Source organism: Neomicrococcus aestuarii (genome assembly GCF_014201135.1).
Taxonomy (GTDB): domain Bacteria; phylum Actinomycetota; class Actinomycetes; order Actinomycetales; family Micrococcaceae; genus Neomicrococcus; species Neomicrococcus aestuarii.
In genome coordinates this window covers 1,038,086-1,095,756 of the sequence record NZ_JACHDR010000001.1, presented here as the reverse complement: position 1 = coordinate 1,095,756, position 57,671 = coordinate 1,038,086, and the positions used below count along the sequence as shown (strand labels likewise).

Annotated in this window: 48 protein-coding genes and 1 tRNA gene (2 of these 49 running past the window's edge); 30 read left to right on the top strand and 19 right to left on the bottom strand. The window is 60.0% G+C overall.

Annotation, left to right across the window (positions count from 1 at the left end):
* The 4 genes in view from HD598_RS04855 to HD598_RS04840 are tightly spaced (each overlapping or abutting the next) and all read left to right on the top strand, a layout consistent with a single transcriptional unit that may run on beyond the window.
* Positions 1-753, top strand: the 3' portion of a protein-coding gene (locus HD598_RS04855) for a phytoene/squalene synthase family protein (protein WP_311538952.1). 198 nt of this gene lie to the left of the window's left edge; the window shows 753 of its 951 coding nt (coding positions 199-951); its start codon lies beyond the left edge, outside the window; the stop codon is at positions 751-753.
* On the top strand, positions 750-2,468 hold the full coding sequence (crtI, locus tag HD598_RS04850) for a phytoene desaturase family protein (RefSeq protein ID WP_183664204.1): 1,719 nt from the start codon (positions 750-752) through the stop codon (positions 2,466-2,468). The genes HD598_RS04855 and crtI overlap by 4 nt, the downstream gene beginning before the upstream one ends.
* The gene (locus HD598_RS04845) at positions 2,465-2,800 is read left to right on the top strand and encodes a lycopene cyclase domain-containing protein (RefSeq protein ID WP_071894079.1); all 336 of its coding nucleotides are present in this window, start codon (positions 2,465-2,467) and stop codon (positions 2,798-2,800) included. The genes crtI and HD598_RS04845 overlap by 4 nt, the downstream gene beginning before the upstream one ends.
* Positions 2,797-4,041, top strand: a complete 1,245-nt coding sequence (locus HD598_RS04840; protein WP_311538951.1) for a prenyltransferase — start codon at positions 2,797-2,799, stop codon at positions 4,039-4,041. The genes HD598_RS04845 and HD598_RS04840 overlap by 4 nt, the downstream gene beginning before the upstream one ends.
* A 66-nt stretch (positions 4,042-4,107) precedes the next feature.
* Here HD598_RS04840 and HD598_RS04835 read toward each other — a convergent pair.
* Positions 4,108-4,184 (bottom strand) — tRNA-Arg (locus HD598_RS04835).
* A gap of 140 nt (positions 4,185-4,324) precedes the next feature.
* A complete protein-coding gene (locus HD598_RS04830; protein WP_183664202.1) occupies positions 4,325-5,014 on the bottom strand; it encodes a hypothetical protein in 690 nt (229 codons plus the stop codon).
* Positions 5,015-5,086: 72 nt separating this feature from the next.
* On the opposite strand from HD598_RS04830, the gene HD598_RS04825 reads away from it, so the two are divergent.
* The 3 genes from HD598_RS04825 (at position 5,087) to sucD (ending at position 9,978) form a co-directional block, all read left to right on the top strand.
* Positions 5,087-7,636, top strand: a complete 2,550-nt coding sequence (locus HD598_RS04825) for a UvrD-helicase domain-containing protein (protein WP_183664200.1) — start codon at positions 5,087-5,089, stop codon at positions 7,634-7,636.
* A 260-nt stretch (positions 7,637-7,896) separates the two neighbouring features.
* Complete coding sequence (gene sucC / locus HD598_RS04820; RefSeq protein WP_183664198.1) at positions 7,897-9,060, top strand: ADP-forming succinate--CoA ligase subunit beta; 1,164 nt, start codon at positions 7,897-7,899, stop codon at positions 9,058-9,060.
* 18 nt (positions 9,061-9,078) lie between these two features.
* Positions 9,079-9,978 carry a succinate--CoA ligase subunit alpha gene (gene sucD, locus HD598_RS04815; protein ID WP_071894074.1) on the top strand — a complete coding sequence of 300 codons (900 nt, stop codon included), beginning with the start codon at positions 9,079-9,081 and terminating at the stop codon, positions 9,976-9,978.
* Between the two features lie 623 nt (positions 9,979-10,601).
* On the opposite strand, the gene HD598_RS04810 is transcribed toward sucD, so the two are convergent.
* Positions 10,602-13,892, bottom strand: a complete 3,291-nt coding sequence (locus HD598_RS04810) for a DEAD/DEAH box helicase (protein ID WP_183664196.1) — start codon at positions 13,890-13,892, stop codon at positions 10,602-10,604.
* Between the two features lie 105 nt (positions 13,893-13,997).
* On the opposite strand from HD598_RS04810, the gene HD598_RS04805 reads away from it, so the two are divergent.
* On the top strand, positions 13,998-15,206 hold the full coding sequence (locus HD598_RS04805) for an LOG family protein (RefSeq protein WP_183664194.1): 1,209 nt from the start codon (positions 13,998-14,000) through the stop codon (positions 15,204-15,206).
* Between the two features lie 2 nt (positions 15,207-15,208).
* Here HD598_RS04805 and HD598_RS04800 read toward each other — a convergent pair whose 3' ends face one another.
* Complete coding sequence (locus HD598_RS04800; RefSeq protein ID WP_183664192.1) at positions 15,209-16,333, bottom strand: VIT1/CCC1 transporter family protein; 1,125 nt, start codon at positions 16,331-16,333, stop codon at positions 15,209-15,211.
* 308 nt (positions 16,334-16,641) lie between these two features.
* Positions 16,642-18,159: a sodium:solute symporter family protein gene (locus HD598_RS04795; protein WP_183664190.1), complete on the bottom strand. Its 1,518-nt coding sequence runs from the start codon at positions 18,157-18,159 to the stop codon at positions 16,642-16,644.
* Between the two features lie 110 nt (positions 18,160-18,269).
* On the opposite strand from HD598_RS04795, the gene HD598_RS04790 reads away from it, so the two are divergent.
* From HD598_RS04790 to HD598_RS04775, 4 genes are all read left to right on the top strand, one after another.
* A complete protein-coding gene (locus HD598_RS04790; RefSeq protein WP_071894069.1) occupies positions 18,270-18,869 on the top strand; it encodes a helix-turn-helix domain-containing protein in 600 nt (199 codons plus the stop codon).
* A gap of 125 nt (positions 18,870-18,994) precedes the next feature.
* A complete protein-coding gene (gene speB / locus HD598_RS04785; protein WP_071894068.1) occupies positions 18,995-19,999 on the top strand; it encodes an agmatinase in 1,005 nt (334 codons plus the stop codon).
* Positions 20,000-20,033: 34 nt separating this feature from the next.
* Positions 20,034-21,809, top strand: coding sequence for a thiamine pyrophosphate-binding protein (locus HD598_RS04780; RefSeq protein WP_183664188.1), 1,776 nt, complete (start codon positions 20,034-20,036; stop codon positions 21,807-21,809).
* Positions 21,810-21,818: 9 nt separating this feature from the next.
* Positions 21,819-23,501 carry an FAD-binding dehydrogenase gene (locus HD598_RS04775; RefSeq protein ID WP_183664186.1) on the top strand — a complete coding sequence of 561 codons (1,683 nt, stop codon included), beginning with the start codon at positions 21,819-21,821 and terminating at the stop codon, positions 23,499-23,501.
* A gap of 26 nt (positions 23,502-23,527) precedes the next feature.
* On the opposite strand, the gene HD598_RS04770 is transcribed toward HD598_RS04775, so the two are convergent.
* Complete coding sequence (locus tag HD598_RS04770; protein ID WP_183664184.1) at positions 23,528-24,466, bottom strand: inositol monophosphatase family protein; 939 nt, start codon at positions 24,464-24,466, stop codon at positions 23,528-23,530.
* A 45-nt stretch (positions 24,467-24,511) separates the two neighbouring features.
* Entirely contained in the window at positions 24,512-24,952 is a 441-nt protein-coding gene (locus HD598_RS04765; protein ID WP_071894065.1) for a pyridoxamine 5'-phosphate oxidase family protein, read from the bottom strand.
* A 152-nt stretch (positions 24,953-25,104) separates the two neighbouring features.
* On the opposite strand from HD598_RS04765, the gene HD598_RS04760 reads away from it, so the two are divergent.
* Genes HD598_RS04760 through HD598_RS04750 form a run of 3 tightly spaced genes read left to right on the top strand, consistent with a single transcriptional unit; the run spans position 25,105 to position 27,563 of the window.
* Positions 25,105-26,202: an App1 family protein gene (locus tag HD598_RS04760; RefSeq protein WP_071894064.1), complete on the top strand. Its 1,098-nt coding sequence runs from the start codon at positions 25,105-25,107 to the stop codon at positions 26,200-26,202.
* 42 nt (positions 26,203-26,244) lie between these two features.
* On the top strand, positions 26,245-26,718 hold the full coding sequence (locus HD598_RS04755) for an acyl-CoA thioesterase (protein WP_071894063.1): 474 nt from the start codon (positions 26,245-26,247) through the stop codon (positions 26,716-26,718).
* Complete coding sequence (locus HD598_RS04750; RefSeq protein ID WP_183664182.1) at positions 26,715-27,563, top strand: siderophore-interacting protein; 849 nt, start codon at positions 26,715-26,717, stop codon at positions 27,561-27,563. Before HD598_RS04755 ends, HD598_RS04750 begins: the two co-directional genes overlap by 4 nt.
* A 135-nt stretch (positions 27,564-27,698) precedes the next feature.
* On the opposite strand, the gene aroQ is transcribed toward HD598_RS04750, so the two are convergent.
* Both aroQ and HD598_RS04740 read right to left on the bottom strand, forming a co-directional pair.
* Entirely contained in the window at positions 27,699-28,142 is a 444-nt protein-coding gene (gene aroQ / locus HD598_RS04745) for a type II 3-dehydroquinate dehydratase (RefSeq protein WP_183664180.1), read from the bottom strand.
* A gap of 23 nt (positions 28,143-28,165) precedes the next feature.
* Entirely contained in the window at positions 28,166-29,383 is a 1,218-nt protein-coding gene (locus tag HD598_RS04740; protein ID WP_157103232.1) for a YihY/virulence factor BrkB family protein, read from the bottom strand.
* Positions 29,384-29,613: 230 nt separating this feature from the next.
* Between HD598_RS04740 and HD598_RS04735 the strand changes: the two genes are divergently transcribed.
* The 3 genes from HD598_RS04735 (at position 29,614) to HD598_RS04725 (ending at position 32,504) form a co-directional block, all read left to right on the top strand.
* A complete protein-coding gene (locus tag HD598_RS04735; RefSeq protein WP_071894059.1) occupies positions 29,614-30,381 on the top strand; it encodes a TetR/AcrR family transcriptional regulator in 768 nt (255 codons plus the stop codon).
* A 571-nt stretch (positions 30,382-30,952) separates the two neighbouring features.
* Positions 30,953-31,741, top strand: a complete 789-nt coding sequence (locus tag HD598_RS13715) for a LysM peptidoglycan-binding domain-containing protein (RefSeq protein ID WP_071894058.1) — start codon at positions 30,953-30,955, stop codon at positions 31,739-31,741.
* 136 nt (positions 31,742-31,877) lie between these two features.
* Positions 31,878-32,504: an FMN reductase gene (locus HD598_RS04725; protein WP_071894057.1), complete on the top strand. Its 627-nt coding sequence runs from the start codon at positions 31,878-31,880 to the stop codon at positions 32,502-32,504.
* A gap of 182 nt (positions 32,505-32,686) precedes the next feature.
* On the opposite strand, the gene HD598_RS04720 is transcribed toward HD598_RS04725, so the two are convergent.
* The 3 genes from HD598_RS04720 to HD598_RS04710 form a co-directional block, all read right to left on the bottom strand.
* The gene (locus HD598_RS04720) at positions 32,687-32,881 is read right to left on the bottom strand and encodes a CsbD family protein (protein WP_071894056.1); all 195 of its coding nucleotides are present in this window, start codon (positions 32,879-32,881) and stop codon (positions 32,687-32,689) included.
* Positions 32,882-33,014: 133 nt separating this feature from the next.
* The gene (locus HD598_RS04715) at positions 33,015-34,193 is read right to left on the bottom strand and encodes a glycosyltransferase family 4 protein (RefSeq protein WP_183664178.1); all 1,179 of its coding nucleotides are present in this window, start codon (positions 34,191-34,193) and stop codon (positions 33,015-33,017) included.
* Between the two features lie 142 nt (positions 34,194-34,335).
* The gene (locus HD598_RS04710; RefSeq protein ID WP_183664176.1) at positions 34,336-35,310 is read right to left on the bottom strand and encodes an AEC family transporter; all 975 of its coding nucleotides are present in this window, start codon (positions 35,308-35,310) and stop codon (positions 34,336-34,338) included.
* A gap of 58 nt (positions 35,311-35,368) precedes the next feature.
* Between HD598_RS04710 and HD598_RS04705 the strand changes: the two genes are divergently transcribed.
* Complete coding sequence (locus tag HD598_RS04705) at positions 35,369-36,700, top strand: cell division protein PerM (protein ID WP_260170493.1); 1,332 nt, start codon at positions 35,369-35,371, stop codon at positions 36,698-36,700.
* Here HD598_RS04705 and HD598_RS04700 read toward each other — a convergent pair.
* A complete protein-coding gene (locus HD598_RS04700; RefSeq protein ID WP_071894054.1) occupies positions 36,697-37,113 on the bottom strand; it encodes a hypothetical protein in 417 nt (138 codons plus the stop codon). The two genes, HD598_RS04705 and HD598_RS04700, sit on opposite strands and share 4 nt — an antisense overlap.
* Positions 37,114-37,197: 84 nt before the next feature.
* Between HD598_RS04700 and purN the strand changes: the two genes are divergently transcribed.
* Entirely contained in the window at positions 37,198-37,764 is a 567-nt protein-coding gene (purN, locus tag HD598_RS04695; protein WP_183664173.1) for a phosphoribosylglycinamide formyltransferase, read from the top strand.
* A 23-nt stretch (positions 37,765-37,787) separates the two neighbouring features.
* Here purN and HD598_RS04690 read toward each other — a convergent pair whose 3' ends face one another.
* Complete coding sequence (locus tag HD598_RS04690) at positions 37,788-39,137, bottom strand: MFS transporter (RefSeq protein ID WP_183664171.1); 1,350 nt, start codon at positions 39,135-39,137, stop codon at positions 37,788-37,790.
* Between the two features lie 168 nt (positions 39,138-39,305).
* Here HD598_RS04690 and HD598_RS04685 point away from each other — a divergent pair, with 168 nt between their 5' ends.
* The 4 genes from HD598_RS04685 (at position 39,306) to HD598_RS04670 (ending at position 45,502) form a co-directional block, all read left to right on the top strand.
* Complete coding sequence (locus tag HD598_RS04685) at positions 39,306-40,661, top strand: Nramp family divalent metal transporter (protein WP_084637106.1); 1,356 nt, start codon at positions 39,306-39,308, stop codon at positions 40,659-40,661.
* A 150-nt stretch (positions 40,662-40,811) separates the two neighbouring features.
* A complete protein-coding gene (locus HD598_RS04680; protein ID WP_183664169.1) occupies positions 40,812-41,417 on the top strand; it encodes a DUF4303 domain-containing protein in 606 nt (201 codons plus the stop codon).
* 110 nt (positions 41,418-41,527) lie between these two features.
* The gene (gene purH / locus HD598_RS04675; RefSeq protein WP_183664167.1) at positions 41,528-43,156 is read left to right on the top strand and encodes a bifunctional phosphoribosylaminoimidazolecarboxamide formyltransferase/IMP cyclohydrolase; all 1,629 of its coding nucleotides are present in this window, start codon (positions 41,528-41,530) and stop codon (positions 43,154-43,156) included.
* Positions 43,157-43,279: 123 nt separating this feature from the next.
* Positions 43,280-45,502 (top strand): NADP-dependent isocitrate dehydrogenase, encoded by a 2,223-nt coding sequence (locus HD598_RS04670; RefSeq protein ID WP_183664165.1) that lies wholly within the window; start codon positions 43,280-43,282, stop codon positions 45,500-45,502.
* A gap of 100 nt (positions 45,503-45,602) precedes the next feature.
* Here HD598_RS04670 and HD598_RS04665 read toward each other — a convergent pair whose 3' ends face one another.
* Both HD598_RS04665 and HD598_RS04660 read right to left on the bottom strand, forming a co-directional pair.
* The gene (locus tag HD598_RS04665) at positions 45,603-47,072 is read right to left on the bottom strand and encodes a glutamate--cysteine ligase family protein (RefSeq protein WP_071894049.1); all 1,470 of its coding nucleotides are present in this window, start codon (positions 47,070-47,072) and stop codon (positions 45,603-45,605) included.
* A 127-nt stretch (positions 47,073-47,199) separates the two neighbouring features.
* Positions 47,200-47,721, bottom strand: coding sequence for a gamma carbonic anhydrase family protein (locus HD598_RS04660; protein ID WP_071894048.1), 522 nt, complete (start codon positions 47,719-47,721; stop codon positions 47,200-47,202).
* Between the two features lie 174 nt (positions 47,722-47,895).
* On the opposite strand from HD598_RS04660, the gene glyA reads away from it, so the two are divergent.
* The 3 genes from glyA to HD598_RS04645 all read left to right on the top strand — a co-directional run bounded on the left by glyA (position 47,896) and on the right by HD598_RS04645 (position 51,554).
* Positions 47,896-49,182, top strand: coding sequence for a serine hydroxymethyltransferase (gene glyA, locus HD598_RS04655; protein ID WP_183664163.1), 1,287 nt, complete (start codon positions 47,896-47,898; stop codon positions 49,180-49,182).
* Positions 49,176-50,066, top strand: a complete 891-nt coding sequence (locus tag HD598_RS04650) for a bifunctional methylenetetrahydrofolate dehydrogenase/methenyltetrahydrofolate cyclohydrolase (RefSeq protein WP_071894046.1) — start codon at positions 49,176-49,178, stop codon at positions 50,064-50,066. Before glyA ends, HD598_RS04650 begins: the two co-directional genes overlap by 7 nt.
* 186 nt (positions 50,067-50,252) lie before the next feature.
* Positions 50,253-51,554, top strand: a complete 1,302-nt coding sequence (locus HD598_RS04645; RefSeq protein WP_183664161.1) for a hypothetical protein — start codon at positions 50,253-50,255, stop codon at positions 51,552-51,554.
* 131 nt (positions 51,555-51,685) lie between these two features.
* Here HD598_RS04645 and HD598_RS04640 read toward each other — a convergent pair whose 3' ends face one another.
* The 3 genes from HD598_RS04640 to HD598_RS04630 form a co-directional block, all read right to left on the bottom strand.
* Positions 51,686-53,227 carry a catalase gene (locus HD598_RS04640; RefSeq protein WP_183664159.1) on the bottom strand — a complete coding sequence of 514 codons (1,542 nt, stop codon included), beginning with the start codon at positions 53,225-53,227 and terminating at the stop codon, positions 51,686-51,688.
* Positions 53,217-53,741, bottom strand: coding sequence for a Fur family transcriptional regulator (locus tag HD598_RS04635; protein WP_183664157.1), 525 nt, complete (start codon positions 53,739-53,741; stop codon positions 53,217-53,219). Before HD598_RS04635 ends, HD598_RS04640 begins: the two co-directional genes overlap by 11 nt.
* Positions 53,742-53,863: 122 nt before the next feature.
* Complete coding sequence (locus HD598_RS04630; protein ID WP_183664155.1) at positions 53,864-55,204, bottom strand: MFS transporter; 1,341 nt, start codon at positions 55,202-55,204, stop codon at positions 53,864-53,866.
* Between the two features lie 127 nt (positions 55,205-55,331).
* Between HD598_RS04630 and HD598_RS04625 the strand changes: the two genes are divergently transcribed.
* The 3 genes from HD598_RS04625 to HD598_RS04615 form a co-directional block, all read left to right on the top strand.
* Positions 55,332-56,273, top strand: coding sequence for an ABC transporter ATP-binding protein (locus HD598_RS04625; protein WP_183664153.1), 942 nt, complete (start codon positions 55,332-55,334; stop codon positions 56,271-56,273).
* Between the two features lie 67 nt (positions 56,274-56,340).
* Complete coding sequence (locus tag HD598_RS04620; RefSeq protein WP_409366197.1) at positions 56,341-57,177, top strand: ABC transporter permease; 837 nt, start codon at positions 56,341-56,343, stop codon at positions 57,175-57,177.
* A protein-coding gene (locus HD598_RS04615) for an ABC transporter permease (protein ID WP_183664151.1) crosses the window boundary here: on the top strand, positions 57,174-57,671 show its 5' portion. Its footprint extends 345 nt past the window's final position; 498 of the gene's 843 nt are visible here — the first part of the coding sequence; the start codon lies at positions 57,174-57,176; the stop codon falls past the right edge of the window. Before HD598_RS04620 ends, HD598_RS04615 begins: the two co-directional genes overlap by 4 nt.

The window sequence follows — 57,671 nt, the reverse complement described above, 5'->3', positions numbered from 1 at the left end:
CTGGTAGACGGCGTGACAGCCGAAGCCGCGTTCTCGCTGGCGGAGCAGCAGAGTGCCCTCGGTGCGCTTGAAGCCGAGACCAAAGAGGCGATCGCCGTGGGGTATTCGAGCAATCCGGTAGTTCACGCCTTCGCTTGTACCGCTCGTGAATCAGGGATCACCAGCGAGCTGATCACGCCCTTCTTCGATTCTATGCGCGCTGACCTGAACGAGATCCCCATCGCCGAGGGACTCCCGAGTGAGGCCTCGCCAAAACTTCACGTCTTTGACGCTTCGGAGCATGCCCGGTACGTGTTCGGATCTGCGGAGGTGGTTGGGCTGATGTGCTTGCGCATTTTCCTTCGTCACGAGGCCGTCCGCCCGGAGTCACTGGAAATGCTGGAGCACGGTGCACGGCAATTGGGTGCCGCGTTCCAGAATGTGAATTTCTTGCGAGACCTCAAGGACGACGCCGCACGCTTGGGTCGCAGCTATTTGGGTGCGGACATTCACCTGACGGAGGCGCAAAAGAATGAATGGATCACGGTCATCAGGGCCCAGCTTCAGGACGCTCGCTCCGCATTGCCGCTCTTGCCACAGGATGCACGTACAGCAGTGGCCTGCGCCTTGCGTCTGTTCTCTACTCTCACGGACAAGCTTGCTGCGACTCCCGCCCAAGAGCTCATGCGTCGGCGTGTGCGCGTGCACGCGCCGTTGAAAGCGTGGCTGGTCCTGCAATCCACGCTCGACACCAGATGGGGGAGTGCGGCTTGAAGAAGGTTGTAGTCATTGGCGGCGGTATCGCAGGTCTAGCCTCAGCCACTTTGCTGGCGCACGAGGGCTATGAGGTAGAGCTCTTAGAACGTAATGACCGCCTGGGCGGGCGGGCCGGAACGCTGAACATTCAGGGCTTCCGGTTTGATACCGGCCCCTCGTGGTACCTCATGCCAGAGGTTTTTGAGCACTACTTCCAGATGATCGGAACGACTGCGCGAGAGCAACTGGATTTGATGACGCTCGACCCCGGATACAAGGTTTACGCGGAGCCAGAAGAGCGCCAGCATGCAGAGCCTCATTCTGTAGGACACCATCCCGCCACGCACCTGACCGTTCCCTATGGTTTGAACCAGGTATGTCGAGTCTTCGAAGAACGAGAAGCCGGCAGCGGAAAGAGGCTCGAACGCTACGTGAAGTCCGCTCGCAAAACGTCCCACATGGCAGAGCGGTACTTCCTGTACAACACCTTCCAAAGCTGGAAGAACCTTGCCTCGCGAGAGGTCTTAGTTTCCTTGCCGCGGCTGGTCCAACTGTTAGGAACCTCCCTGGAACACTTCGTGGCGAGGCGGTTCAAGGATCCGTTGCTTCGCCAGATCTTGGGATACCCCGCGGTGTTTCTAGGGACAGAGCCTCAGCAAGCGCCAGCCATGTACCACTTGATGAGCTCGATGGATCTTGATGAAGGCGTCTTCTATCCGCGCGGCGGGTTCTGGCAACTCGTGCGCAGGCTTGAGGCGCTCGCCGTTGAGGCTGGCGTCACCATCACCACGAGAGCCACCGTCACCCAGATTGGGCTGGAGAACCGTAGCGGAAAGCAACCCCAACACGCTTCAGTCAACGGTGTCCACTGGAGGGATACGGACGGAGCGGAGCACTTTACGCAAGCAGGCGTCGTCGTATCCGCTGCGGATCTGCACCACACAGAAACCCAACTCTTGCCGTACCGCGCTCGCAGTTACCCCGAGCGGTGGTGGCGCAGCAAGCAGAGTGGTCCGGGCGCAGTTTTAGTCCTGCTAGGGGTTGAGGGTGCCTTGCCGCAACTCGAACACCACACCCTGTTCTTTACGAAGGATTGGGACAGCAACTTCGACGCTATTTTTGGCCGCGAGACTCGGATCCCCAACCCAGCCTCTATCTATGTCTGCAAACCGAGCGCAAGCGACCCCACGGTCGCGCCGAGCGGACACGAGAATCTCTTCGTCCTGGTGCCCATCCCCGCGGATCCGCAGCTCGGCGCGGGAGGACGTAATGGTGCAGGTGACGACGTGCTGGAGCGTGCGGCCGATGCTGCGATCGACCAGATTGCCTCGTGGGCGCACATTCCCGACCTCAAGGAACGCATTGTGGTCCGGCAAACCATTGGCCCCGCGGACTTCGCGAACGACTACAACTCGTGGAAAGGCGGCATGCTGGGACCGTCCCACATCCTCTCGCAAAGCGCGATGTTCCGCGCTCAAAACAAGTCACGGCGCGTGGAAAATCTCTACTACGCGGGCGCCACCACGGCGCCGGGCGTCGGCGTTCCCATGTGCCTGATTAGCGCCGAGCTGGTTCTCAAACATCTGCGAGGGGACACGTCCGCCGGTCCGCTTCCCGCTCCCGTTACTGGTTCTTATGCGTCTGGTTCGGGCCGGAAGGCGGGCACGGATTCGGGCAACAAAGGACAGTTCGTGGCTCCAGACCAGTACGACGACGCAGGCGCGGCCACGTGAGTCACTTTGCGTATCTGGGGGCTCTGCTAGTCGGGATGACGTCCATGCTGTTGATCGACTACCGGTTCCGGTTGTTCTTTTGGCGGGATGCTGCGAGCGCGGCGCTGGTGGCCGTGGCGGGAACGGTGTTCCTCTTGTTGTGGGATGCCGCCGGAATCGCAGGTGGGATCTTCATTCGCGGAACCTCGGAGGCGATGCTGGGGATCGATATCGCCCCACAGATGCCCCTCGAGGAGCCCTTCTTTCTGATGTTTCTGGTGCTGTGCACCATGATTCTGTACACCGGGGCTGAAGGCGTGCTGCGGCATTATCGCGAGCGGGGCGACTTGTGAAATACGCGCTCCTGTCCTTGGCGTTCCTCTTGCTGGCCGTGGGACTGTCGCTGATACTTCGCCGCGCTTCAATGAAGGCTCGGGGTGCACAGACAGACACTGCCCCAACAAGCACTGCATGGAGGGGGACTGTCCGAATAGCCGGAGTCAACGAGGGTGCGGTGCTGATCGCAAGTGCCGCCCTGTTGGTGCTGACCGCAGTGTTCGACAGCCTCATGATCGCCTCCAACCTCTTCACCTACAGCGAGTCACTCATTTCCGGCATTCGAGTGGGGTTGGCGCCTATCGAGGACTTCGCCTATCCCGTGGCGATGGTCATCTTGCTGCCGGCGTTGTGGGTCTTCTTGCGAAGCCAGCCAGCGATTAGCGTGCGACTGTTGCTCAAGCACGCGTTTGTGGTGTCTCGTCCGGTGAGCTGGATCAATACGGCGTTTCCCTTTGCCGCTGGCTATTTGATGAGCACGCGGGAGGTCGACTGGATTCTGGTGGTGGGAACGCTGTATTACTTGGTGCCGTACAACCTCGCGATGTATGGAATCAACGATGTCTTTGATTACGAATCGGATATCAACAACCCGCGCAAGGGCGGGTTGGAAGGCGCGCTCTTGCCGCCGAGCTATCACCAGCCCATGTTGTGGTTGTGCTGGTGGAGCAACGTGCCGTTCTTGGTGATTCTCCTTGCGGTGGGGTCTCCGCTTTCGGTACTGGCCTTTGCGATCAGCACGTTTGCTGTCATCGCGTATTCCGCGCCCATCTTGCGGTTTAAGGAACGTCCGTTCCTAGACTCATTGACGTCCAGTACTCACTTTGTGAGTCCCGCTCTGGTCGGTATGACGGTGGCGGGCGCCCAACTGGACGCTTCGGTTGCAGTTCTTCTGCTGTCCTTCTTTTGTTGGGGGATTGCAGCACATGCTTTCGGGGCCGTGCAGGATATTGGCCCGGATCGCGAGGCGGGAATCGGGTCCGTGGCGACGGTCGTTGGGGCGCGAAAGACCGTGGTCTTCTCTTTGGTGATGTGGGGCGTCGCGGGGCTTCTGATGCTCTCGACGCCGTGGCCCGGACCGCTCGCTGCAGTCTTAGCGCTCCCGTATCTCATCAATTGCGCGCCGTACCTGCGCGTGACGGATGAAACGGCTGCGACAACCAACGCTGCCTGGCGGAGATTCATTTGGTTGAATTACGCGTCTGGGTTTCTGGTTACGCTGCTGTTGATTCTCGAGTGGACCACTCGAAGCAGCTGATACGCACAGGAGATGGCGTGAAAATACGGGTGGTCTTGAGAGTCACCGTGGAGTCTCATAACGCAGTGGTGCCCCTGGCCGGAATCGAACCGACGGCCTACCCTTTAGGAGAGGGTCGCTCTATCCTACTGAGCTACAGGGGCGCAATCTCCCGGACTATCTTACCGGGAGCGCAGTGGTCTTGAAGAACCACTGTCAGGTGATGTGGCCGCAGGCTGAGCTGGTCTGCTCTGAACCAGTCTGTGCTGAGTCAGCGCGAGCTGAATAGCCAGCCCGAGCTGACCTAGCCCCGGCCGATTGGCTTGAGTCCAGCTTCTTCCCACTTCTGGTTGAAGGTCTTGACGAAGGAGCGGATGAGCGCGAACACAATTGCTCCGAAGCTCAGGAACAGAAGCGCCCAACGCACAACTGTCATGATGGACGCGGCGGTTACGGCAGCTGGATCAAGCGCCCCCGTGAACAAAGCGTCAATAGCGTTGTTCTCCAACAGGTCAATGACGGCGAAAGCCAGCGGAAGAACCCACAAACCCCAGCGCAAGAACCCGCGCGGCACCGTGAGTCCAATGGCGAGCACGGACGCGAGTGCAAAGAAGAGCGGGAACATGAGACCTGCGGTCTTGTGGACGTAGTTGAGCTGGCCAATGGCGTCAGCGTTCATGGCTCCGCGAAGAGCTTCAATATGTTCCACCCCGTATCCCAGGATGAGTTGGTCCGGCATGGTGATGCCGCCGGAAAGATCCGTCATCTGGTTCAGCACGAGGCCGTGGTAATACCAAAAGAGCAGCACAGACGCGGCAAGAGCGGCCACCACAATGAGGCCGGGCGAATTCTTCTGGCCGGTGGTTTCAGCAGTGGCAGGAAGCGCGCGGGACTGCGTTGTTCCGTTAGCGCGTTGCACCGGACGATTGGAAGCGCTCGATGCGGAAGCGGCCCGATTGCTAGCGGGGCGGTTGGAGCGTGATTTCTTGGTCATACCTCCATTATTGTCCACAGGCGCTCGCGGCGCGGCTCCGGGAGCGTCGCCCCACCGTAAACTAGGGGAGCCATGGATTTTCAGTTCAACCCTTTCCCCGATGCCGATTTCACCGCTACGCCGCGCCACGGCGGTGGTCTCGCCGAAGCGCACCGAGCTGCGCCCTCATCCTTGTTGGACGGGCTGAACGAACAGCAAGCCCAAGCGGTCACGCACCGCGGCTCGCCCTTGCTCATCATTGCCGGTGCAGGATCGGGTAAAACCCGCGTCCTCTCCCACCGCATCGCCTACGCGCTGGCCACTGGCGTTGCTCGACCTCACGAGATTCTTGCTATCACCTTCACCAACAAGGCCGCGGCAGAAATGCGCGAGCGCATCGAAGCGCTCGTGGGGGATGACGCTCAGAAGATGTGGATCTCAACGTTCCACTCCTCGTGCGTACGCATTTTGCGTCGCGAGGCTGAGTCTGTTGGCCTGACCTCTAACTTCACGATTTACGACTCCGCCGACTCCTTGCGCCTGATCACCATCATCACGCGCGAACTGGGAATCGAGTCCAAGCAGCTCCCGCCCAAGGCCATCCAGCACCGCATCTCATCCCTCAAGAATGAGCTCATTGCGCCGGACGAGTTCACGCCGGATGGACCGAAGGACATGATCGGTCAGGCTGTGGCGCAGGTGTACCCGGAGTACATGAACCGGTTGCGTCAGGCGAACGCCATGGACTTCGATGACTTGTTGAGCCAGACGGTCTACATGTTCCGCGCGTTCCCGGCGATCACTGACAACTACCGTCGGCGCTTCCGCCACGTGATGGTGGACGAGTATCAGGACACCAACCACGCCCAGTACGCTTTGGTGCGCGAACTCACCGGGCCCGAAGGTGTCACGCCTCCGGGCGAGCTCACGGTGGTGGGCGACTCCGACCAGTCCATCTACGCCTTCCGCGGCGCTAATATCCGCAACATCGTGGAGTTTGAGCAGGACTACGCGAACGCGCGCACCGTCAAGCTTGAACAAAACTACCGCTCCACCCAGACCATTCTTTCCGCGGCCAACGCCGTGATCCAGCGCAACCCTAACCGTCCCGAGAAGCGACTGTGGACGGCCATGGGCGACGGTGAGCTCATCACCGGCTATGTGGGTGAATCAGAGTCCGACGAGGCCCGATGGATCGCCGATGAAATCCTGCGCCTGAACGACGAAGAAGATGTCCGCCCAGGCGACGTCGCGATTTTCTACCGCACCAACGCGCAGTCCCGCGCGCTCGAAGAGCAACTGGTCCGCGTGGACTTGAAGTACAAAGTGGTGGGCGGCACCCGCTTCTACGACCGCAAAGAGGTCAAGGACGCGCTCGCGTACTTGCGAATTTTTGTCAATGAGTACGACGACGTCTCCTTGCGCAGAATTATTAACGAACCTAAGCGCGGCATTGGGGATAGAGCCGAAGGTGCCATCGCGGCGCTGGCATCGAGGGAGCGGATTTCCTTCATGGAAGCTGCCCGCCGTGCCGAGGAAGCGCCTGGCATCGCTACCCGTTCACTCAAATCGGTCAAGGGATTCGTGGAGCTCGTGGATGAGCTCAAAGAAACTCTTGCCCAAAAGGGCCCAGCCGTGGCCCTCGATGAAACCCTTGAAAAGACCGGGTATTGGGCAACCGTTCGAAACACCGGGGACCCGCAAAATGACTCCCGTGCCGAGAACCTTGCCGAACTCATTTCGGTGGTTCGCGACTTTGAAACAGCTAACCCTGAGCTGGGCTTGGGCAACTTCCTAGAACAGGTCTCTCTCGTCGCGGATGCGGATCAAGTCCCGGACGCACCCATTGACGATGAGGGCGCCGCGATGGCGGCCCGCGAAGGCCAAGTCACGCTCATGACGCTGCACACCGCCAAGGGCCTCGAATTCCCCGTGGTGTTCCTGACCGGTATGGAACACGGAATCTTCCCACACCAGCGCGCCTTTACTGACGCCGGCGAGCTCGCCGAAGAACGCCGCCTTGCCTACGTAGGTCTCACGCGCGCTCGCGAACGTCTCTACTTGACGCGGTCGGAAGTACGCAGCTTGTGGGGTCAGAGCCAGAGCAACCCGCCAAGTCAGTTCCTCGAGGAAATCCCCGAGCATCTCATCGAATGGAAACGCGAAGCCAGCGCGCCACGATTTAGCGGTTTCGGTGGCTTCGGCGGCGGATTCAGTGGTGGATTCGGCTCCGGCTACGAACGCAGCAGCGGCGAACGTGACGGCTACGAACGTAACAGCTATGGGCGCGAAGACTTCGCCACGAGCCGCTACGATCGCGGTTCCTACTGGGGAGCACACGGTAGCTCCAGCGATGGTTCCTCCTTCGGCTCATCGCGACCTGGACGCAAGGCTGGAGATCCCGAAGAACACGAACTCCGGACTGGTCCCGCTTCCACGAGCAGCGGTTCAAACGCCGCAGCCTCGCGTGCCAACAAAGACATCATCCAGTTGGTCGTCGGCGATTCCGTCACGCACTCAAGCTTTGGTGAGGGAACCGTGGTGGCGCTCGAAGGCGCTGGAGACAAGACCGTGGCGAAGGTGAAGTTTGATGGCGGCGAAAAGCGACTGCTGCTGCGCTACGCACCGCTCACCAAAAACTAGCCACTAACTAGCCGCTGAAGCCGAGTATTTCCGGGATCTGCGGCACTTGGTGAGCTGCGTCGTCGTACTTAAGGAAAATAAGGTAGCGCATCAGCCGCGATCTCTACGAACTGTAGAACTGTGTGCTTGGTCACCTTGACCGATAGTCTTTGGGTGTATGCCTCTTGGCGGGACTAAAGTCTTGTTGAGGCGCGGGCGTCTACTCGTCCGTCCCATCCTAAAAACCGAGTCAGCAGACTTCGACGTAGAAGGACACAAACGTGGACCTGTATGAATACCAGGCACGCGATCTCTTCGAAGCACACGGGGTACCTGTGCTTGCTGGGATCGTGGCTTACACTCCAGAAGAAGCCAAGGCAGCAGCTGAGAAAATCGGCGGCGTCGTGGTGGTCAAGGCACAAGTAAAGGTTGGCGGCCGCGGTAAGGCCGGCGGCGTCAAGGTAGCGAAGACTCCAGACGAGGCGTTCCAGTACGCCTTGGATATCTTGGGCATGGACATCAAGGGCCACACGGTCAACAAGGTCATGATTGCTCAGGGTGCGGACATCGCCGAGGAATACTACTTCTCCGTGCTCCTGGACCGCGCCAACCGCAACTACCTCGCCATGTGCTCCGTTGAAGGCGGCATGGAGATTGAACAGCTCGCCGTTGAGCGCCCCGAGGCTCTCGCCAAGGTAGCCGTTGACCCAGCAGTGGGCATCGACGCAGCCAAGGCCGCTGAAATCGTTGAGCAGGCTAACTTCCCTGAAGAGCTGCGCAGCAAGGTTGCAGACGTCATCGTCAAGCTCTGGGGTGTCTTCAAGAACGAAGACGCAACCCTCGTTGAGGTCAACCCACTCGTGAAGACCGGCGCAGGCGACATCGTTGCTCTCGACGGCAAGGTCTCCCTCGATGACAACGCTGAATTCCGTCACGAAGGCCACGCAGCCCTCGAAGACAAGGCTGCAGCCGATCCAATCGAGCTTCGCGCCAAGGAACTGGACCTCAACTACGTCAAGCTGGACGGCGAAGTAGGCATCATCGGTAACGGTGCAGGCCTCGTCATGTCCACCCTCGACGTCGTTGCTTACGCTGGCGAAAACCACGGCAACGTGAAGCCAGCAAACTTCCTCGACATCGGAGGCGGCGCTTCCGCAGAGGTCATGGCTAACGGCCTCGACATCATCTTGAACGACGCACAGGTCAAGAGCGTGTTCGTGAACGTCTTCGGCGGCATCACCGCATGTGACGCCGTCGCCAACGGCATCGTCAAGGCTCTCGAAATCCTCGGCGAGAAGGCAACCAAGCCTCTTGTTGTTCGCCTCGACGGCAACAACGTTGAAGAAGGCCGCAAGATTCTCTCTGACGCCAACCACCCGCTCGTCACCCAAGCATTCAGCATGGACGAGGGCGCCGACAAGGCCGCCGAGCTGGCGAACGCTTAAGACTGTAGGAGACAGATCATGGCTATTTTCATCAACAAGGACTCCAAAGTCATCGTTCAGGGCATCACCGGTAGCGAAGGTGCAAAGCACACCGCCCGCATGCTCGCAGCAGGCACCAACATTGTGGGCGGCGTAAACGCTCGCAAGGCTGGCACCACCGTCACCCACGGTGACAAGGAAATCAAGGTTTACGGAACCGTCAAGGAAGCAATGGCTGAGACCGGCGCTGACGTGTCCATCGCCTTCGTTCCACCACAGTTCACCAAGGACGCAGCCGTTGAGGCTATCGACGCCGAAATCGGCTTGCTGGTAGTCATCACCGAAGGCGTTCCTGTACAGGACTCCGCCGAATTCTTTGCGCTCTCCCAGCAGAACGTCAAGGAAGATGGCACGCCGAAGACCCGCATCATCGGCCCTAACTGCCCAGGCATCATCACCCCAGGTGAGTCCCTCGTGGGCATCACCCCAGCGAACATCACCGGCAAGGGTGGCGTTGGACTTGTTTCCAAGTCCGGCACCTTGACCTACCAGATGATGTACGAACTTCGCGACCTGGGCTTCTCCACCGCGATCGGTATCGGTGGCGACCCAGTCATCGGCACCACCCACATTGACGCTCTGGCCGCTTTCGAAGCTGACCCAGAGACCAAGGCAATCGTGATGATCGGTGAAATCGGTGGCGACGCTGAAGAGCGCGCTGCAGAGTTCATCAAGAACAACGTCACGAAGCCAGTGGTTGGCTACGTTGCAGGCTTCACCGCACCAGAGGGCAAGACCATGGGCCACGCCGGCGCCATCGTCTCCGGCTCCGCTGGAACGGCACAGGCCAAGAAGGAAGCTCTCGAGGCAGCAGGCGTAAAGGTTGGCAAGACGCCTTCCGAGACCGCCAAGTTGTTGCGCGAAATCTACCAGGCCTAGTTCTTCTTGGCCCGGGTTCTCCTGGGCCAAGTTTCTAGCCACTGAGTTGCGGGATCCCGCTTCTCATTCATAGAGCCCGTCTCGTCGAATCACTTCGGCGAGACGGGCTCTATGCGTTCTGGGCGCACTTGAGCCGTCATCTCGCGGGTTCTTCCCCAGCCGCCGCGCAACTTTAGCTACTTTCGGACCGGGCCCAGCGTCGTCGTACTGACTAGATGTAGCTGGTGTTGCGGACTCGTATCGAAAATCGCGCCGTTTTTGCAACGCTAGCTACGAACGGACCGGGCCGGGCGTCGTCGTATTGGCGAAACGTAGGAAATGTTGCGGTCGGTCCGGGTGAGCGCCCAGTGGCCACGCAACAATCGCTACGAACCGCGTCCACCGACCCCTCATGTGAGGCCAGTTCTATACAACCTCCCGCCATGCGAGGTCACTTCGCTACAACCCGCCCCTATATGCGGACGATTCTCGACAAGAAAACTCGAAAAAGTTGCTGAATTTTGGCCGCGCATAGGGTTAGCGCCGCGCACGAGGTGAACTAGGCCAGGTATGAACTCTGCGGAGCACTGGGGATGAACCGGGCCGCGCATAGGGGGAGCGCGGGGACTACGGGTAGCCGAGGACTACTCGGCGAGTAGCTGACGGATGTCGTCGGCTGTGAGGCGCGACGCGAAGCCGTCCCCGCCGTCCATCACCGAGGAGATGAGTTCGCGCTTCGCGTCCTGCAGAGCAACCACCTTCTCCTCGATGGTGTCCTGGGCGACCATGCGATAGACCATCACCGAACGCAGCTGACCGATGCGGTGAGTACGGTCCACTGCCTGCTCTTCGGCAGCAGGGTTCCACCACGGATCCAGGAGGAAGACGTAGTCGGCTTCCGTGAGGTTCAAGCCGAATCCACCAGCCTTGAGGCTGATGAGGAACACCGGTGCGCCACCCTCCTTGAATGAGTTGATGACCTCGCCACGGTTTCGCGTGCTGCCATCAAGGTAGGCGTACTCGATGCCGGCCGCCTTGATGCGATCCTCCGCGCGGTGCAGGAAGGACGTGAACTGGCTGAAGATCAGCGCGCGGTGGCCGTCCTGGACGATTTCCTCGAGCTGCTCCAGCAAAAGATCTAGCTTGGCGGACGGCACGCCCTCGTACTCCTGATCAATGAGCGCAGCATCCAACGCCATCATGCGCAGCACCGTGAGGGACTGGAAAATGGTGAAGCGGTTGCGGTCCATGTCCTCAACGAGGCGCAAGATCTTCTGGCGCTCACGCTGCAAGTGCGTGTCATAGAGCTTGCGGTGCTTCGGCGCGAGTTCGACGTGCAGAACCTGTTCCTGCTTCGGCGGAAGGTCGCTGACCACCGCTTCTTTGGTGCGGCGCAGCATGAACGGGCGCACGCGTTTGCGCAAGCGTTCCAGGCTCTTCTGATCGCCCGAGTTCGCGATGGGTCGCGCGTAATTCTCGTTGAACTTCACGGCAGACGGGAACAGTCCAGGGGAGGTCAGCGTGAGCAACGCCCACAGCTCCATGAGGTTGTTTTCCATCGGCGTACCGGTGATCGCGAGCTTCATGTGAGCGTTCAGATCGCGGGCTGCGTGGTGGGCCTTGGTGGCCTTGTTCTTGACGAACTGCGCTTCGTCCAACAGCAGCGCGCCCCATTCCACGGCTTGGTAGGAAGGCGCATCCAGTCGGAAGAGGGTGTAGGAGGTGACGACGACGTCGTTCGCTGCCGCGATATCCGCAATGGATTCTTTGGATTTCGCGCGGGTGTCCATGATGGTGGCCACCTTCAGGTCTGGGGCGAAGCGTTTGGCTTCGGCCTCCCAGTTGGGGACCACCGAGGTAGGAGCCACTACAAGGAACGGAAGCTTCTTGTCCTTCATGGACGCGTGAGCGTGCAGGATCAGCGCGAGAGCCTGAACGGTCTTACCGAGGCCCATGTCATCGGCCAGAACGCCGCCCAGTCCGCCGTTCCAGAGGCTCGCGAGCCAATTGAAGCCTTCGCGCTGGTACGGGCGAAGCTCGGCGTTAAGGTTTGCAGGAACCTCGATCTCGTCGCTCTCGGACAGCGCAAGTAGCCCTGAGACGTGAGCGTTCCAAGAATCTGGTGCCTCGGACTGAGTGGCAAGCTCGTCGAGTTCGTCCCACAAGGACGCTTGGTACCGCGTGATCTTGAGTTCGTTCGGCTTGTCCTGCAGGCTGCGAGCTTCGGCGACGAGCTCCTTGAGCTTGTCAAAGAGCGGGTGCTCAAGGCTGAAGTAGGTCTTGTCAGACATCAACAGCCGGGTCTGACCGCGGCTGAGCGCGCGCAGGATGTCGGCGAGCGGAATTTCGCGATCGCCCAGCTTGATGAGCAAGCCAAGGTCAAACCAGTCGCGGCGTTCGGTTTCCACCACGTTGACGGCGAACTCTGGAGCTTCCGTGAGTTCGCGGTATTGCGGTCGGGTGCCCTTGAACGTGACGCGCACGCCCTCGAAAGCTTCGAGCTTCGGCAAAACGCGCCGCACAAAATCAACCGTGTCCAAGCCCTCGAGGGTCTTTGGCGCGAGAGCGTCGAAGCTCTCAAGTACCGACGGAGAATCCGCAAGCAGCAACCGCACCTGCGCCTTGATGTCCTGCTCCACCTCGGGATCGCGCAGATCATCCGGCACCTTGGAGGCATGCACGTTGTTGTACTCAAACCACCAGTCCAACGCGGTGGCGTCTTCACCTAAGAAGGTCACGCCCACAATGAACACCGGCGGGGCGATCTCCGGCAGCTCAATGGAAGCATCCAGCGGTTGAACGCGCACGCGTCGGCGCATCCGCGGGTAACCGGTTCCCAAGAACTCCTGGGTGGCTTCGGACGGAATTCGCAGCTCGTCAGGCTGACGCACCAACGCGAGCTCGGAGGCGTTGAGACGCCCATGAACCGGGCTGAGCACAATGCGGTGATGCTCGGGATCCTCGAAGTACACGCCGAACGTTCCGATGCTGCCCACGGCACGGTCATCCGTGAGCACTAGCGGCTCCTCAACCCCATCGAAGTGAAGCGCGGGAGCAAGACGCAAGCCTGCGTCGTCGTCCTGGGAAATGCCCACCTCAACGCGAGCGCGCGGCCCCATCTCCACCACAACATCGTTCGAGCTGGTGATGAGCTCGATGCCCAGCGAGGAGGCCTCGTGCAAGAGCGGCCAGAAGAGTGGCGAGGAGAACTCGTCGAGGAAGATCCAGTCGTTGTCATTGCCGAAGTACAGCTGCCCGTTGGCGCGGTAGAGCGGCACGAACTGGCAGAACCAGCGGTGCTGTTCCTCATCCAGGGTGAGCCCGTACGTCTTGAAAGAAATGGTGTTCCAGCGCAGGTTGGAGCGCACCCATTTGCCGGCGCCGTTCTTGACCATGGGGCGGACGGCTAGGCGGTAGCGGCTGCGCGAAGGCTGACTGGTGCTGCGCGGCATCCACCCCGAATAGTTCACGGCCTGCGCATCCACGAGCTCAAACTGCAATGCGAGTGGCTGAATGGCCTCCGGATCCGTGCGCTGCGTGGAGTTCTGGAACGTAATGCCCAGCATGCGTTCGAAGCCCTCTTGCCAGGACGGCTCTTCGCGGGACTGCACCAACTGCAGTTCGTTGCGCTTTTGCAGGTGGCGCGTATTGGATTCAATCAGCGCCGCGGCAACGTGCTTGCAATCAAAACCCACGGGGCACGAGCAAGAGTTCGCCTCAATATCGAGATCCTCCGGCGCACCCTTGAGTTTGACGGTGGTGCGGTACGGGTTCTTCGCTGAACCTTGGACCGTGGCCTGGAGGATGTTATCCGTGAAGGTGATGGAGTCAACGCGGTGCTCCATGGAGTATTGCTTGCCGCGCGCGAACGTTGGTCCACCCACAACCTTGAGGATTCTTCGGGCATCCACGAGGGGGTAAGACTCAGCATTCATCCTTTGATCGTTTCACCTTTACGCGGTTCTTCAAACTCGGTTCATGTGCTGTGGACACAGGATGACGTTTCTGTACCGGTTTGGCGCCAATCGTATGCTGGCACTATGAATCAACTCACCATTGCGCACCCGTTGCCAAGGACCGTGGATATTGATTCCCTCGAGGACTTTGATCGGCGCGTAGCAATTGCGTTGCGGGCGGCCGAGCAGGGCAAGCCCGGCGGCGGCTCCATGGCCGGCTGGCACGTGCAGTCCGTGGATGTGAGCGCGCGCGGCCCGCAAGTGAAGCTGCTCAAGCCGTCGGGCGCGGTGTTTTTGGGGTGCACGCTGCCGTCCGGACTGGAGCCGTGGTTGCGCGCTCGCGGCGCCCTGATTTTCCCGATTCTCCCGGGCGTCCCGTTTGATGCGTATCGCGGGGAGCTGTATTCCCCGCGCGAATTGTTCGCGGGCGTGCAGGAAACGCCGTACGAGCAGGTTCCGGATGCGCAAATTTACGCGTGGGCGCACACATCTTTGGCGCCGAGCACGGCGAGCTTGGATGCGACGCTTGCGGCCGCTCTGCACGATTATTCGATCGGAACCGCGCTGAATCAGACGCTCAAGCGGTGGGATCCGCGGAAGATCGTGGGAATCATGGGCGGGCACGGCGCCGAGCGCGGCAGCGACGTCTACGCGCAGACCGCGCGCATGGGGCGGCTGTTGGCGCAGGCCGGATTCACCGTGGCTACCGGCGGCGGCCCGGGCGCGATGGAGGCCTCCAACCTGGGTGCGTACCTTTCTCGGGAGGACGACGACGCAGCTCAGCGCGCGCTGGACACTCTCGCAGGTGCGCCCTCCTTTAGGCCCTCAGTTTCCGTATGGGCGCGGGCGGCGTGGGAGGTGCTGGAGGAATTCCCGAACGGTGTGCGTTCGATTGGCATTCCGACGTGGTTTTACGGGCACGAGCCGCCGAATCTCTTTGCCACGGACATCGCGAAGTACTTCGCGAACTCGGTCCGGGAGGCTGTCTTGTTGGATCGGACGCGTGGGGGAGTGGTGTTCATGCCGGGAGCTGCGGGCACGGTGCAGGAGATCTTCCAAGACGCGTGTGAGAACTACTACGGGTCTGTGGCGAACGTAGCGCCCATGGTGCTGGTGGGCAAGAAGTATTGGACGGAGCAATTGCCCGCGTGGCAGCTCTTGCAGTCACTGTCTCGAGAGCGCTCCATGGAGCCGCTCGTTGAATTGGTGGATTCGGTGGAAGACGCCGTGAGCGCGGTCATCCGATTGAATGACCGCGCTCACGATGCAGAGGCTAGCTCTCAAAAAGGCTGACGCTACGCCACGGAAGTTCCGAACAGCAGGCCCAACACGTAGGTCACGGCTGCGGCTCCGAGGCCGATCGCCAGCTGGCGGATGCCGCGCTTGAGCGGTGAAGCCCCGGAGAGGAGTCCCACGATGCCACCGGTCATCAACAGTGCGATGCCCACAAGGATCGTGGAGGTGATGATGGCGGGCGTGCCACCCATGCCGAAGAGGTACGGGAGGATGGGGATCACAGCGCCGGACGCGAAGAACAAGAAGCTGGAACCGGCGGCGCCCCACGCTGAACCGGTGGTTTCGAACTCGTCCTCGTCCTCTTCTTGCAGTTCCGGCTGAAGAGAGAACGTCGGGTTGCAGTCGCACGCGAAGTAGCCCAAACGCTCGGCGGCGCGGTGTTCGGCATCTTCCTTGGACATGCCACGGGCCCGGTACACCAGCACCAGCTCGTTGGCATTGATATCAAGCTCAGGGGCTGCGGACAGGGTGATCTGGGTGGGCTTGGAAGCTGACAGCAATTCGCGCTGGGAACGAACGGAGACGAACTCGCCAGCGCCCATGGAGAGTGCACCAGCCAAGAGTCCCGCGATGCCCGTGAACAGGACAACGGAGTTCGCTACGCCGGTGGCGCCAATACCTAGAACCAACGCGAGGTTGGAGACCAGGCCGTCGTTGGCGCCGAAGACTGCGGCGCGGAAGTTGCCGGACATACGGTTGCGGCCGCGAATAGCTAAGCCTCGGATAACTTCTTCGTGAATGAGCTCATCAGCGGCCATGGTGCGCGTAGCGTCTTGGTCTGCCGCGTAGGGGGAATTGCCTTCGGAGCGTTGCGCGAGGGCAAGGACAAAGACGGAGCCAAAGTGGCGGGCCAGGAAACGAAGAAGAATGCGGCGAGCGCTAGGGCGTCGGCGATCGTTGGCGTGGTCACCTAGCAGGCTGAGCCAGTGCATTTCGTGACGCTTTTCAGCCTCGGCAAGTCCCAACAGAATGGTGCGCTCTTCGCCGTCTCGGCGGTTAGCCAGTTCTCGGTAGATGGCGCCTTCGGCCCGTTCGTCCGCTAGATACTGTTGCCAGCGGCGGATATCAGCCTTGCTGGGCTCCCTATCCAGCAACGGCTGGTCTGCGGGAGGAATGGTTGTCATGGGTGAGTGTTCCTCGTGCTCGATGTTGACTCAAGAGCGAAGTGACGAGGTAACACGTTGAAAGGTACGCGAAACTTCGGCACTCGCGCTGCTTGAACGCGGGCCGAAGGTCTCGCTCGCCTCACGCAACACCATGACGGGTGTTAAGCGAGAGGTGGAATGCCGGGTCAATTCTCACAATGGAATCGGCCAGTATGTCGACATTTCCGCTACCTCAAAGCGCCTTATGGTGGGGGCGGATTGAGGATGGAACTACTCCCCTTCAGTCGAAGAGTATAGCCCACCCTCAATCGCACCCGTCGCCAGAGCTACAGTGCGGAGGTGGTGACACCTTCGTGCTCGGCATGGCCCGCAAGGCGTTCTTCCCAGTTCTTGCGAACCTCAGGGGAGGTAGGTCGCGTGACCAGCGAAGCCGCGACGTAGACCACTGCCGAGGAGATCAAGCCGTAGTAGATCGGTTCGTTGGCGTAGATGCCATCAAACGGTGCGGCCGCATTGATTTCCAGGATGATCATGGTGGTCAACGTCACCACGGTTCCCACCACCATGGACAGTGCAGCACCGGTGCCGTTGCCGCGCTTCCACAAGAGGCCACCCAGAATGGCGACCAGCAGGCCACCCACCAGAATGTCGTAGGCAATGGTGAGCGCAGCTACTACGTCGCTCACGGAGATTGCCAGCAAGATGGCGAGCAAGCCCAAAGCAAAGACCCACCAGCGGTTGGCCTTGATGTCGTGCTCCGGGTTCTCTTCCGAGTTGACCGTGATGGTCTTGCCGAACCAGCTCGCTACGAAAGGCGTGACGTCCGTGCGGGCTACCGTTGCTGCTGCGATGAGCGCGCCGGAAGCGGTGGACATCATTGCGGCTACAGCTGCGGCCAGCACAATGCCGCCGAGGGCGATCGGCAGGATGTTCATGGCGACCTCTGCGTACACAACGTCCTTGCCAAGGTTTGCAACGTCAATCGTGGGTAGAGCTACGCGTGCAGCCATGCCGATGATCGCTCCCGCAATGCCGTAAAGCACGCAGTAGATGCCGGCGGTGGCTCCGCCCCAACGGGCGACGGACGGAGTCTTGGCGGTGAAGACGCGCTGCCAAATGTCCTGACCAATGAGAAGGCCCAAGGTGTAGACCACGAAGTACGTGATGATCGAAGGTAGGCCAATGAAGTCCCACGTGAAGAAGTCGCTCTCAAGGCGATCCTGCAGTCCGCTCCAGCCGCCAGCTGCGTTGAGCACGAAGGGAAGCATGAGGAAGAAGACGCCAACGGTCTTGATGATGAACTGAACCTGATCGGCCAAGGTGATGGACCACATGCCGCCGATGGTCGAGTAAATCACCACAATGATGCCGCCCACCAGAATGGCGAGCCAGCGATCCCAACCGAACAGCACCACGAAGATGGTGGCGTATGCGGAAGTGGAGGTAGCGCACAGCATCACGGTGTACGCGAGCATCACAACGGCACTCATCTGGGTGGCGTTGCGGGATCCGTAACGAAGCGTCAGCATCTGGGAGACCGTGAAGATCTTCAAGCGCTGGAGGGCTGGCGCGAAGGCCAAGCTCAAGAGAATGACGCCCACGCCAATGGCGATGACCAGCCAGGCTCCGGAAAGCCCCCACTTATAGCCAAGTCCCACGCCACCCACGGTGGATGCGCCACCCAAGACCACGGCCGCCATAGTTCCCGTGTACAAGAACGGGCCCAAGCGGCGGCCGGCTACGAGGTAGTCCGAGCTGTTCTTCGTGCGGCTCTTACCCCAGAATCCGAAGGCGAGCATTGCGACCAGGTAGAACACCACGATCGCGATATTGATCCATTCCATGGACACCTCAAATATTGACTAGCAGGAAACATCTATTGCCTCACAGGCTAATGTGATGGTAGTCATAAGTGCAACACGGTGTGCAGACGCGAAGTAGTGGAGAGGCATTCATGAAGGCAATTGAGCTCGAGGCGGGGAGTGAATCCCTTGCCATTGGTGCGCGATTGCGCGCCGCGCGCAAGCAGAGCAGGCTCACCATGGACCAAGTGGCGGAAGCTACGGGACTCACGAAAGGCTTCCTCTCACGCGTCGAGCGGGATCTCACCTCGCCGTCCGTGGCAACGCTCCTGAATCTGTGCAAAGCGCTCTCCATTGACGTGGGATCCCTGTTTGAGGAGCCGCCACTCAAGGTGGTCCGACGCAGCGAAGCCCGCAAGATCAACCTCGGCGGCCAAGGCATTGACGAGCGCCTCCTGACCGGCCATGGGGAACGGCGCGTTCAGGTGATTCGCGCCGATATCGAGCCGTATGGTGAGGGCGAAGCGGAGCTTTACAGTGTGGACTGTGAAGTCGAAGTCCTGCACGTCGTGGAAGGCGAGTTCGTCATCCGTTTCTCCCGCGACACCATCGAACTCAGCGCCGGCGACACCGTGACCTACCCCGGTCGCGAGCCGCACTCGTGGCGCAACCCCTCCGGCGAGCGCGCCGTGGTCTTGTGGACCCTGGTCCCTGCGGCCGCCCACTCGGGCCGAGCTGCGCCGTCGTACTAGATCGCCGGTACTAGCAAGTCTCAGCTCAGTGCTGGAGACTTGACCTAGGTCACATCAGAAAATAGCATCATAAGAAACTGTTGTTTCATTACAGGCAACTTCCGCGAAAGGTACGGGAATCATCGATGAAGGAAATTCGCATCGAAGCGAACGGCAAGCTTGGACCCATCAACGCCGCTGAAATCCCTCGCTACGCCGGCGCCGCCACCTACGCGCGCTTGCCACGACTGGATCAAGTAGAGCAAGCGGACCTCAAGATCGTGGGCGTCCCCTTTGACACCGGCGTCTCCTACCGCCCCGGCGCGCGCTTCGGCGCCAACCACATCCGCGAATCCTCGCGCCTGATCCGCCCCTACAACCCTGCCGTTGACCTCAGCCCGTTCGAACACATTCAGGTTGCCGACGCCGGCGACATGGCAGTGAACCCGTTCAACATCAACGAGGCCATCGAAACCATTCAGCAGAACGCGCTGGATCTCACCGCCGACGGCTCCAAGCTCTTGACCCTCGGTGGCGACCACACCATCGCGCTGCCGCTGCTGCGTGCCGCGAGCGAACGCGCGGGCGAACCGGTGGCGATGCTTCACTTTGACGCTCACCTGGACACGTGGGACACCTACTTCGGCGCCGAATACACTCACGGCACCCCGTTCCGTCGCGCGGTCGAGGAAGGCATCCTGGACACGGAAGCCATCTCTCACGTCGGAACGCGCGGACCGCTCTACGGCAAGCGCGACCTCGAAGATGACCGCCGCTTCGGCTTCGGCATCATCACCAGCTCGGACGTCTACTACCAAGGCGTGGCCGAGGTCGTGGACAAGTTGCGCCAGCGCATCGGCAACCGTCCGCTCTACATTTCCATCGATATCGACGTGCTCGATCCCGCCCACGCTCCCGGCACCGGAACGCCTGAGGCCGGCGGCATCACCTCGCGCGAGCTGCTCGAGATCATCCGCGGCCTGCGCGGTATGAACCTGGTGGGCGCGGACCTCGTTGAGGTGGCACCGGCGTACGATCATGCTGAGATCACCGGCGTGGCCGGCTCTCACGTTGCTTATGACCTGATCTCGCTGTTCGCGGATCAGGCGCGGGTTGCGGCCGAGTCCGCTTCCGGTACTTCCGCTGAATAACGCCTGCCCAGAACGACGACGGAGCTCACCCACGATGACCACAGTTACTGACACGTCCGTTGCGCGCCGTAATGGCGGTGACCTCGTTGTCGAGACCCTCGAGGCGCTCGGCGCCAAGACCGTATTCGGCATTCCCGGACAGCACGCGCTGGGCTTGTTCGACGCGCTCTCGCGCTCAGACCTGCACTTCGTCTCCTCCCGCGTAGAAAACAACGCGGCCTTCGCAGCCGACGGTTACTCGCGCGCTACAGGAGAAGTGGGCGTGCTGTTCCTGTCCACGGGTCCAGGCGCGTTGACGTCCTTGGCCGGCCTGCAGGAAGCGTACGCAACCTCGGTTCCCATGGTGGTGGTGGCGTCGCAGATCCCACTGTCCGGTTTGGGCGCTCGCCGCAAGGGCATGTTGCACCAGCTTGATGACCAGAAGGCCTCTGCCGCGAACGTCACCAAGTCCCAGCGCACCGTGCACCACGCTTCCGGTATTCCGTCGGCAATTCAGGACGCGTGGGCTGACGCCATCACGGTGCCGCAAGGTCCCGTGTGGATTGAAGTTCCTCAAGACGTTCTGTTGGCCGAAGTGTTTGTCCCTCCCGTGGATGACGCGCTCGCCGAAGCATACGAGCACCCTCCACGCCTTGAGCTTGTGGATGAGGCCGTGCGTTGGCTCTCCGAAGCGAAGCGTCCGGCGATCGTGGCCGGTGGCGGCGTGCGCCGAGCGGGCGGCAAGGACGCGCTGCTTGCGGTCGCCGAAAAGCTCGACGCTCCCGTGATCTGCACGCCCGGCGGAAACGGTGCGTTCCCGTGGGAGCACCCGCTCTCTTTACAAGCGTGGATCGAAGACCGGTACACCACCGAGGTGCTCGAAGAAGCCGACGTTCTCATTGTGGTGGGATCGTCGCTCGGCGAAGTGTCCTCCAACTACTTCACGCTCGCTCCGCGCGGTCGCCTCATTCAGATCGACGCCGAACCCCGCGTGCTGGAATCCAACGTTCCCGCCCTCGGTATTCGCGCCGACGCTAAGGTAGCCCTTGAGTACTTATCTGATGCCCTCACGAACGCGGGACAAGATGCCACTTCCGGTGAATCCGTGATCACGCGCGATTGGGCTTCCCTCTTTGGCGCCGAGACTGGGAACGTCACGCCGGCCGAGGCCGTCAAGCGCGTCCTCGCGAAGGTCACGGCACGCTTCGACGCTCAAGACCTCGCGAAAGAACGCCAGTTCATGGCGGACATCCGCGCGGCCGTCCCGGATAACATGCACACCTTCTGGGACATGACCATCGCAGCGTACTGGGCCTGGAACTGCTGGGACGCTCGCTCGGGCGAATTCCACTCCGCTCAGGGTGCGGGCGGGCTCGGCTTCGGGTTCCCGAGCGCTATCGGCGGGGCCATGGGCTTGGCCGTGTACGAGAACCGGGATGCAGACGGCGATGACACGCCGCAACGCGTCCTCGCTGTGGCCGGTGACGGCTCCTCGATGTACTCGATCTCCGAACTCGCCACCGCTAAACAGCACAACGTGCCCGTCACGTGGTTGATTGTGGACGACGGCGGCTACGGAATCCTGCGCGAATACATGGAAGGCGCCTTCGGCAAGGCGACCGCCACCGAACTCGCCCGCCCGGATTTCGTAGCGCTCGCAGAATCCTTCGGGGTGCCCGCCCAAAAGGTGGCGCCAGAGAACGTGGGTCAAGCGCTTACTGAAGCGTTCGCGGGGGAGGGGCCTAACGTCGTCGTGGTGGAAACACTGCTGAAGATGTTCGCGCCAACCCACCTCGACGAGCTAGCTGAAATGGAATCTGGGAACGCATAGGCTGGGGGCATGACTGCCACTGAGCACCATGCCAACTTGTCATCACACCCTTCTAGCGCTGACGTGATTGTGGTCGGAGTGGGATTGGCCGGTCTTGTCGCTGCTTGTGAAGCGGTGGAGGCCGGCCGTTCCGTTTTAATCCTGGATCAGGAAGGCCCCAATAACTTGGGTGGCCAGGCCTGGTGGAGTTTCGGTGGGCTGTTCCTGGTGGATTCGCCCGAACAGCGGCGCTTCGGCGTCAAAGACTCTCTGGAACTCGCGAAGCAGGACTGGGGTTTGACCGCAGGGTTTGACCGTCCCGAGGATTATTGGCCGCGTTTGTGGGCCGAGAAATACGTGGAGTGGGCGGGCGGCGAGAAGCGTGCGTGGCTGCGAGATCGCGGCGTTTCGCTGTTCCCCGTGGTGGGGTGGGCCGAACGCGGCGAGACCGGCGGCATCGGCAACTCAGTTCCGCGCTTCCACATCACGTGGGGGACCGGGCCCGGCCTGCTGAAGCCGTTCATTGAACGCGTGTTGCGCGCCGCCTCCACCGGTCAGGTGCGGTTCGGCTGGAGGCACCGCTTGCAGAATATTGATTACGACGACGCCACTAGCGCAGTCACAGGAGTCTCCGGCGACATTCTGGCTCCCGATAGCGCCGAACGTGGCGAAGTATCATCGCGCGACGTCGTGGGATCTTTCAGACTGACCGCACCGCGCGTGGTCATTGCCACCGGTGGCATCGGCGGCAACCCTGACAAAGTCCGCGCCGCGTGGCCGGAACGGCTCGGATCCGCGCCCGAGCACTTCCTGACGGGCGTTCCAGCCTACGTCGACGGCTCCGGAATCGAGGCAGTGGAAAACGCGGGCGGCCGCGTGATCAACCGTGACCGGATGTGGCATTACACGGAAGGCATCGAAAACTGGGATCCGGTCTGGCCGAAGCACGGCATCCGCATTCTGCCCGGCCCCAGCTCCTTGTGGCTTGATGCTCAGGGCAACCGCTTGCCGGACCGGCTCTGGCCCGGTTTCGACACCCTCGGAACGCTCACCCGCTTGAGGGGCACGGGACACGACTACTCATGGTTCATCCTCAATAAAGACATCATCGGTAAAGAGTTCGCGCTCTCCGGCTCTGAACAGAACCCGGACCTTACGGATAAATCCATCCGTGACGTGTTGCGGCGCGCTCGCGCCGAGATGCCGGATCCGGTCCGGGTGTTCGTGTACCGCGGGGCGGACTTTGTCATGGCGGATTCGGTCCGGGAACTTGCTGATGAAATGAACCAACTCACCGGCGAGGGGCTCATCGACGCCGAGCAACTCGTTCAGACAGTCGCGGCTCGAGACGCGGGCGTGGGTGAAACCGGCACCGACGCCCAAATTGACGCCGTGCGTGCGGCGCGAAGCTATGCGGGGGACAAGCTGATCCGCACGGTTCCGCCGGGTCGCCTCGTGGCTCCGGAAGCGGGCCCGCTGATAGCCGTTCGCTTGCACATTCTCACGCGCAAAACCTTGGGCGGCCTCGAAACCGATCTTGACGGGCGCGTGCTGCGCCACGACGGCACCCCCATCACGGGTCTCTTCGCCGCCGGAGAGGCCTCCGGTTTTGGCGGCGGCGGCCTGCACGGCTACCGCTCCCTCGAAGGCACCTTCTTGGGCGGTTGCTTGTTCAGCGGGATGATTGCGGGCCGTTCGGCGGCCAGTCTCTAAGACACCTGAAACGGGAACGAAGCCTATTACCGCCGCTGTTCCAGGATGCGGGCAACCCACGCACGCGCGGTCTCGGACTCCACGCCGGGCCCCAGCGCGTAGTGGGCCGGGGCTGTGAGCGGGTGTGCGTCGTCGTACTGGGAAGAATCCGCAGGCCGGATGGCTTCGAAGCGCCCGCCGGCCTGCTGAATGATGAACGCGCCCGCGGCAACGTCCCACGCCTTTAGTCCGAACCCAAACCAGACATCGGACCAGCCCGCCGCTAAATGCACCAGCGACTGCGCGGTACTCACGGGACGGCGCACGGTGGCGTACGTGGTCACCAAATCCCCAAAGGCTTCCAGAGCGAGCATCCCGTCCTCGGCGATCGTCTCGGCCGACGGGTAGTCCGTAAAGAGGCTTAAGGAGCGCTCGCTGCGCGGTTCCAGTACGACGCCGCTGCCTTGCGCGGGTGCCGCGTCGGCGCGTGGAGTCTGTGCGCGGGAGGGCAACGGTTCCCCGTTGAGATAGGCGCCGTGTTCATCGGCGGAAAACAGTAGGTCGGCGATGGGGTCATAGACCACGCCCGCTACGAGTTGCTGGTTGAGAGTGGCGGCGACCGAAATCGAGAACAGGGCTACGCCGTGAACGAAGTTGGAGGTGCCGTCAATGGGATCCACGATCCATTCGAGCGCGCTCTTTTCGGATGCGTTCCCCGACTCAGTGGGGCGCGCGCCCTGCGTGGATTCTTCGCCCCAAAACGTGGACTCCGGGTAGGCCGTCCGCAAGATGTCCGCAAGAGTGCGTTCGGTAGCCACATCCACGTCCGTCACGAGATCGTGAGCATTGCTCTTCTCGCGCGCGCTCACACCACCACGGAATGCTGCTCGTAGCGCAGGTCCGGCCGCAAGCGCTGCTTCGACCGCCGTAGCGCGAAGAGCGGTCGAAGAGATGGTTTCAGATGAAGAATGAGGGTCCACAGCCATAGTTCCAGAGTAGCTGTGATGCCTTCACGTGCCTGATGGCGAAGGCTAGATTTCGTCGTCGAGCTCGGGCTGCTTACCGAAAACGAAGTGACGACCCGTAACGGCTGTCGGCGTGATGCTGACCCACGATTCCTTCGTGGTGGGAACCCAGGGGGTCACGCCGGACTCTCGGGCGGTGGCGATTTCAGCTTCGGTCTCAAGGTTCTTGGCGGTGCCGTGAACAATCACGGACCACGCTTCGTCACTCAAGATGCCGTCAGCTTCGAACGCGACCTTCGGGTTGATGGTCAGCTCGGCGAGCTTAGAACCCGGCGCAGTGCGGACGTAGATCACGCGATCAGTCGTGGAGAAATTGACCGGGAAAATGTCCACCTCCACTCCGGCATAGAGGGCAATGCGGCCGTGCTTAGTCTTGTCCAGCAATTGCCATGACTGGTCTTCGGTGAGGTGAAGGACAGGGGCGCCATCGGCGTGTTCGAACATCATGAGTTCATTCTTGTACGCCTTGTAGAAGACGTAAAGGGTGCGCCGAATAATTCGTTCATAAGCCGGTCACAGCCCGTCATGAGCCCGAACTGCATGACGCATTCGTTGCCGGGAAATCAGAAAAGCCACGCACGTCATGAAACACTGTCACCATGGCATTGTTGAAGAAGTCAGATTTCTGGGACAACCCGGCAATCAAGCTCGAAGACGGCTGGCATGCGTTCCGTTTGCGCCGTGCCGAAGAACGCGGTTGGGTGCAAACCGTTTTTGCATTCCGCGGGTACGGTTTATCCGATTCGTGGGTCCGCGTGATGGCTCGAGTGGTGATGGCGCGTGAAGAAGCCTTCGAGAATGGGCTCCCGTTGCCGAACGTTGTCACGGATGGCGTCCGAGGCTGGCGTAACTTTACGTCCGCGCCTGTTCCCTACGCCGAGGTACGCGTCCGAGTGGCGGGCAGCGAATTCTATGTAGACGCAGACCGTGGCGGCGTGGTGGATATTCGGATCCGCGCGAAGCTTCCGGCCGGCTGGCACACCATCGAGCTATTGGCTGATGGCGGCGAACCATCCCACGCGCATGTGTACGTGGTGGACCAAGAGCAAACCTTTGGCATCGTCTCCGATATTGACGATACCGTGGTGGTGACCGCGCTGCCACGTCCGCTGTTGGCGGCCTGGAACTCCTTCGTGCTGGATGAGCACGCGCGCGTTCCAACCCCCGGCATGGCCGTGATGCTCGAGCGTCTGGTCCAGCACAACGTCCACGCCCCAGTGATCTACTTGTCCACCGGCGCTTGGAACGTAGCGCAGACGTTGCAGCGCTTCCTCAAGCGCAATCTCTACCCCAAGGGGCCGCTCTTGTTGACAGACTGGGGGCCAACTGAGGGCCGCTGGTTCCGTTCGGGAATGCAACACAAGGTTAATCAGTTGCGGCGCCTCGCGGACGAGTTCCCGGACGTCAAATGGTTGTTGATTGGCGATGATGGGCAGCATGACCCGGAGATTTACGCCGAGTTTGCGCGCCGCTACCCGGATCACGTGCGGGCCATTGTCATTCGACAGCTCACGCCGTCTGAAGCCGTGCTCGCCGGTGGTCGTTCGGAAGAAATGATGGGATCCACGCCGGGAACGCCGTGGATCTATGAGCCAGACGGCGCGAAAATCGCTGCGAAGCTTGAGAAGCTCGGTTTGCTTCCTGCGGCACAGGCGGACAGTCAAGTGAGCGCGCACGACGACGCAAGCTCGCTTTAAGAGGTCAACCCGCGTGAGGCGCGGGGCAAGCTAGGAGAGTTCATGGCTCGAATTGTGGTGGACGTCCCCATGCGCTGGGGAGACATGGATGCGTATGGTCACATCAACAACGTCAATAGCGTGCGCCTCATGGAAGAGGCACGAGTGCACGCGCTGGGAGTTCCCGGAGGGACTGGACGCGAAGGCGTTCCGGCTCCGGCTACCTTCCTGAACGATGTTTCCCCGAGCACGCAAGTGCTGGTAGTGGACCACCGGGTGCGGTACTTGTCACCCTTGGAGTACCGCAACGTCCCGGTACGCGTGGAAGTATGGATCGCTAATATCAAGGCCGCAAGCTTTGACGTGTGTTACGAATTTTTTGATCCCGTAGAAAACACGCTGTGCATCAAGGCCAGCACTACGCTGGCCTTCTTCTCAACTGAGACGCAGCGGCTTTTGCGGATTAGCAGTGACGAGAAACGGAGGATGGAGAGATTCTCCGGTCCTCCCGTCTTCGGTGAAAGGAAGTCCTCATGACCCAACCAACACCCGATACCGCGCCACGCGCGCCCCGTCCGCAGGTTGCCATGGAAGTGGTAGCCACTCAACGGATCAACCCACATATGGTCCGGCTGACCTTCGGTGGGGAAGGTTTCAAAGATTTCACGGATCGTCCCGTGACAGACAAGTACATCAAGCTCCTCTTCGCAGACCCGTCTCTGGGACTCACGCCGCCGTATGACATCGACGCCATCCGCCGCGATCACGGGCCAGAAGCAGTTCCTGTGCGTCGTACGTACACCGTGCGAAAAGTGGATCACCAGAACGGAACCATCGACGTCGACTTCGTTGTCCATGGTGAGGACGGACTGGCCGGGCCGTGGGCAGCGCAAGCGCAACCAGGCGACGTCGTCTGTTTCAACGGCCCCGGCGGTAACTACAAGCCTGAAGAAAGCGTCGATTGGCACCTACTCGCCGGCGATGAATCTGCGCTGCCGGCGATCGCAACCGCGCTGGAAGCCATGCCTTCGAACGCGGAGGGCGTTGCCTTCATCGAAGTGCAGGACGCCGAGGATGAAATTGAGCTAGCTAAGCCGTCTGCCGTGGAAATCCGCTGGGTGCACCGCAAAGCAGAGTTCACGTCGACCACCACCAAGCTCGCCGCCGAGGTCATGAAGTACCCGTGGCGATCCGGTCTGGTGCAGGTCTTCGCCCACGGTGAGCGCGAAATGATCAAGTCGTTGCGCCGCTATTTGGCAGATGATCGCGGGATCGATCGTCGCATGATGTCCTTGTCCGCGTACTGGGCTTACGGGCGAGCTGAGGACACGTTCCAGGCTGAGAAGCGCGAGCCGATCGGCAAGATCTTCCCGGACGCCTAAAGCCTTAGTCGGGGGCGTCAACGTCCGGGCCGGACGTTCTAGAGCTCCAGAAACGCAGAAAGCGGCACCTGAGTTTTCACACTCAAGGTGCCGCTTTCTGCGTTTAATCAGCGCTTAAATCAGCGAAAGAGCTAACTACTTCGCGTCTGCCAGTGAATCCATCAAGTAATTCAGACCCATGGTGTAGCCACGCCAGCCGGCCCCGATGATGATCGAGTTGACCACGGGAGAGATGTAGGAATGGTGGCGGAACTCCTCGCGAGCGTGCACGTTGGAGAGGTGGCATTCCACCTTGGGGCCGTTGAACGCCGACAGTGCGTCCCGAATGGCCACCGAGGTGTGGGTGAAGGCGCCCGGGTTGATCAGTAGTGCGTCACAACGATCGCGCGCTTCGTGGATCCAATCGATGATCACGCCCTCGTGGTTGGACTGTAGGAACTCGAGAGTGACCTGGTTCTTGTCCGCGATCTCTTGGCAGGCCTGTTCGATCTCGGCCAGCGTGGTGGTGCCGTAGATTTCAGGCTCGCGCTTGCCGAGAAGGTTCAGGTTGGGCCCGTTGATGATCATGATGCAGCTCATGGGGTGAACCGTATCAAAATCCGCTAAGACTTGGCGTCTTCGCCGTCAACGTTGTCAAAAAGCGGTCCGTCGCCGCGGATCTTGCGAACCAGCCCCACTCCGAGGAAAACGGCCAAGCCGCCGGCCAGCACGGTCCACATCCGCTTCTCGCTTTCGGCTTCGGGATCCTTGTGCTTTTCCGGGTTGTACTCGTGGCGCAAATCCTGCGCCTCCTGCACATCCTTGATGTACTTTTCTTCCTTCTTCAAGGTTGCCTTGAAACCACGCACCGGAAGCTTGAGGGTATCTTCGGCGTCGATTCCGGACTGTAGCTGGCGGCCGCGCTCGAGCTCGGCGTCGACTTCAGCACCAAAGAGCAACACGGCGTTCATGATCCACAGCCACAGCAGGAAGACGATCACGCCACCAATGGAGCCGTACGTCGCGTTGTAGTTGCTGAAGTTGGCGAGGTACACGGAGAAGCCCAACGTCGCCAGACCAATCACCAACAAGGCGATGAAAGCGCCGAAAGAAAGAATGCGGTACTTGGACTGACGAGCGTTCGGCGTCCAGTAATACAGCGTGGAGATCATGAAGATCGCAATCAGGACAAGCAACGGCCACTTGGCGATGTTCCACACCGCTAGGGCCTGCGGTCCAAGCCCAATCACAGCACCCAAGCCGGTAGCTACCGGGCCTGACAGGATGAGAAGTGCAATGGCCAAGACAGCGAGCAACACAATCACGAGAGTGACGGTGTAGGTAACAGCACGCAAGGACCAGATGGGGCGACCCTCGTCTACCTCAAAGATGGTGTTGAGAGACTTGCTGAAGGCCACCACGTAGTTTGAGGCCGTCCAAATGCCGCCGAGCACACCAATCAAGAGACCAAGTCCAGCTCCGCTCGAGGATGCGAGCTGCATGATGGGCTGTTCGAGGGTCTTTGCCATTTCCTTGGAACCCATTTGGTTGATGAGATCCACCATGAACTGGGTGGTGGTTTCAGCCTGACCGATCACGCCAAGGAGAGAGACCAAGGCCAAGAGGCCAGGGAAGATTGCAAAGACAGCGCGGTACGTAAGGCCCGCTGCCATGTCCAAGCAGCCGTCTCGCGTGAATTCACGAAGCGCCCTGCCTAACGAGTACTTGAGAACTTTGCCTTTAAGCCGCGGTGGATTTTCCACAATCTCGCGGAATTCGGGATCGTTCGATTCGATCGTGTCTATAGCTGAACGGGTTCCACTAAGTGGCGAAACGGTCATGACGGCCTCCGTTGGGTGAACTTTCACAGCAGGTCTTCGTTGTAAGTCTAAATGTGATTGTTGCGGCGCGGGCCCTTCATTGGAACGGGCGAATGCTTGTCACTCACACGTGGATGAACTTACAGTATAAGGTGAGCGAGCCTACCGACTTATTCGTTCCAAAGCACAAACTTTCATGCACTTGTGTTGATATTCTTCAACATGGAGGGGAAAGAGAGAGGTCAATGGGGATGAATAAGCCCCCGTCTGAAGCAGTCAGAACCGCGGCAGAGGGGCAGGATTTCGAAACAACCGATCTTGCGAGTCGTCGCAAATCAAGCCGTGGCCGGCTGGATCTTGGATTAATACTCAGGACCGGCGCCGAGCTGATTGAGGATGAATCAATCCACCAGCTCTCCATGCGCAATCTGGCAGCTCGGCTCGGTGTTCAAGCGATGTCCCTTTATAGGTATGTTCCGTCGCGCGATGTGCTCATAGACGGCATCGTTGAACTTGTTCTCGAAGATCTTGAATCCAACCCGGAAGTTCACAAAGAAGCCACCGAGGGGTGGGAAAGCTTTGTGCGTCGCTTGTCCCACGGTTTCCGCAAGGTCGCTCAAGAGCACCCTCAAGTTTTCCCCGTGATTGCTACCCGGCCACCGGAAGCTCCGTGGATCCGCCCACCCATGCGAAGTCTCACGTGGATCAATCGTTTCTTGCAAGCTTTGCGCGAGAGCGGATTCTCGGAAGAAGCCACTGTTCGCGCGTACCGCGCCTATTCCAGTTTCCTCTTGGGTCACTTGCTCCTGGAGCTAGCCGGGGCGGATGTTGATATTTCTGACGTCGGTCCTGAATCCGGCTCTTGTGGAGCACACGACGACGCCCGCGGCTCCGATTTGAGCGAATACCCCTTTATTGAGGAACTTGAGCCGAAGCTGCGCGAGAATCACGCAGGTGAGGAATTTGAGCGCGCTTTAGATCGCACTATTTCCTACATTGCTCAGCTCAAGGACGCGTAGGCATCCACTCGGGCTCTGCGGGGAACTTTTGGTCACGAAATGATCAACGTTTGGCAACGGTTTGGGGGTCGGCCGCGAGCTCTCTTGGCTCAAGCTGACCGTTCAACGTCAGCGAGCCACTGTGAGGGCGTGGCGGGTATCACACGTTACGGAATGTTTACATCGTAAGTTTAGTGAGTTAGACTAATGAAGCTAGGTGGCATGCTTTCGGAGGCGAGAAAGTGTGCCACCTGGTTTTTTAAAGAAACTTTATCGTGACTAGGCGATATGCCATCTTTATCCACTGGTTGGAAGATAATTGCGCGCTCGCTGCGAAGAATTAGCCGTTTGTGCACTTGTGTTAAAGCTGTGAGTATGGTGGTTTGCTTTGACAAACCCCTCAGGCTGTCCCGTACACTCGAATTATTACATTTGGATAACGAGCCCGTCTCGCCCCGAATGTGCGCCGAGTTCCGGATCCTCGTTGCCCACGGAACTCACTCAGTCACCGAACCCCTTAAGTGACGGCCGGGCAATGACGCCATTTCACCCCACGGGGGTTGTTGTGTGCGTGGATGGCCTTAGGAGAACTATGTCTCAGAAGCGTCAATACGCCGCGTCTAAGGTCGGACTCGGCCTTGCATCCTTGGCTCTCGTTGGTGGTGCAGCAGCTGCTGGTGCAGTTCCAGCTCAGGCAGCCTCAACCGCTACGTGGGACGCACTTGCACAGTGCGAGTCCTCCGGCAACTGGGCTATCAACACGGGTAACGGCTACTACGGTGGCCTTCAGTTCAGCCTTTCTACGTGGCGTGCATTCGGCGGCTCCGGCATGCCGAACCAGGCTTCGAAGTCTGAGCAGATCCGCATCGCGGAAAAGACGCTTGCAGCTCAGGGCTGGGGCGCATGGCCTGCATGCTCGGCCAAGCTCGGCTTGTACGGCAAGACCGGGTCGATTGCATCGACCTCCACCTCCACTTCGTCGACGGCTACCAAGTCCGCTACGGCAACCGTGAAGGCTCCAACCACGACGTCGACGACCAAGTCCTCGACCGCAACCAAGAAGGTTGCAGCTACTTCTTCGGCTACCACCAAGAAGTCTGTAGCAACCAAGCAGTACACCGCACCGGTAACTAAGCAGTACACCGCTCCGGTCACCAAGAAGGCAACGGCATCGACTTCCTTGAAGTCCGCTACCACCTACTCGGCTAAGCACGTGCACGATTCTGGCAAGAACTACACCGTTCGTTCCGGTGACAGCCTTTCCAAGATCGCTAACAAGCTCGGCTTGAGCAGCTGGCAGGATTTGTACCAGTTGAACAAGGCTAAGGTTTCCAACCCTAACTTGATCTTCGTTGGTCAGTCCTTGGACCTCCCAGCCTAAATAGGTTGACCAAGAATGGCGTCCCGTTTTCGGGGCGCCATTCTTGTTTAACGTTTCCTGGCCGAAGGGAATGAATGAGCCGCACTCATCGTTTGTATATTCAAGTGCATACAAATTTTGAGAAGAGAGGCCTGCGATGAAGATTGTCGTCGTTTCCGGAGGCATGGGCGTGCCTTCCACTGCCACCATGCTGGGCGAACACTTGGGTCATGCCACTGAACGTGCGCTATCGGCCCAAGGCTTTGATGCTGAGGTTCGCATGGTGAGCTTGCGCGACTACGCGGGGGACATCGCAAACAACATGGTGTCCGGGTTCGCTGCTCCGGCGCTTCAAGAAGTGAAGGACGCCGTGCTTGAGGCGGACGGTCTAGTGCTCGTGAGCCCCACCTACACGGCGTCCGTGAGTGGGCTTTTCAAGTCCTTCATTGACACTTTTGATCCCAAGCCCCTTGAAGGCATGCCGGTCTTGCTGGGCGCCACGGGTGGGTCGGCTCGCCACAGTCTCATGATCGACTACGTCATGAGACCAATCTTCAGCTACCTGCGCACGCAACAGATGCCTACGAGCGTCTTCGCGGCACCCGAAGATTGGGGCGATGGTCAGGGTGAAGGACTGTTGATGTCTCGCATCGAGCGTGCCGGCAAGGAGCTGGCAAGTGCCATTAGTAGCGCTCCTCGCAATCGCGCTGAGGAGAACTTTGGCCAGGGTTCGTCCATGACCTCATTGCCGTTCGAGCAATTGCTGGCAAACATTTCAAAGTAGTCACTTTTTAGTCTTTGGCGACGTCGCCAGAAAGTTGTGGCACCTGTTTACTGGTTGCGACGGCTTAATGCAGGTGGCCCCCGGTGAGCGATGCTCACCGGGGGCCACCTGCATAGTGACGCTAGCTACGAGGCAACAAATGCCGCCGAACTGAATGCGTCACGCGAGAAGCGTTGAAGCGCTTACTTGGAGAAGCCGTCCTTGACGTCCTTGGCGGCGTCCTTGACGTTCTCGCCAGCCTGCTTTACGCCAGCCGATGCCTGATCTGCCTGGCCTTCGGCCTGCAGGCGCTCGTTGTTGGTAGCGTCGCCGAAGGCTTCCTTAGCCTTGCCGGACAACTCTTCTGCCTTGTTAGAAATCTTGTCGCCGAGTCCCATGATCCAGTCCTTTCGTTGATGGATAGTGCTTCCCGGAATAGCCGGTACTTACAACGTACGCAACGAAACTGAAATTTTCCTGAACGCCAACTGAGAAGAACTTCAACACCTCTCGCGCAGACTTCGAGCGGTGTTAGCGGTCCATCCAGGAGAGGGCCTCGGTGTGGAGATGCCGAGACTTCACGTGAATTGCCCGCTCGTAATGCTCGATGAGCTGATCGCAGATCGCTTCCCACGTGCGTCCCGCAACACTCTCCAAAGCCGCAGCGGCGAACGCTTCCCGCTTGACGTCGTCGTACACCAAATCCTGAACCCGCGAGCGCAAGTCCGCGAGGTCCCCAGGCTTATAGAGCCAACCTGTGCGGGAAGAATCCACCAAATCCAGCGGTCCTCCGCGGCCCACCGCCACCACCGGCACACGCGCGGACATGGCCTCTTGAATGGTCTGGCAGAACGTCTCTGATTCGCCCGGGTGTACGAAGAGATCGAAGGAAGCCACTGCCTCGCCGAGATCGTTTCCGCCGAGGAATCCAGCGAAGTAAGCGTTGGGCAGCTTCGCGCGCAATTCATCCTTAAGCGGTCCAGATCCCACAATGACCAACCGGGTGCCCGGAAGATTGTCGAGGACCGCGAGGTCGGCAACTTGCTTCTCGGCTGCCAACCGGCCTACGAAACCGATGATCTTTTCGCCATTAGGAGCAGCCTGAGCCCGGAAGGCCTCGGAACGACGCGATGGGTTGAACTGTTCTTGATCTACACCGCGGCGCCAGTAATGAACGCGGCGAATGCCAAGCTCCCGAAGCTGGTTCATCGAGTAGGAGGACGGCACGAGGTTCACGGTGGAGGATTCGTGCATGAGTTTGACGTGGTTCCAGAGGACATCCTCAAGCCAGGGCAAGCCGTAGCGGCCGGCATAGGCGGGGATTTCCGTCTGGTAGATGGAGATGGTGGGCAAGCCGAGCTGTTGTGCGGCCTGAATAGCGCGCCAACCGAGTACGAATGGGCTTGCCACGTGAACGACGTCCGGGCTAAAGCCGGCGAGAATACGACGAACGCGCGCTACCGTTCCGGCTGCAACGCGGACATTAGGGTAGCCATTGAGCGGGAGTGCTGGCAGATTGACTACCGGGAAACCCTCGACTTCCTCGGGAGTTGATTCCGCCGCCCACAAGGGCCCGGACCACGATTGCGCCGGTGCGATGACTAGCGCCTCGTGACCTCGGCTTCGCAAATGGCGAAGGACGCGAATGACGGAATTCGTCACGCCATTCATGTGCGGCAAGAAGGACTCGGCTACTACAGCTACTCTCACTCTCTTACCCTCCGCTGTCCCGGTGACCGCACTATTGCCTCAAAGTTAATTCCACACTTACCGCGGGTGAACTTTCGTGAAATCGTTTCGTGCGTGTCTTGCGTCCTGAATGCCACGAAGTGCGAGCGCGGGAGGGCGCCGGCTAGCGGACAAAAATGGCGGTGAGAGCAATCCATGCGGGAATCGTTAAGAACGACGACGCCGTTTGGGTTGCGATGATGGCGGCCATGAGAGGGGAATCGCCTCCCAGACGACGCGACAGCACGTACGCGCTCGAAGCTGTGGGGATCGATTGGAACAAGATGACGACAGCGGCCGCCGGGCCCCTTAGTCCAGCCCAGAGGCACAGGGCTAGCGCGAGGGTTGGGATGATTACGAAGCGGAAAGAGCTCGCCCAGAGCATCGGCTTAACGAATCCCCGCAATGACGTAGCTCGCAGTCCCGCACCCACGCACAACAGGCCGATCGGCAGAGCGGCTTGTCCCAAGATTTTCAGGATCTCCACGAAAGGTGCGGCGATCGTGGAAGTGGCCGCAGCGGCGTCGTCATTGATATTGCTGAACCACAGCCCGCTCAAGTTGAGAGCCAGCCCTACAAAGCACGCCACCACCAAAGGATTGGTGTAGATCGCTCGAAAGATCGCCCAACCGCGCACGTCGGTGCTGCCATAGCGAGCGAACACCAAAGTGGACGTGATGTTGACGGTGGGGACGAGCGCGGCGTTGGCCAGAGCGGCAAGCGCGAGTCCATCCGCGCCGAAGAGCGCGGTGGCAAGGACCAGACCGATGTAGTTATTGAACCGAACGGCGCCTTGATACACGGAGGTGAAGGCGGGACCGTTGTTCCCGGTTGCAAGCGTGCGGAAGGGCAACAGCAAGAGGCCGCCCAGCACAGAGGAAATGATGATGACGCCCACCATGCTGAAAGCAGGAATCTTTGTCAGGTTTGCCGTCGCCAAGCTGCTGATGAAGAGCGCGGGGAGGAGGAAGTAATAGGTGAGCCGTTCGAGTTCCACCCAGAACGCATCCTTGAAGTTCAGGTGTTTGCGCAACGCCCATCCCAACCCCAACAGCGCCGCGGTTGGGACTAACGCGCGCAGTAAGAGCGAAATATCCACCCATCGGTCTTATCATGGGCCGCGCCGTTCAGCGAAAGCACCCGCCAAGAATGGCACCATGGAGCTGATGAAAAAGAAAGCGGAAGCCACGTCCAAGACGAATCCTCGCGCACTCCTTCGAGTGTTCCGTGAGGGAATTCCGCTTCCTCTGGTACTTCAAGGTGCCCTCGAAGCTCTCCAAGTGGCGATCTTTGTGGCGCTCATTTTTGCCGTTCCGGTGGTGGGCGTGTGGCTGACTGGCGGCTGGGGCAATAGCAGTATTGAGAGTGCGCTTCGCCTCAGCGGCCAAGTGTGGTTGAAAGCCCACGGAGTGCCGCTGGATATTTCCACGGTGGCCGCCGACGGCGTCACGGAGATCAGCGGCGTCATGACGCTCACGCCTCTCTTGTTTCCCATCATCCCGTTCCTCTTCGCATGGAGGGCGGGCCGCAGGATTGCACGGGCTTCCTATGCGGATCAACTGTGGCAGGGCATTGCAGGCGCACTGGTTGCCTACGGCTTCTTTGGCTTCATTACTGGCTTTGCGGTTCGCACCGCGGACGTACGCCCCCACATCTGGGCATCGATCCTGATGCCCATGATCATCCTTGGCATCGGCGTAGTGATCGGAACGCGTCGCGAAGCAGGCTCGTGGTCACGACTGATAGGCGTGGATCTCTCAGAGCGCATCGCGCAATCAAGCCAAGCATCCAGATGGGCAGGTTCCTACGTCGCAGCCATCACCAAGTCCGCCTTCGTTGCCTTCATGGGACTCGTTGCTTCAGCCGCCCTCGTCTTGGCGATCGCGTTGTTCATGCACTGGGCCGATGGCTCCAACGTGTACCAGCAATTGCGCCCCGGCCTGGTCGGCGGAATTGTGGTGACTCTGGCACAAGTAGCCATGATCCCCAACTTGGTGGTGTGGACCATGGCGTGGATCAGCGGCGCCGGATTCACCCTGGGTGTGGGCTCACATCTCAGCCCGTTTGAAACCACAGTCGGTCCGCTACCAGCAATCCCGTTCCTCACCGCGCTGCCCACGGGATCCTTGGATGCCGCATGGTTGTTCATTCTCTTGCCAGTGTTGGCCGGATTCGCGGCCGGCTGGTGGTTCATGCGCGAAGGTGAGAACCACTTTGACGACTGGCTAGACCGCAAAATTCAGATGCGTTGGCTCTCCTTCTCCCTCTCCACACTCTTCCTCGGCGTTGCCGTCGGTGTAGGGGCGGGACTGCTCACCGCCTTCGCTGCCTTCATCTCAGGAGGGTCGGCAGGCATTGGCCGGCTCAGCGAACTTGGCCCCCACATGTGGCTTGTCGCAGCGTGGGTTGCAGGCGAAGTGGCTATAGGCGTCATCGCCGGATACTTGGTCTCCCCGTACCTAGAACGCGATCCCGTACTAGAGGACTAACGTCCGAGCACTTGGTTCATCAGCGAATCGTTGAAATCACGCGCGCACTGTTCTAGTGAGCGGCTCGTGAGGGACTGCGTGACGCACGTCTGGTAGTCCATGGTCGGCTGGAAAAAGATGCCCTGAAGCGTCACCGAGACGGTAAACATTAGGCAACCCACCACCGCGATGACGATGGTGGCGTTCACGAATCCCATGCCCTCAATACGGCGGCTCTTCAACAGGGTGCGAATTCCCGAAATGATCGCCAAGATTCCCACGGGGATCGTCAAGAACTTCCACGGCAGGGGCAACAGCGTCAAAATGCTTGCGGCCAAGACCAACATGACCGTCCCGCGTAAGCGTGCGGCGTTCGCCAACAGTTCCTCGGTGCTCGCGGGACGCTTGGAATCTGGTGGGCGCGTAGCAGTCATGCAGTAACTCTATCGGGAGCACACGCACTTCACGTGGGTCGCGAAAGCGGCGCTCACCGGTGCAAAGAGCATAAGATCGGTGGAATGCGCGCAGTTTTCCTCGTTTCAGGTTCCGGTTCCAACCTCCAAGCGGTGCTCGACGCCGCAGCTGACGGTCAGTTGCCTCAGCTTGAGATCGCTGCGGTCGGCGCAGACAAGTTCGGTACCGGGGGAGTGGAACGCTCGGAGGAAGCCGGCTACGAGACGTTCGTGGTGGACTTCAAGTCCTATACAGACCGCGCCGAGTGGAACCACGCGCTCACGGAAAAGTGCTTGAGCTACCAGCCCGACTACGTGATTTCCTCAGGATTCATGCGGATCGTCAACGAAGAATTCATCAACGCTTTCGAGAACCGCTACGTCAACACACACCCAGCCCTGTTGCCAGCGTTCCCCGGTGCGCACGGTGTTCGAGACGCCCTCAACTACGGCGTCAAAGTCACCGGGTGCACTGTGCACTACGCCGATACCGGCGTAGACACGGGCCCCATCATCGCTCAGCAGGTAGTCCCCGTCTTGGATGACGACACCGAGGAAAGCCTGCACGAACGGATCAAAATCGAAGAGCGCAAACTCTTGATCCGCGTACTGCAAGAACTCAGCGCAACCTAAGCTGCGTCGTCGTACCGGAAAATTTACTCAAGCTCCTGATCAGCCGTCTCCGGCGCCGCAATCAGCATGAAAATCACGGCAAGAACTACCAAGCCCGTGGCAATCAAGAACAGCGTCGGCAAGCCGATCACCGGCCAGTACAGCGCAAAGAGCACTGGGCCGAAGCCCGCGCCCAAACGGCTAATGGTGGAGGCCCAGCCGAAGCCGGAGCCGCGCAACTCCGTGGGGTAGAGCTCGGAGACGTACGCGTACAACACCGGGATGCAGACCTGGATCACGAAGCCGAACACCAAAAGCCAGATAACGGCCGTGGTGGGGGTGCCCAAGGACAGCGACACCATCACGAGAATCAAGCCGGACAACGGGCCAGTAATTGCCAGAATGCGTTTGCGGCCAACCTTCTCAATAGCGACCGCGGCAACCACACCGATCATTCCTACAGCGGCCATGATCGCCGTCATGAACAACGAAGTATTTGCGGCCATGCCAGCCTGCTGAAGGATGGACGGCATCCACGTCAGCGCAAGGTAGTACACCAACAGAATGGTCAAGAACAGTGACCAGGCAACGGCCGTGATGCGCCAATTGAACTTCCAAATACCGGCGAGCTGCTGGCCAATAGAACCGGCGGAAAGCTTCGGAACGGAAGAGGACTCAGGCAGCGTGTACTCCTGCTGGGGAGCGCCAGTGCGGGCCACCAAATCATCGATGACCTTCCGCGCTTCAGCCCGTTGACCCTTGCGAATCAAGAACAAGGGTGACTCCGGGACGTGCAATCGCACCCAGAAGACCAACAACGCTGGCAACACCATGGCCAACAAAATGAAACGCCAGTTATCAAACAGCGAGATCACCATGGCGGACACGAAGAAGGACAGCGCGGCGCCCACGGGCCACCAGCCATCCATCGCGGTCATCACCTTGCCGCGCTGCTTCGTGGGAGTGAACTCACCCACCAGCGCGTAATCCACCGGGATACAACCACCCAGACCGAAGCCCGCAATGAAGCGGAAAAGAGTGAAGAGCTCGAAGCTCGGGGAGAAGGCGCCGGCCACCGTGAACAGCGAGAAGATTAGCAACGTCCATGTGAAAGCCGCTTTGCGACCAATGCGGTCGGCAACCGTGCCCCAAACGAACGCGCCCACGGCCATACCAATGAGGTTTGACGTGCTCATGAGAGCGGCGGTGGAGCGATCCAGCCCCCACTCTTGCATGATCAGCGGAATGAGAGCGCCGTTGAGCGTGACATCCCACGCATCAAACATGAATCCCAGGCCACCAATAATGAAAATTCGGCCCTGAACACCCCACTTCCACGGGAGGTTTTGCACTACCTGAACACCAGACGACATAGAACTTGTAGTCACGCTCATCGTTACGAGATCCCTTGTGTTGACACGCATTTCAGCGGGAATGCTGGTTAAAGATTACTTCGCAACTTCAAGTGTTAAGTATCTACCCGCAATTCAATGTGGTTTCCTAGAGAATGCATCTCTCGTCACACCTACAGGTGTCACACGTCTCGCACTCAAGAGGATCCCATGACTGAACAACCCCAGCATCAAGATGGTGACGGCTACAAAGCCCACCACGTTGCGAAAGGCGAACGCCACGCAGGCTTCGATGACATCGAGCCAGACGCGGACGGAAACCTGCCTCCGCAAAAATGGAAAATTATTGGCCCGGGCCTCGTTGTAGCGGCCACGGGCGTAGGCGCCGCCGACATGGTGGCGACCCTTGCCGCCGGCTCCCGCTACGGATACATGCTCTTGTGGGCTGTTGTAGTGGGCGTCATCTTGAAGATTGTTCTTGTGGAGGGCGCGGGCCGTTACAGCCTCGCCACCGGCAAGACCATCTTCGAAGGCTGGCGCTCCCTGGGTAAGTGGACCGTCTGGTACTTCGGCCCGTACATCCTCATCTGGGGCATTGTTTACGGCGCTTCCGCCATGTCCTCCACCGCGCTCCCGCTCGCGGCCCTCTTCCCGGGCATCCCGCTCTGGGTGTTCGCAATTGCCACCGGCCTCGCCGGATTCGTCTTGGTGTGGTTCAACCGCTACGCCGTCTTTGAAAAGATCACCGCAGTACTGGTGCTCTTGATGTTCATTACCATCGTTGGCCTCGCGGTCATCGCCGTACCAAACATCCCTGACATGCTGGCCGGCCTCATCCCTCGCTTGCCAGAAGATGGAATCTTGTACACGCTTGCGCTCGCAGGCGGCGTTGGCGGCACCATCACCCTTGCGGCCTACGGCTACTGGTTGCGTGAAAAGGGTTGGGCTACCCCTCGCTTCATGCGCGTGATGCGTATCGACAACACCATGGCGTACGTCATGACCGGCATCTTTGTGCTCAGCATGCTTATTGTGGGCGCCGAGGTAGTCTCCGTCGCCGGTGTCACGATCTCCGCTGGCGACAAGGGCCTGTTGGATCTGAACCGCGTGCTTGAAGAGCGTTATGGCGTGGTCATTGGTAAGGCCTTCCTCGTAGGCTTCTTCGGCGCAGCATTCTCCTCCGTCATTGGCGTGTGGAACGGTGTTTCGCTCATGTTCGCCGACTTCTGGGGCAACTTCCGCGGCAAGGGATCCGATCACCCGGACTCCCGCGCCCACGGCAAGTACTTCCGCTTCTACATTCTGTGGCTGACGTTCCCACCGATGCTGCTTCTGATGCTGGATCAGCCCATTGGCTTGGTGCTGGCCTACGGCGTGCTCGGCGCGCTGTTCATGCCGTTCCTCGCCATCACGCTCCTCCCGCTCTTGAACGTCAAGAAGTACGGAATCCCGGACGAGTGGCGCAACAAGTGGTACACCAACCTCGCGTTGGTCATCACGGCCTTGCTGTTCATCTCCTTGGGCGTGTACCAGCTCATCAACTCCATCATGTCGGCGCTGAAGTAACTTCTTAGCGCCCGACCACCCGAGTGCGGCGTTCCCCCTCTTTCGATATTTCGAATCCGGGAAGCGCCGCATTTGGCGTTTAAAGAGCCCTCCATTTACAGGGAAAATCAATCCCTAGTCGAGAACACCACGGCGGAGTAGTGTTTCGCTATGGGACTAGATTGGAACGCTCTCGAAAACGCCATGCGGGCTTCAGTCATCAGGCACGCACGGGAGGTCATTGAGGATCACCCGGAGCACACGTTCTACGCGATTGCCCTCCACGGGGTGCCCACAGAGCCCGCGGAGACTATCGAAATGCCCGTGCTCGCCATGAACTCAGAAGAGGCCTACGCCCGGGATCACCGGGAGGCCGGGGCACTGTCAGCACTGGAAGATCCACGCATCGAGGATCTGGATACGGAGCTTGAAGAGATCTCCGGGTACTACTCAGAGCGGTGGGACTGCAGCGGCTGGCACTGGTGCGCCATGGAGCTAGCCGGCGAAGAAGCCGCCAGCATTTGGCAGCGCGGCCTGAGCGAGATGATTGCCAAGGATGGATGGAGCGAGACCATCCGCACCTACTACGCCCTCATGGTGCGCGTCATCCAAGACGTGACCGCGGAACTGGCCGTCGGCAAGAACCAAGCCCTCATTGGCTTCGTCGCCGATGACGACCACGCCGAAACCCTCCTCAAACGCTGCCTCACTCCCGAACAACTCGAGCAGCACTTCCCGGACCTTGTGACAGCGGAACGCGAGCCAGCGTCGTCGTAATCTCCCGAATCTGTGGGAACAGCGGAACGTAACTGCGCGCCCGCGACCATAAGAACTGAGCGTGGAAGCGATAAGCTAGAGCAAATACCCGCTTTGTGCAAGGAGCATTTGTGTCCTCAGCAGTTCTTGACCGCGTACCCATCCGCCGAGCCCTTATTTCTGTATATGACAAGACCGGCCTCGAGGAGTTAGCTGTCGGACTGCATGAGGCTGGGGTGAGCATTGTTTCCACCGGCTCCACCGCGCAGCGCATCGCTAGCGCCGGCGTTCCCGTCACCGAAGTCGCTGACATCACCGGATTCCAAGAGTGTCTCGACGGCCGCGTCAAAACGTTGCACCCTCGCGTGCACGCCGGAATTTTGGCGGACCGCCGCCGCGAAGATCACGTGCAGCAGCTCGCTGACATGGAGATTGAGCCTTTCGACCTCGTCATTGTGAACCTGTACCCGTTCGTTGAGACTGTGAAGTCCGGCGCGGATCAGGACGCCGTGGTGGAGCAGATCGACATCGGAGGCCCGTCCATGGTGCGCGCCGCCGCGAAGAACCACCCCTCCGTCGCGATCGTGGTGGACCCTGCCTCGTACGGCGACGTGGTGTCCGCGGCAAAGGCTGGCGGCTTTGATTTGGTCACGCGCCGTCGTCTCGCGAGCCTCGCTTTCGCACACACCGCAGCGTATGACACGGCGGTTGCGAAGTGGACCGCGGCTCAGTTTGGCGATTCCGTAGCGGACGACGACGCAGCTCCCGTCCCAGCCTTCCCTCCGTTCGCGGGGCTTTCTTTGGAGCGCTCCGAAGTTCTTCGTTACGGCGAGAACCCGCACCAGTCCGCTGCCTTGTACGTGGAGACCGGCGCGACGCCAGGCATCGCCCAGGCCGAGCAGCTGCACGGCAAGGCCATGAGCTACAACAACTACGTTGACGCTGACGCCGCCGTTCGCGCAGCCTACGATTTCTCCGAGCCAGCCGTGGCCGTCATCAAGCACGCCAACCCTTGCGGCGTGGCGCTTGGCTCCGCCTCTGCCGCGGACCCGATTGCTGACGCTCACCTCAAGGCGCACGGCACGGATCCAGTGTCCGCGTTCGGTGGCGTGATTGCCGCCAACCGCGTGGTCACCGCCGCCATGGCTGCCAACGTCAAGGACATCTTCACCGAGGTTCTCGTGGCTCCCGGCTTTGAGCCTGAAGCTGTAGAGATCCTGTCCGCGAAGAAGAACATCCGACTCTTGGTGCTTCCGGCTGACTTCCAGCGCGATTCCGTGGAATACCGTCAGGTATCCGGCGGCATGTTGCTGCAGGTGTCCGACGCCGTCGACGCACCGGGGGACACCTCCGCTGGGTGGACGTTGGCCGCTGGTGAAGCCGCTGACGAAACAACGTTGCGAGATCTGGAATTCGCGTGGCGCGCAGTGCGTGCTGCCAAGTCCAACGCCATCCTCTTGGCCTCCGGTGGAGCAGCCGTGGGCGTGGGCATGGGTCAGGTCAACCGCTTGGATTCTTGCAAGCTTGCCGTGGAGCGTGCCAACACATTGGGTGGCGAGGGTGCTGAGCGCGCTCGCGGAGCCGTGGCCGCCTCTGACGCGTTCTTCCCGTTCGCTGACGGACTGCAGATTCTTATCGATGCCGGCGTGAAAGCAGTAGTTCAGCCCGGCGGTTCCGTGCGTGATGAAGAAGTGGTCGCCGCAGCTCAAGCTGCCGGCATCACCATGTACTTCACCGGTACGCGTCACTTCTTCCACTAAATCCGCTTTTCGACGAATTCTGATCCCGGCGGGGTAACTCGATAGACTTGCCCCGCTTGGATCTACCACTGTCCGAACACATGTCCATCAAGGACATACTGTCCATCAGGGAGGCGCCAACACATGGCGAAAATTATCTACACCCACACTGACGAAGCGCCGATGCTGGCAACGTACTCTTTCTTGCCGATGGTTGAAGCGTTTGCCTCCACCGCTGGTGTGGAAGTTGAAACCCGCGACATCTCGCTGTCCGGCCGCATCATCGCCGCCTTCGGTGACTACCTCAAGCCAGAGCAGCAGGCTCCGGACGCTTTGTCCGAATTGGGTGAGTTGGCGAAGACCCCTGAAGCGAACATCATCAAGCTTCCAAACATCTCCGCTTCCATCCCGCAGCTCAAGGCTGTTATTGCCGAGCTTCAGGCTCAGGGCTTCGATGTGCCGGATTACCCGGATGAGCCTGCTGGCGACGAGGACGCAGAAGTCCGCGCTCGCTACGACAAGATCAAGGGCTCCGCTGTGAACCCGGTCCTGCGCGAAGGCAACTCCGACCGCCGTGCGCCGCTGTCCGTCAAGAACTACGCGCGCAAGAACCCACACTCCATGGCTGCTTGGACCTCCGAGTCCAAGACCAACGTTGCAACCATGGCTTCGGATGACTTCCGTTCTAACGAGAAGTCCGTGACCATCACAGCTGATGACACGTTGACCATTCGCCAGGTACGCCCGGACGGATCCGTCAAGGTTCTCAAGAATGACCTCAAGGTCATCGCCGGTGAAGTGGTTGACGGTACCGTTCTGCACGTTGCCGAACTGGACGAATTCTTGGCCGCTCAGGTCAAGCGCGCCAAGGAAGAGAACGTACTGTTCTCCACCCACCTCAAGGCCACCATGATGAAGGTTTCTGACCCGATCATCTTCGGTCACGTGGTGAAGGCCTACTTCTCCGAGCTGTTCGAGACCTACGGCCCACAGCTTGAGGCTGCCGGCCTCTCCGCTAACAACGGTTTGGCTTCGATCCTCGGTGGCCTCGACGAACTTCCTGAGGATGTTCGCGAAGGCGTTGAAGCGCTCATCAAGAAGGGCCTCGAAGAAGGTCCACGTCTTGCCATGGTGGACTCTGACAAGGGCATCACCAACCTCCACGTTCCTTCTGACGTGATTGTTGACGCTTCCATGCCAGCAATGATCCGCCAGGGTGGACACATGTGGGGCCCGAAGGGCGAAGAGGATGACACGCTTGCCGTGCTTCCAGATTCCTCCTACGCAGGCATCTACCAAGTTGTTATCGACGATTGCCGTGTCAACGGTGCGTTCGATCCCGTGACCATGGGCACCGTTCCTAACGTTGGCCTCATGGCGCAGGCAGCCGAAGAATACGGATCCCACAACAAGACCTTCGAGATCGAAGACGGCGGCCACGTGCAGATCGTTGACGGCTCCGGTGCAGTTCTTCTTGAGCACCAGGTCTTCGCCGGGGACATCTGGCGCGCATGCCAGACCAAGGACATCGCTGTTCGCGACTGGGTAAAGCTTGCCGTAACCCGCGCTCGCGCTTCCCAGACCCCAGCTGTGTTCTGGTTGGACAAGAGCCGCGCACACGATGCTCAGCTCATCGGCAAGGTGAACGAGTACCTCAAGGAGCATGACACCGAGGGCTTGACCATCGAGATCATGTCCCCAGTGGAAGCCACCCAGTACACGATCGACCGCATCCGCAAGGGTGAAGACACCATCTCGGTGACCGGTAACGTGCTTCGTGACTACCTCACGGACCTCTTCCCGATCCTTGAACTTGGCACCTCCGCCAAGATGCTGTCGATCGTTCCATTGCTCAACGGTGGCGGACTGTTCGAGACCGGCGCCGGCGGATCTGCTCCAAAGCACGTTCAGCAGCTCGTCAAGGAAAACCACTTGCGTTGGGACAGCCTGGGAGAGTTCATGGCTCTCGCTGCTTCCCTCGAGCACTTGGCCAACACCTCTGACAACCCACGCGCTCAGGTTCTTGCCGATGCACTCGACGCAGCAACCGGAACGTTCTTGCTCGAGAACAAGTCGCCTTCCCGTAAGGTCGGCGAGATCGACAACCGCGGCAGCCACTTCTACCTTGCTCAGTACTGGGCCAAGGAATTGGTAGCTCAGACCGCCGACGCTGAGCTCGCAGCAGCTTTCGGCCCAGTGGCCGAGGCTCTGACCGCCAACGAAGAGCAGATCAACAAGGAACTCCTTGAAGTTCAGGGTCAGCCAGTGGATCTGGGCGGCTACTACCGTCCAGACGTTGCAAAGGTCTCCGCAGCAATGCGCCCATCTGCAACGCTGAACGCTGCCATCGACGCACTGCGTAAGTAGTCCTCGACCTGCACTAGTTCTCTTCGGAGAAGTTCAAAGAGGCGCTCGTCCCGATAAGAGGCGGGCGCCTCTTGCATGTCCAAGCCCATTCGGCGCGGTTTTAGCCGATCTTCCAGGTGTGGACCGGCTGGGACGTCAGCATGTTTTCGTTATAGAGCCGGGTCATCTCGGCGATCGCCGCTTTTCGGTCCAGCCCTCCGGCCTCGAGACGCTCCAACGTGGCGATCTGCCAAGCGGCGCCGGTCTGCTCGGAGGACGCCCGCGCGTAGAGGATGTCGAGGTACCGGTCGGCCACCGCCTGATCTACTCCAAGATCCGAAAGTCCCTCGGCAGCCAACGGCAGCAAGTGTCGGATGATCAGTTCGGTCACCGGAATCTCTCCGAGCCCCGGCCAATACACGTTGGCTTCCAGCCCGTAGCGAGCACAATCCAAAAAGTTATCGGTAGCGGTCTGGAAGGACATCCGGGACCACACCGGCCGGCTCGAAGTCCGAAGCGCGCGCATGAGTCCGAAGAAGAACGCGGCGTTCGCCACGGTATCCACCACGGTCGGCCCGGCCGGAAGCAGCCGGTTCTCGAGACGCAGGTTCGGAAGATCAGCTCCCGGATCGTAGATGGGCCGGTTCCACCGGTAGACCGTTCCGTTATGCAAGCGCAGTTCGTGCAGGGTCGGCGCCCCGGAGGCGGTGGTTTCCGCCCGACGCCGTGATAGCTCCGGCAACAACGCGGGGAAGTAGCGGACGTTTTCCTCGAAGAGGTCCAGGATGCTGGTGATCCATCGTTCGCCGAACCACACGCGTGGCCGTACTCCCTGATTCCGCATTTCGGGAGGCCTCGTGTCAATGGATTGCTTGAACACTTCGATGCGACTTTCGTGCCACAGCACTCGCTCCATGAACAGGGGCGAATTCGCGGCCAACGCCACTTGAGCGCCAGCAATCGCCTGCGCGGAATTCCACACGGGGGCGAACTCTTCGGGCGAGACCTGCAAGTGCAGTTGCACGGAGGTGCACGCGGCTTCGGGCGCGATGTTCGCGGCGTAGAAACTGAGCCGTTCTTGCCCCACAATATCGATCAGCACATCTTCGCCGCGCGCTTGCAGCACGGAGGTATTCAGCGCTGCATAGCGTTTGCCGGGGCTGATCCAGTTCTTGGAATGCACGTAGTCCTGATCGAGCGTGGGCAGAATCCCTACCAGCATGATGTTGACGTCCACGTCTTGCGCCCGGCTCACGGCACGGTCCAGTTCGGTCCGCAACGACTCCTCGAGCGCCAGCAGCCCGCGGCCTTGAATCTGCACGGCGTCGTGGTTGAACTCGATGTTGAACGCGCCGATCTCGGTCTGAAACGCGGGATCGGCAATGGCCTCGAGCACTTCGGTGTTGCGCAGGGCGGGGGAGAAGTCCGGGTTGGCGAGGTTGAGTTCGATTTCCAGGCCAATGCGTCGCACGGGATCGAACTCGCCCGAGCCCAAGTATCGCGCGAACGTTTCCAGATTCACCATGAGCCGTTCGCGGTAGCGCGTGCGTTGCTCGCGGCTAAAACTTTTGGCGTTAACTTCTGCACCCATGACTTGAGCGTAGTGCCCTACCTCACTTCTGCGGTAGAAGGCGGGCCGCGCGTGAAAGGACGACGACGCAGCTTACGTCCCGTACCCCACGTGCGGTGGGTTGTGGGTGACGCGGGGGACGGGCGACCTAGCTTTCGTTCGCGATCCGGTGCTTGGCGATTAGCTGCAAGTAGACGTCGGCGTTGCGCTTGAGACCGGCGACCTCTTCGTCGGAAAGTTCGCGACGCACCTTGGCGGGAACTCCGGCCACGAGGGAACGCGGAGGAATCCGCATGCCTTCAAGCACCAGGGCGCCGGCGGCCACGAGAGACTCTGTTCCCACCACAGCCCCGTTCATGACGGTGGCGCTCATGCCTACCAAGCAGTTGTCTTCGATGGTGCACCCGTGGATCACGGCGGCGTGACCTACGGAGACGTTGTCTCCAACGGTGCAGGGGTAGTCGGTGTCGGCGTGAAGGACAACGTTGTCCTGAAGGTTGCTGCCCGCGCCAACGCGGATGGGGGCGGAGTCGCCGCGCACGGATACTCCGTAGAAAGCTCCGGAGTTCTCGCCGATTTCCACGTCTCCGGACAACGTTGCCGTAGGAGCAATAAAGGCGGACTCCGCAACAGTGGGGGTGATTCCGTCAATAGTGATGATGTGAGCCATATCTCCCACTGTAATAGGAGCCCACGGAATGAAGAGAGCGGGAGGCGAGCTGCGCCGTCGTACTGCCAAAAATGTTTCGCACCCACGTCAAGCTGTGACACCGAACCTGTGGTGCGGACCTCAACGCCTGTAGGCTGAATTCGACCACTATCTAAAACACCCACAGGAGTTTTCATGTCCAATCAGTCTGTGACGAACCGGTCGCTGGCAGAGGTTGATCCCGAGATCGCGGCAGTCCTCAAAGATGAGCTGGGCCGTCAGCGGGACACGCTGGAAATGATCGCTTCTGAGAACTTTGCGCCCCGCGCCGTTCTCGAAGCTCAGGGTTCCGTCCTGACGAACAAGTACGCCGAGGGTTACCCGGGCAAGCGGTACTACGGCGGTTGCGAGTACGTTGACGTCGCTGAGAACTTGGCAATCGAACGCGTCAAGGCTGTTTTTGGATCCAAGTTCGCAAACGTTCAGCCGCACTCCGGCGCTTCCGCAAACGCCGCCGCACTGGCCGCGATGATCAAGCCAGGCGACAAGATGCTGGGCCTTTCATTGGCACACGGTGGACACCTCACCCACGGTATGAAGTTGAACTTCTCCGGCAAGCTCTACGAAGTGGCCGCGTACGAGGTTGAGCCAGAGACCTTCACCGTGGACATGGACAAGCTGCGCGAGCAGGCCAAGCGCGAAAAGCCACAGGTCATTGTTGCCGGCTGGTCCGCTTACCCACGTCAGCTCGATTTCGAAGCGTTCCGCTCGATCGCTGACGAAGTTGGCGCACTCTTGTGGACGGATATGGCTCACTTCGCTGGCCTCGTTGCAGCAGGCTTGCACCCGAACCCAGTTCCGTTCTCCGATGTGGTGACCTCCACGGTCCACAAGACCCTCGCCGGCCCACGTTCGGGCTTGATCCTTTCCAACGATGAAGCCCTCGCCAAGAAGATCAACTCCAACGTGTTCCCAGGCCAGCAGGGCGGCCCACTCATGCACGCGATCGCCGGTAAGGCTGTGGCGTTCAAGATCGCGGGCTCCCCAGAGTTCAAGGAACGCCAAGAGCGCACCTTGCGCGGCGCGAAGATCCTCGCCGAGCGTCTCACGGCAGCTGACGTCACCGAAGCCGGCGTCTCTGTCCTCACGGGCGGCACGGACGTGCACTTGGTGCTCGTGGACTTGCGCCACTCTGAACTTGATGGAAAGCAAGCTGAAGACTTGCTCCACGAGGTTGGCATCACCGTCAACCGCAACGCCGTTCCATTCGACCCTCGTCCGCCGATGGTCACGTCCGGTTTGCGCATTGGTACCCCGGCTCTCGCTACGCGCGGTTTCGGCGACAACGAATTCACTGAGGTTGCGGATATCATCGCCGTGGCGCTCAAGGAAGGCAAGAATGCCGACCTCGAAGCACTCAAGTCGCGCGTTGTGAAGCTCGCTCAGGAATTCCCGCTCTACGAAGGACTCGAAGAATGGTAGAAACTACCGCCCGTATTCTGGACGGCAAGAAGGCCGCCAAGGAGATTAAGGACGAGCTTCGCGAACGCGTTGCCGCGCTGAAGGCCAAGGGCATCACGCCCGGTCTTGGCACCATCTTGGTGGGCGAGGATCCAGGATCTAAGTGGTACGTGGGCGGTAAGCACAAGGACTGCGCCGAGGTAGGAATTGCCTCCATTCGTGTGGATCTTCCTGAAGAGACCACGCAGGATGAGATCCTCGCGAAGATCAAGGAACTCAACGAGGACCCTAACTGCACCGGTTACATTGTGCAGTTGCCGTTGCCGAAGCACGTTGACCAGGATGTCATCCTCGAAGCCATCGATCCTGACAAGGATGCCGATGGCCTTCACCCGATGAACTTGGGCCGCCTTGTAGCAAACGTTAACAATCCCATGACGTCTCCGCTGCCGTGCACCCCGAAGGGCTGTGTAGAGCTGTTGGCTCGCAATGACATTGACCTCAAGGGCAAGAATGTCCTGGTGGTTGGCCGCGGTGTGACGATTGGTCGCCCGATTGGCTTGTTGTTGACCCGCCGTAGGGTGAATGCCACGGTGACGTTGGCTCACACGGGCACCACGGATCTGGCGGATCACTTGTCCCGCGCGGACGTGGTGATTGCGGCTGCAGGTTCGCCGCACATGATCAAGGCTGACCAGCTTAAGCCAGGTGCAATCGTCCTTGACGTGGGCGTGAGCCGCGTTGACGATGGCAACGGCAAGGCTGTTGTTACCGGTGACGTTGATCCTGCTGCGTACGATGTCGCTTCGTGGATCTCTCCGAACCCCGGCGGTGTTGGCCCGATGACTCGAGCCATGCTGTTGGCGAACGTTGTTGAAGCCGCAGAACGCGCGGCCGAGGTTTAGCGTCAACTCTATGGATGCCCTTTTCACGATTCGAGAGATTCGTGGGAGGGGCATTCTTTTTGCCCATCACCCCGACTCCAATAATTTTCCGCTATAGGTTTACTCTGTTACTCAAGAGTCAATAATGGTAAACAGTTAGTTATATCAATTTTTGATGTGCACGGCAGTACCGCGCTAGGAGGCGTCATGACGCAAGAACAAATCATGTGGCTAGTGATTGCAGTAGTAGTTTTGCTGCTTCTCATCTGGTTGATTTCATCCATCGTGAACAAGAAGAAGAAGGCGCAAGCCGAGCGGGATCGGGTGGAGGCTGCGAGATTGCGCGAAGAAGCCCAAGCTCGCGAGATCGACTTGAAGGAAAAGGAAAATGCGGCTCGCCGCGCTGAACTTGAGGCCAGCGAGGCTGAAGTTCAGGCTGCACGACGTCGCCAGGAAGCTGCTGCTTTGAGCAGCGAAGCTGATGATTCTCGCTCCGAGCTGGCTCAGCTGCAGGAGCAGGCGGACACGCTGGATCCTGACGTTGACACTCCTCGCTCGCGCCGCGAATTGCGTGAGGCACGCAAGTCTGCCGCGGGTACCGAAACTGACGCGGGTGTTGCTGGTGCCGCTGGGGTTGCGGGAGTTGCCGGCGTTGCGGCTGCGAATTCTTCCCAGAACGACGACGCAGCCTACGTCGCTAGCGATGAGCCCGTAGCCGAGGAGTCCACTTCCGGACGCTACGTTTCCGAAACCGTTGAACCGTCTGAGCAGGATCCTTTCGAGGACATCAGCACGGACCGTGACGAGTCTGCTTCTGATTCGTCTGACACGAATCCTTTTGTTGAAGAGGATGATGACTGGACTCGCGAGGTGGAATCCAATAGCTACGCAGCGGATGCTTTCCGTGACGACGACCCAGCGTTGGAGACTCCAGCCGAGGCTGAGTCTCGTGAAGAGGTTTCGAACGACGAAGTTTCGCGCGTCGTAGAACCAACGGAATCCACTGTTGTGGTGGACGAGGCTCCTGAAGACGGTCCTGCGACGGCGACCGCTGACCCGGTTGTAGCGTCGCCTGCGTTTGTTGAAGAGGACGATGACTGGACTCGTGACGTGGAATCGAACAGCTACGCAGCTGATGCTTTCCGCGATGACGACCCAGCGTTGGAGACTCCGGCGGAAGCGTCAGCTACCACCTCATCCCTCGAGACGAACTCGGGTGACGTTGACTCGCCTGTTGAGTCTTACCCTGTTGCTGATGAGACGACGGTTGTTGACGATGAAGACCGCGTGATTGGTCGCTACCGCTTTGACGATGCTGACGGCAATGGCATCGATGATGAGTGGGACGATGCCGCTGGCGAAAACCCTGATCAGCCGCGCACGCTGGGCGAACAGCTCGTCGCTGAAGCGGAAGAAGAGCGCACGGTGCTGGAAGAGCACGGCATTGATCCTGATGCTGAGAATGCTCGCGAGCAGCTTCGTCGTGACGAGGAAGGCCGCACCAGCTAGCCAGTAAGCCAGTTAACTAAAGGCTCGGCAACGTTGCGGCAGGAAGCCTCCAAGCCCTAACGAAGAAGGTCCCGTTCCCACAGATGTGGGAACGGGACCTTCTCTTTGATCTAGAGAACTAGACCTTCAGACTAGGCGCCTGCACCGTCAACGGTAGCGTTGCCTTCAGCCTTTGGGTTGTCTGGATCTCCGCCAACAACCGAGTCGCCGCCCTTGGCAAGTGCTTCGGCCTGGATGCGAGCGCCGAGGTCGGCGTCGATGTTCTTCCAGTACTCGAAAGCCTTGGACTGAACAGGCTCTTCAACGGTGGAGAGAGCGCCACCGACGGTCTCAACAACGCCGGCACGGATCTCGTCGGTCCACACCTCGCGAACCAACGTGCCTGCCTGGCCGAAGTCGTCGTCTTCAGCGTGCAACTCGTAGGAGGAACGGACCAGCTCGCCGTCGTTCTCCCAGCCGTTGTCTACAGGGCCGGTCTCGTCGCTCCAGGAGTCACCGAAGGAGTTCGGTGCGTAGACCCGTCGGTCACCCGTGTGCTCGTACCACATGTTGCCTTCGAAGTTGTAGGTGTGAACTTCGTTGATTGGGCGGTTCACTGGCAACTGCTGGAAGTTGGTGCCAATGCGGTAACGCTGAGCGTCGGCGTAAGCGAAGTTACGGCCCAAGAGCATCTTGTCTGGGGAGTTGCCCGTGCCTGGAACCATGTTCGCTGGTGAGAATGCAGCCTGCTCAATCTGAGCGAAGAAGTTCTGCGGGTTCTCGTTCAGGGTGAGCGTTCCAACCTTGATACGTGGGTAGTCCTTCTTGGACCAGATTTTGGTCAAGTCGAACGGGTTGAAGCGGTAGGTCTTGGCATCCTCGTACGGCATGATCTGAACGTGGAGATCCCACTTCGGGAAGTCACCGTTCTTGATGGCGTTGAAGAGGTCGCGGCGGTGGTGTTCGGCGTCAGCGCCGGCGAACTTCTCGGCCTCTTCGTTGGTGAGGTCTGCCTGACCCTGCTGGGAAATGAAGTGGTACTTCACCCAGAACTTCTCGCCAGCTTCGTTGACCCACATGTAGGTGTGCGAGCCGTAGCCGTTCATTTCACGCCAGGTCTTTGGCAAACCGCGGTTACCCATGAGATAGGTGACCTGGTGTGCAGACTCGGGGTTCTGCGTCCAGAAGTCCCACTGCATCGTGTTGTCGCGCAAGCCGGAATCTGGCAAACGCTTCTGGGAGCGGATGAAGTGTGGGAACTTCATAGGGTCGCGGACGAAGAACACCGGGGTGTTGTTGCCCACGAGGTCGAAGTTGCCTTCGGTGGTGTAGAACTTCAAGGCGAAGCCGCGAACGTCGCGCCACGTGTCAGGGGAGCCAAGCTCGCCAGCAACGGTGGAGAAACGAAGGAGCGTGCGGGTGGATACGCCTGGCTGGAAAAGAGCAGCCTTGGTGTACTTCGAAACGTCTTCGGTGGTTTCGAAGACACCGAATGCACCGGATCCCTTTGCGTGCGGACGACGCTCTGGAACGTTCATGCGGTTGAAGTGTGCAAGAGTCTCCACCAAGTGGTGGTCGTGCAAGACGATTGGTCCGTTAGCTCCGACGGTCAGCGAGTTGCGGTCGCTGACGGCTGGGATTCCAGCCTGAGTCGTTGAGCCCGTGGCATGTCCGGCAGTGTTCTCAGTAGTCATCACTGTCTCCTTCATGTTGGGGTTTTTCTGAGTGGGTGTTGTTGCCCCGAGCCGCACATTCAGCGCAAATTCCTCGGAACAAGACGTCGGCCACCAAGATGTTCATCTTGAGACCGTCCGGCGGAGTGAGGCATGGAGCGTGGCCAACGGCGCACGCGACGTCCTCAACGCGTCCACACGAAATGCAGACGGCGTGATGGTGATTGTCGGCTATTTCGGTTTCAAAGCGAGCGGGATGCCCGGGGAGATCTATCCGCCGCAAAAGACCGGAATCCACGAGATCGTTGAGCACCACGTAAGCGGATTGCAACGAAAACTGGGGAAGCTCGGTCAGGGTTTCGCGGTGAATTTCTTCCGCGGTGGCGTGAGGATGCCGACGGGCAGCCTCCAGCACGCATAACCGCTGCTTTGTGACGCGTCGACCCACGTGGCGTAGGGGTTGAGCCCAATCCACGTGCTCCGCAGACTCACCCGCGAGGGGCGATGTCTGAGCAGATTGGTTGACGTAGGTCATATCCCCATACTGCCATATTCTGAATCATTCAGGATAGGAAGGGTTACCTCTCGGAGTAATTTCCCAGCTAATAGTCGAAAAGTTACGACGACTAGGCGAAATGGGGCCCGAGGTGGCTCCCTCTAACCGCGCCGCTGCTTTTCAATTCCGCTGATCACCAAGAACACGGAAGTCATCACAATCGCAGCACCGGGTCCTAGGGGAGCGGCGAAAACACCGGCGAGCAGTGGCAAGGCAACTTGGCCTAGGCGGTTGCCCATGAGCCGCACCGCGAGGGCGGAACCGCGCCACGAAGCTGGCACCGAGGTGGAAATCTCCGTCATGGTGAGCGGTTGTCCCATTCCCAAGAAGATTCCGCCAGTCAGCATGAAAAGGCCGCTGAGCAAGAGCGTGAGTTCTCCGCCTTGAGCCGGTGGGAACGCCGCCAAAAGTAGGGGCGGAATCGCAAGGGAGAAACCGGCGCCGTAGAGGGACCACAGCAGTAGGGTGCTGCGTGCGAAGTGCGCTGAAAGCCACGGCAACAAGACGCGCGACACAATGGACGCGGAGCCGCGCAGCGCCAACAACAGGCCCACGGCCGCAGGGCTAATGCCCGCTTCTTCACCAAGTAACGGCAAGAACGCGGTCAGAATATCCAGCATCCCCAAGAGCGCTAGGGACGCAAACATGTGGGACATGACTCCGCGCGTGCGCAGGATCCGCAAAATCGTTGGCTTCTCGGGAGCAGCTTGGGGCGCCGCGTTCGCGTTATCCGGAGCCTGCGCGCTCGCAGCATCGCGAGTCTCGCTCGATTCGCTAGTGTCGCCGGAGGTGAGGGAGTCGCGGGAGCCGAGCTGCGTCGTCGTACTGTGCCTTGTCTTTGAATCGCGCCGCGAAACGAACAGCGGTGCCGCGGCCAGCGTCATCGCGAAACCGACCCATAGGGCAACGTTGACGTCGTGGAGTCGGGCTGAGGTGCTCACCAGTTCTGATCCCAGGATGGCGCCGGCGATCAGCGGGCCAATCATCTGGCCGACGGAGAATGCCGCCGTGAACCAGCCGAACCCGCGATCCATCTCCGCCGGTGTGGAGCGGCGAGCGATTTCGGCTTGCCCGGCGATCGTAAAGAGCAAATGCCCCAAGCCGAGGACTGCGGACCCGATCGCAATGACCACAAAGCTCGATCCAAGGGCGAGAGCCGCCGTGCCCGCCGCGAGGACCACCGCTCCGAGTGCCACCATGGGGCGAAGGTTGGGGATGCGATCGGACATGCGTCCCAGCCAGACGGCTGTGGCCAGCGGAACGAGCGCGTAGAACGCGGTGACCGCGCCCACGAGGAACGAATCGGCGCCGAGCGCCACGAGTTTGTACGTGGTGACGGGGCGGATGAGGTTGAGTCCGCCTTGCGTGAGAATCGCGGCAGCGATGAGCAAGTACAGCCAACGGCGCGACTCGCGCGCTGCGGTGGTGGTTCGTGCGCTCATGCGTATCTCTCTTCCGTTGCCACTATCAAAGGTAGAGGACGACGACGCCGCTGCCGCAATTTTGCGAAGACACGCTGTCATTTCCGATTGACTTGTGCCAATCGGTTGATCGTTCTAGTCTCTAGGAGTGTCATCCATCACATCGCGTCCCACCGTCATCTCCGCTTCCCACCTTCAGAAGCGCTACGGGGACTTCAACGCCGTCAAGGACATCTCCTTCGATGTGCCCGCGGGGGAGTCCTTCGGATTGCTCGGCCCCAACGGTGCCGGCAAGTCCACCACCATGCGCATGATCGGCGGTGTCTCGCAACGCAGCGGCGGCAACCTGACCATCATGGGCTTAGACCCCGAAGAACACGGGCCGGAAGTGCGCGCCCACCTGGGCGTGGTGCCGCAACAGGACAACCTGGATGAGGAAATCACCGTCCGGGACAACCTGATCATGTACGGGCGCTACTTCGGGCTCACGCGCAGCTACTTGAAGCCCAAGTCCGAGGAGCTGCTCGAGTTTGCGCAACTCGCGGATAAGGCGGACAACCGCGTGAGTGCACTGTCCGGCGGCATGAAGCGACGCTTGACCATTGCACGGTCGCTCGTGAATGACCCCAAAATTCTGTTGCTCGATGAACCCACTACGGGCTTGGATCCGCAAGCGCGGCACATCCTGTGGGACCGCCTGTTCCGCCTCAAAGAGCGCGGTGTGACGCTGATTCTGACCACGCACTACATGGACGAGGCCGAGCAGCTGTGTGATCGCCTCATTGTGGTGGATAAGGGCGAGATTATGGCCGAGGGTTCGCCCTCACAGTTGATCCGCGAGTATTCCACGCGCGAAGTGCTTGAGTTGCGCTTCGGCACGGACCGGAACGCCACCGTGGGGCAAGAGCTACAGGGGATTGGCGATCGCCTTGAAACGTTGCCGGACCGCGTGCTGATCTATGCGGATAACGGTGAAGCGGCGCTCGAGCAAGTGACCGGCCGTGGCCTGAATCCCATCACCTCCTTGGTGCGCCGGTCCTCGCTGGAGGATGTGTTCTTGCGCTTGACGGGACGGTCCCTCGTTGACTGATCACGCCCCTGACCCGAAGGTCACTGACACAAGTTTGAGAATTGATCGCAGCGGCACGGACGCCGCGGTGAAGCTGTTCAACTCCACGCTCAAAGCGCACTCGCCCGAGGTTTCGGCGACGAAGGCCAAGAAGTTCGGCACGCTCTATGTGGCCGAGGGGCACATGCTCGCGATGCGCCGCTACATCGACGTGATCATCGCGTATTCGGTGGGCAACCCGCTCATGTACTTGTTTGCGATGGGGGTTGGCCTTGCCAGCCTCGTGGATGCGAACAGCGCCGGAGCGTTCGGCGTCTCCTACATGACGTTCATTGCGCCAGCACTGTTGGTGTCCGCGGCTGTCATGACGGCTGCCGGCGAGTTCACGTACGTGATCATGGACGGCTTCAAATGGCGCCGGACCTTCTATGGCCCGCTCGCCACCGCCATCACGCCCTACCAAATCAGTCAGGGCTTGCAGCTCGCGGTGACGGGACGAATTCTTGCCCAGTCCATCGTGTACTTGCTCATTGTCATCGCATTCGGCGCTACCGCCAGCCCGTGGGTATGGCTCTCCGTGCTGGTAGCAACGCTCGCCGGTACGGCGTTCGGTTTCCCGCTCATGGCCTACGCGGCCTCGCTTGAAGAGGAACGCGGCCAGTTCCAGCTGGTCAACCGCTTCATTGTGATGCCACTGTTCCTGTTTTCCGGGACGTTCTTCCCATTGACGTCTTTGCCGTGGTTCTTGCAGTGGATCGGCTGGATTTCACCTATCTGGCACGGCACGGAGCTCTCGCGCGTGCTCAGCTACGGCTACGACGAACCGCTCTGGCTCTCCGCCGTTCACGTCATGTACCTGGTGGCGCTCACTATCTTGGGCTGGCACTTCTCCCGCCGCATCTTCGCAAGGAGGCTTGAAGGATGAGTACGTCAGCTCCTTATGTGCAGGACAAGGACCTTGTCCTCACCGGTAGCAAGCGCGCTTTCGCAGCGCTGTATGGCCGGAACGCGAAGTCCGTCATCGAGCGCGGCCTCCTAGCCACAAAGACAAGCAACGCGTCCATCATGGTCTCCGGCTTTGTGGAGCCGGTCCTGTATTTGCTGTCCATGGGCATTGGCCTGGGCTCGATTGTGGGAACCGTAACCGGTCCGGGCGGCACCCCAATGAGCTACGCGGCGTACATCGCGCCCGCGCTCTTGGCGGTCTCTGCCATGAACGGCGCCATCTACGACTCCACCATGAACGTCTTCTTCAAGATGAACTTCGCGAAGCTGTACCAAAACATGCTGTACACCTCGCTGGGGCCACTGGACGTCGCGATTGGCGAGATTTTCCTTGCGCTGCTACGCGGGTTTATGTACGCCACGGGATTCACGATCATCATGTGGTTTATGGGCTTGATTGCTCATCCGGCGGGC

Coding starts and splice junctions, on each gene's coding strand:
- HD598_RS04830 (WP_183664202.1), bottom strand. CDS start 5,014: ATGACCAAGAAATCACGCTCCAACCGCCCCGCTAGCAATCGGGCCGCT.
- HD598_RS04825 (WP_183664200.1), top strand. CDS start 5,087: ATGGATTTTCAGTTCAACCCTTTCCCCGATGCCGATTTCACCGCTACG.
- sucD (WP_071894074.1), top strand. CDS start 9,079: ATGGCTATTTTCATCAACAAGGACTCCAAAGTCATCGTTCAGGGCATC.
- HD598_RS04810 (WP_183664196.1), bottom strand. CDS start 13,892: ATGAATGCTGAGTCTTACCCCCTCGTGGATGCCCGAAGAATCCTCAAG.
- HD598_RS04805 (WP_183664194.1), top strand. CDS start 13,998: ATGAATCAACTCACCATTGCGCACCCGTTGCCAAGGACCGTGGATATT.
- HD598_RS04800 (WP_183664192.1), bottom strand. CDS start 16,333: ATGACAACCATTCCTCCCGCAGACCAGCCGTTGCTGGATAGGGAGCCC.
- HD598_RS04795 (WP_183664190.1), bottom strand. CDS start 18,159: ATGGAATGGATCAATATCGCGATCGTGGTGTTCTACCTGGTCGCAATG.
- HD598_RS04790 (WP_071894069.1), top strand. CDS start 18,270: ATGAAGGCAATTGAGCTCGAGGCGGGGAGTGAATCCCTTGCCATTGGT.
- speB (WP_071894068.1), top strand. CDS start 18,995: ATGAAGGAAATTCGCATCGAAGCGAACGGCAAGCTTGGACCCATCAAC.
- HD598_RS04780 (WP_183664188.1), top strand. CDS start 20,034: ATGACCACAGTTACTGACACGTCCGTTGCGCGCCGTAATGGCGGTGAC.
- HD598_RS04775 (WP_183664186.1), top strand. CDS start 21,819: ATGACTGCCACTGAGCACCATGCCAACTTGTCATCACACCCTTCTAGC.
- HD598_RS04770 (WP_183664184.1), bottom strand. CDS start 24,466: ATGGCTGTGGACCCTCATTCTTCATCTGAAACCATCTCTTCGACCGCT.
- HD598_RS04765 (WP_071894065.1), bottom strand. CDS start 24,952: ATGATGTTCGAACACGCCGATGGCGCCCCTGTCCTTCACCTCACCGAA.
- HD598_RS04760 (WP_071894064.1), top strand. CDS start 25,105: ATGGCATTGTTGAAGAAGTCAGATTTCTGGGACAACCCGGCAATCAAG.
- HD598_RS04755 (WP_071894063.1), top strand. CDS start 26,245: ATGGCTCGAATTGTGGTGGACGTCCCCATGCGCTGGGGAGACATGGAT.
- HD598_RS04750 (WP_183664182.1), top strand. CDS start 26,715: ATGACCCAACCAACACCCGATACCGCGCCACGCGCGCCCCGTCCGCAG.
- aroQ (WP_183664180.1), bottom strand. CDS start 28,142: ATGAGCTGCATCATGATCATCAACGGGCCCAACCTGAACCTTCTCGGC.
- HD598_RS04740 (WP_157103232.1), bottom strand. CDS start 29,383: ATGACCGTTTCGCCACTTAGTGGAACCCGTTCAGCTATAGACACGATC.
- HD598_RS04735 (WP_071894059.1), top strand. CDS start 29,614: ATGAATAAGCCCCCGTCTGAAGCAGTCAGAACCGCGGCAGAGGGGCAG.
- HD598_RS13715 (WP_071894058.1), top strand. CDS start 30,953: ATGTCTCAGAAGCGTCAATACGCCGCGTCTAAGGTCGGACTCGGCCTT.
- HD598_RS04725 (WP_071894057.1), top strand. CDS start 31,878: ATGAAGATTGTCGTCGTTTCCGGAGGCATGGGCGTGCCTTCCACTGCC.
- HD598_RS04720 (WP_071894056.1), bottom strand. CDS start 32,881: ATGGGACTCGGCGACAAGATTTCTAACAAGGCAGAAGAGTTGTCCGGC.
- HD598_RS04705 (WP_260170493.1), top strand. CDS start 35,369: ATGGAGCTGATGAAAAAGAAAGCGGAAGCCACGTCCAAGACGAATCCT.
- HD598_RS04700 (WP_071894054.1), bottom strand. CDS start 37,113: ATGACTGCTACGCGCCCACCAGATTCCAAGCGTCCCGCGAGCACCGAG.
- purN (WP_183664173.1), top strand. CDS start 37,198: ATGCGCGCAGTTTTCCTCGTTTCAGGTTCCGGTTCCAACCTCCAAGCG.
- HD598_RS04690 (WP_183664171.1), bottom strand. CDS start 39,137: ATGAGCGTGACTACAAGTTCTATGTCGTCTGGTGTTCAGGTAGTGCAA.
- HD598_RS04685 (WP_084637106.1), top strand. CDS start 39,306: ATGACTGAACAACCCCAGCATCAAGATGGTGACGGCTACAAAGCCCAC.
- HD598_RS04680 (WP_183664169.1), top strand. CDS start 40,812: ATGGGACTAGATTGGAACGCTCTCGAAAACGCCATGCGGGCTTCAGTC.
- HD598_RS04670 (WP_183664165.1), top strand. CDS start 43,280: ATGGCGAAAATTATCTACACCCACACTGACGAAGCGCCGATGCTGGCA.
- HD598_RS04665 (WP_071894049.1), bottom strand. CDS start 47,072: ATGGGTGCAGAAGTTAACGCCAAAAGTTTTAGCCGCGAGCAACGCACG.
- HD598_RS04660 (WP_071894048.1), bottom strand. CDS start 47,721: ATGGCTCACATCATCACTATTGACGGAATCACCCCCACTGTTGCGGAG.
- glyA (WP_183664163.1), top strand. CDS start 47,896: ATGTCCAATCAGTCTGTGACGAACCGGTCGCTGGCAGAGGTTGATCCC.
- HD598_RS04650 (WP_071894046.1), top strand. CDS start 49,176: ATGGTAGAAACTACCGCCCGTATTCTGGACGGCAAGAAGGCCGCCAAG.
- HD598_RS04645 (WP_183664161.1), top strand. CDS start 50,253: ATGACGCAAGAACAAATCATGTGGCTAGTGATTGCAGTAGTAGTTTTG.
- HD598_RS04640 (WP_183664159.1), bottom strand. CDS start 53,227: ATGACTACTGAGAACACTGCCGGACATGCCACGGGCTCAACGACTCAG.
- HD598_RS04635 (WP_183664157.1), bottom strand. CDS start 53,741: ATGACCTACGTCAACCAATCTGCTCAGACATCGCCCCTCGCGGGTGAG.
- HD598_RS04630 (WP_183664155.1), bottom strand. CDS start 55,204: ATGAGCGCACGAACCACCACCGCAGCGCGCGAGTCGCGCCGTTGGCTG.